This window comes from Tychonema sp. LEGE 07196 (assembly GCF_963890365.1).
Lineage (GTDB): Bacteria > Cyanobacteriota > Cyanobacteriia > Cyanobacteriales > Microcoleaceae > Microcoleus.
The window spans coordinates 171,847-229,517 of the sequence record NZ_CAWPRX010000168.1; the positions used below are offsets into that span (position 1 = coordinate 171,847).

Consider the following 57,671-nt stretch of genomic DNA (forward strand, 5'->3'; position numbering starts at 1 on the left):
GGCAGTCACCGGGAATACTATCGCCAGCGTTAAGCAACACAATGTCACCCGGAACCACCTCCTCATTGGGGATTTCTTGAGATTTACCATCCCGCAACACCGTGGCTTTTACTTGCACCAGTGCCAGTAATTTCTCAACAGCATCCGTAGCTCCCCTTTCTTGCCAAAATCCTAGTAAGCCGCTAATTAGGACGATCGCCAAAATGACGATCGCATCTGCCACATCTTTCAGAAAGATCGACAGCACAGCAGCAAAAATCAGAATCAAGATAATCGGACTCTTAAACTCGTTGAGCAACAGCGTCAGTGAGTTCGATTGCTGTTTCTGTTTCAGACTGTTCGCACCGTATTCGCTCAGGTGTTGTTGAGCATCCTGACTGCTTAAACCTGCCGCTGTAGACTTCACCTGAGTCAGCACGCGATCGGCAGGCAAGTTCCAAAACGTCGAAAGTTGTGAATTCATTGTTTTATAGCTCAATACGGTTCACTTAAGACTGTTCAGTCTGTAAAACCCGGTGAAAAATATATACTGCGATCGCTTTCCTACCCTTCGCGAACGCCTTCGGCGAACGGATCGCTTCGCTAACACGCGGACGTTCGCAATCACAAAAAAGCGTTAAGTCTTGTTTTATACCTAACTTTTAATTTCCTGTTCGATTTTCCAGTTTACCGCTAACTGACTTATCGGTTCCGAACTCAATGATTAGAATTGTAAATGTAATGTTGCAAAATCAAGATGAAGCTGCTAAGGTGTATAGCTGTGGGTACAAATGGGTCGGTGCCCGAGCGGTTAATGGGGGCGGACTGTAAATCCGCTGGCTACGCCTACGCTGGTTCAAATCCAGCCCGGCCCACCACAATTTACATAAAAGTTAAAAATTAAAAATGTTAAATTAAAATTTTTAATCTTTTATGCCCGTGTAACTCAGGGGTAGAGTACCTCCTTGGTAAGGAGGAAGTCGCGAGTTCAAATCTCGCCACGGGCTTATCTTTCCAATCATTATGGCTGCGTCCTTTAGCAGTCTCACTCAATCTTTGATTGACGGCGGGCGCTGATTTTCCACTGATCTCGTCTTTCAATAATATCAACAATATCGGGCATTTTATTTGACCTCATCGGGGACAAAAAGTTCTATGGAGCACCGTAAACTTATGCCGCCCACAATACTTGTCGCGCTTCGACTCAGTTCATGCTGAGTCAATTTGTGCTTAGTCTAAACTCCAAGAGGGATAGTGTGAGGGAATCCCCACAGCCGATCGCGCAAAAATCGAAGTAGAAACTTCTGGGTTATCTGTAGCGCGATCTGTGGAGTACGAACAACTTAATTTTCATGTTAATTCTGACGGCACCCTCGATAAATTGCCCTCTGGCGATCGGGCGATGCAACCAGCCGCCGAAACCAAAGCAGCATCTATTGCAACAGCAGATATTCCCAAACTGAACGAAATATAACTGCCAATTATCAGCGCTGAGGCACTGTATCCCAGGGAAAACATCAGAATCAATTCAATTTCCAGGGCCCCTGTTGTCCAAATATCTCAGTCAATTGTAGAAGTAACAGGTTTGCGAATCAATCAAACACCAAACGGTTTGGAAATCATTTTAGAAACCGGAGGGCAACAATTACAAACTACTACTAGAGTACAAGGCAATACGGCGATCGTTAACATTTTAAACAGCTTTTATGTGCTAGATGGATGGAAAATTTGCCCGCATTTGATGAGTCAAATAAACTAGATTTTTAGTAAAATTTATAGGACAATAGTTGAGGGTTGAAATACAATTCTGAGGAACGAAAATTTAAGAATTCAAACATCAACTACGTTTTTCTCTATCCAGCAGCAGGGAGGTAAACAGAGGCTCTTCCTCGCCTATCTGCATTACCAGGCTCTTCGTGGTAACGAGCGATTCCTGGCCCGGCGCGATCGTCCGGGACTGTGATTTTTGACTCGGTGGGGGTAAAAAATCACGATATTTTCAGGGGCGGGCCAGGCATTGGCGGCAAGATCGCCCCTGTTGGGCGATCGACCTTTAGGATCGCACAAATGACCAAAAATCAGCGTTTATAAAGTCAATATGCAGGGAAAAAAGTATTCATTTGGGAGAATTGACAATTTTTTCGCCTAGTGAAAGTGCGTATTTGAAAGCTCTAGTCGCACCCGATACCGCAAATCCCAGGCCGAGCCAAGTTACGATAAGAATTATTGGTTTTCTTGGCTGTTTGAAAATCAAGCAATTTTTGCTTGTTGGGCACATCAGCACTTGTCTGTTAACAGCTATGTTCTTGAGGAAGCGGTAAGCCCCGCCCCGCTTCCTTAACCTGCGGCCAAGACAAAAATGCTTGATGCCAAAGGTTTCTGCGGGGATGAGGTATTCAGCGGGAGTTGTTAAATATGAGTTTATCTTTTAAGCAAATGACCCTTTATGTGACTTTGCTGTCGATCGGCGGAGGCATGGGATGGTTGGGGAATCGCTACCTGCAAGCCCCAAATTATCTCGAAACTGGATCGGTTTTGCCCGTGGTGCGCCAGCAAATCCCGCCCTATGCTTCTCCTCCGGTTCCAGAAAATCGCGCAGTCGATCGCACTAATCCTAATTTTATTGCTGAAGCAGCAGAAAAAGTCGGGCCTGCAGTCGTGCGGATTGACGCATCCAGCAAGGTGACGAATCAAGTACCGGAAGCTTTCAAAAATCCTTTGTTTCGCCGGTTTTTTGGGGACAATTTGCCGCAGCCGGAAGAACGAATCAAACGCGGCACCGGTTCGGGGTTTATTCTGACTGCTGACGGCCGCATCGTGACTAATGCTCACGTTGTCTCCGGTACGGATACTGTTAAGGTGACGCTCAAAGACGGCCGCGAGTTTGAGGGTAAGGTGCAGGGTGTCGATCCGCTGACGGATGTGGCTGTGGTTAAGATTAATGCTAAGGAATTGCCGCAGGTTGTTTTGGGTCGATCGGACAATATTGTACCCGGACAGTGGGCGATCGCGATCGGCAATCCTTTAGGTCTCGACAATACCGTGACTGTGGGCATTATTAGCGCTACGGGTAGAACCAGTTCCCAAGTCGGCATCCCCGACAAACGAGTCCGATTCATCCAAACCGACGCAGCCATCAACCCCGGTAATTCAGGCGGCCCCCTGCTCAACGACCAAGGCGAAGTAATTGGCATCAATACCGCCATTCGCGCCGACGCTCAGGGCTTGGGATTTGCAATTCCGATCGAAACGGCCAAACGAGTTTCCGATCAGTTATTCGCCAAAGGAAAAGCCGAACATCCCTATCTCGGCATTCAAATGATCGGCTTGACTCCCGCCACCAAAGCAGAAGTCAACAAACAACTAGATAATAAAATCACCCTCGATCGAGGTGTAGCCGTAATGCGAGTGGTGGAAAATTCCCCCGCTCAAAAAGCCAACCTGCGCGCCGGAGATGTGATTCAAAAAATTGACGGAATTGCGGTCAACACTCCCGGAGACGTACAAGAACGGGTGGAAAACGCTGCTGTCGGCAAAGAACTCGAAGTGGAAATTAACCGTTTGGGTCAAGTTCAGAAAATTAAAGTACGTCCGGGTGCTTTTCCCGTATCCGCTAGCCCCGCCGGTGGATAATTTCAACAGTTGACAGGATGCAGCATACAGGTTGAGAGTTTACAGAAGGACGATCGATCGCGCGAGGAGATGGCGAGGGAGAATGAATCTGATGCTCGATCGTTCCCGACACAAAAACCGGGTTTTTTACTACAATCCTCCGTCTGTCGCGAGGTATATAGGATTAAAAACCCGGTTTCTTAATTCCCTGTCCGTCCAGGATTGTTTATTTTTGGAACAACATTCATCTTTATGGCTTCGGCAAACCGTTGATATGTTTACTTTTCTTTAGGAGAGTTTGGTTTAATCGAACTCGTGCTGGCTAAATTTTCTTCTAGGTGCATCCTCTGCTCCATTTGCCTGAGAAAATAGCCTGTCATCATCGCGGAAGCTAGCAAACCTGCTAAATTTTCGCGGTCAGTCGTAATTTGGACATTAAAATTGTCTGAAGGCAATACCCCGACAAGTCCTTGGACGTTATGAGAGATAATTTCTTTGATTTCAGGGCTGGCGGACTTGGCGATGCGGGCTAGAACCTCGGGAGATTGGTGTTGGAGGTACTTCAGAAGTGGGTTGACTGCGGTTTGTTGGGCATTGTCTGGGTCAAAGTCAGGGTGAAAAACCATTTGGCGATTCTTAATTTCTGGCTGGCTACATTCTACTTCAAACTACTCGTCATTGCTTCGGTGCAAATTTGCCTGAAAGTCAATTTGCAGTTGTTTGGGGAGTTGGTCTACTTGAAAGTACCTATGAAATTTCTCGGTAACTTGTAACCAATACGATCGCCCGTCGGTAGGCTTCCGCTTGCGAACAAAGCCCATTTCTACCAGTTCCTGCACTTGTTGGTAAGCTCCAGAACCCCGCAAATTAACTAAATCCGGCTGTGCGATGCCGCCTTTGAGGGCGATCGCCGCCAGCGTCCGCAAAGCTCCCACACCTAATTCTGGAGGTATCAAAGTTTGCATCAAACTGGCAAACTCGTCTCTCAGTTGCAGGCTGTATCCCGTGGGAGTTTCGACGACTTCTAGGGCGCTGTCGCGGCGGGAAGAGTCAGACATGAGTTCAATAATGGCATCTTCGGCGGCAGGTCGATCGCACTTAGCAATCTCGGCAATTTCTGCTATTGAGACCGGCTGACCTTTAAGGTAAAGTATGGCTTCTATTGTTGTGGCTAAGCGAGTCATTGGGAAATTGGTAATCGAAAATTGGGATGTTGAAGTTCAACTTTCGCAGGAGGAGTCCCGCACTCTAACTGTACTCCGTTGAGTCACGGGAGGAATGCGCGCGAGGCCTGACTGCCGAGCAAATCTTTGATTCCTGTTGCAATATTAGTTTTCACCAGATACGATAACACCAGAGTTTGTGAAAATAATGTCCCAAGTCATCACCGCCAAGCTAAAACTAAACCTGACTGCCGAGCAAAAAGCTTTGGTGACTCAGACTACTTTAGCCTACCGAGATGCTTTAAATTACACTTCACAAGTCGCTTTTGACGCAGGCAAAACCAGCAATGGTGCTAAGCTGCAAAAAGCCGTCTACAACGAATTGCGGGTGAGATTTGGGCTGGGAGCCCAAATGGCTTGCAACGTACCCAGACAAGTTTCTGGAACCTACAAAACTCTGTGGACTAAGGTAAAACAATCTAACGATGCTATCGCTCAAGGTTACACCAAGAGAAGGTATAAAGGGCTTGACAAAGCCCCTAAATACATCTCTCGAACTTGTACCCTAAATTATCAGCGCGACTACTCTTTTAAAACCGAAAAGCGAGTGAGTATTATTACTCTCCAGGGTCGAATAGTGGTTTTGTATGATGGTTACAATAAGCATTTAGATTTAATTACAAATGGCGCTCATATTGGAGCAGCTAAAATTGTCTATCAGCGTTCCTCCAAGATCTACTATCTGATGGTAAGCCTTGAAGTAGAAACGCCTAAAATTGACCCACTGAAAATAACTAGAGTCTCTGGTGTTGACGTGGGTATGCGCTACTTAGCCGTGGAAACAGACTTGCAAAATAAGTCTAAATTCTACTCAGGCAAGAATGCTAGACACAAAGCTAACCGCTACCATAAAGCACGGATGACTCTTCAGCGTAAAGACACTCGTTCAGCGAAGCGAAGACTAATCGCTCTGTCTGGGAGAGAGAGACGGTTTATCGCTGATGTAAACCACCAAATCAGTAAGGATATTGCCAAACCTAACAGCCTGATAGGACTAGAAAACTTGACCGGAATCCGAGCTCGAACTAAGTCTAAGTCTGGGAAGAAGGCTAGCAAAAAACAGCGCAGAGCTAATAGAAATAAAGCTAAATGGTCTTATGCCGAATTGCATGGGTATATTGACTACAAAGCCCATCTAAATGGTTCGTTGGCAACGAAAGTTCCGGCTCATTACACGTCGAAAAGTTGTCCTAAATGCGGGCACACTTCGGATGCTAATAGACCAAACAAAGGACTATTGTTTCGATGCGAATGTTGTAGTCATGAGTTACACGCTGATTTGATTGGTGCGCGAAATATTGCAATGAGAGCGTTGCTTGTCCGGCAAGACTGGACGAGTACGGGGAGTTTGTCAGCATCCCCTGATGTATCGAGCGGTGAAACCAAAGCTGAGATTCTCTCTAGATTCTCAGAATTGCGGTGGAGCTCAGATAAAAGCCCACACCATAGAGGTACTCCGCTTGGTGATGGGTAGTTGACCAATCATTAGTGTAATTGATTTAACGAAATTAACCGATATTTGTGACTTCTGTATCGTGCATCAAGGGAATTAGCAATCAACATTCTCCTGAGACTTCTCCAATACTTCTTGTTGTTCTGGCATTTTCTCTGCTGTTTACAGGCTTTTTAAGAAAAGTATTTTACAATAAGTCGGGACTGTTTTTAATCACCAACTGTATAATCATAGTTAGTTTATTTAAGATTTTGTATTTCAATACGGTTCACTTAAGATTGTCCGAAAATAGGAACGAAGCAAACAAGAATATTTATTGTTCATAATCTTTTACCGCCTGCATCGTCCTAAATAAACCGTATTGCTCTATAATCAACACTACTGCTGCGATCGTGATATCTACTAACTGTAGCACTCTTTTATGAAAGTGGTATAATAGTTTTGCGATCGCTAGCGCGTGCAGTATCAAATACCAAGTCCGATTTTTTTTTGAGGGCGTTGCTAAACTTGAATATGAATTCAGATTGTTCGCTAAGCTGTTGCTCATATAGATTGTGTATGGCGATTGAGGGTCCGATGGGGATCAGGGGAGAGGGGGAGAGAATTTGACGTTTTTTGGTTGTCATCAAAATATACAATGTTTATTTGCACAACAGCTTATCAACCGAAGAGGATTTGCCGGCTTCATAGTCATAAACCATAAACCTAGTTAAATCATAAATTTCTAGTTGAGAATAGTCAATATTTCACAATAACCCGGTTTCTTTATTGTGAGTAAATCCTGCCTAAGAAAGCCGATTTTACTCAGTTTGATTTGCCAGCAATTGGGATGTTAATTCCCGTCTTGCCTTCAGCCACCGTCTCCGTTTCCAATTCACCAAACCAGTGATTAATAAAAACACTGGGTACTAAGCCGATGAATACATAGAGACTGCGACTGTAAATTCCGCCAAAAATACCGAAATGAATAGTGCCGATCGCGATCGTAAACTTTAACATAGGTGGCGGTTCTACAACGCGATTGACTGTCAACACTTCCCCACTATATCGGTTCAGTTCTACATTACTCAGAGCAAATCGAATCGACTCGTGAGGAAGTTGCTTGCTAACTGTAATTTTTTCTGGTTCATGTTCGTCAAAAACTACATAAGTCGTTTTTCCATCCGGCATGGCTGCATCAGCTTTGCGTAACAGTTGACTTAAAGCTATGGGTTGTTTTGCAGGGGGCAAAACTTTGGCAAATTGCGGAGGTTGATTGAATGAAAATTGCAGAACTAAAAATGACAATATCGCACCTGTAACAGCCAGAATTAGTAAAAATGTACTTGATAAAATGCCTCCGACTTGATGGATATCGTATCTTAATAATGGTAGCGGTGCAGTCGTGCGAACTGTAAAGCCTGTTTTCAATAAATTTGAGTAACACCTCAAAAAAAGCTTTTGAAGAAACGATCGCAGTTACCGGCAGCGCGATCGTCGATTTCAAGATTTCAGGGTTGCAATGAGTGCAACAAGTAGAATGGCTCAAACTTTAAAGGATTTTTGAGAAATCTCGCGTAAAACAGTTCGACAGCTTTAGACTTCCTGCGCTACAGGTGCCCGTACCATCCTCATCAATTAGCTTTTACCTTTCTGCAAGACGGAGAAACAGAAAGCTATATTTTATTGAAAAAACACGGTTTCTAAGCACCACTGCGTCAATCCTACGATCTTTACTACATCTGCATCGGGAAATTGCAGTTTAAGGGTATGAGAAAATTCTCAAGTAGGAATTCTACTAACTTTCTACTTGATGGTAGCAATCCCTAACTTAGCTCCCTTAATTCGGCGCAATCGATCCATAACTTCCACAACATTTCCGTGATTGACACCTTTATCCGCGTTCAAAATAATTAAAGAAGTCTGATTAGAACCCATCACCTCGCGCACCGCACCCTCAATCTGGTCTAAGTTGACTGACTTTTTATCAACCATTAGTTTTCCCGATTCCTCAATAGTGATAGTAATTTTAGAAGGCGCTTCCTGAGCCTGAGAAGTTGATGCTTTCGGCAAATTTACTGGCAAACCCTCAGATTTGGATAAAGACAGAGAAGAAATGATTAAAAACGTCAATATAGCGAATACCACATCAATCATTGGCACGATATTGATCTGGGCAATATTATCAGGTTCATCGGGTAGACGCATAGTTAGATTCTCTCGGTAGTTTTTCGTAGCGGTGACGGTACAATAATTCTAGCTGCCCTCCAGCTTCCTGAATAAAAGCCATCTGCTGCAAGTAAAACCCGCGAAACATATTGGCAAATAAAAGCGTAAAAATTGCCACCACTAACCCCGTTGCCGTAGATACCAGAGCTTCGCTAATCCCACCGGTAACGCCTGCTGCATTGCTGCTGCTGGCTTCTCCCAGTTTGAGCGAGCCAAAAGTGGTAATTAATCCCAAAACAGTGCCGAGCAACCCAAATAGTGGGGAAAGGCTGATAATGGTATCAAATATTGTATTGAATCGCTTCAGGATCGGAATTTCTGCCTGAGCGCCACTTTCTAGGGCCAAACGAAATTCTTCGATGTTGGGCGAGTCTAATTCTAAAGCTTCTAAAAAAATCCGGGCCAAGGGCAAATCGGCGTTTACTTGTAATTTTTTGATGGCGGAATCGGGGTTTTCGCGGTAGAGATTTAGAACTTCCCGCACGACTCGCCGCTGCCGCCGATTTACCCGAAACCAAAAGGCAAGACGCTCTATAATCAACGCGACTGCTGCGATTGACGAGGCAAACAGGGGCCAAGCAACAATGCCTGCAGCGCGAAAAATGTAAATCAAAGTATCCATTAGAAAGTATCCATTAGTTTGTACTCTCGCGAGCTCCGTCGATCGCAGGCTGTCTAATGCTGCAACCCCTTGCAACAGAAAGCTGGTAGATGTTTCTGCGTCAAGTCGGCACAAGTGATTCAGACGGAGAATTGTTTCACTCCTTGGCGCGATCGCGATCGCACAAACGCACTACCTGTATCTGAGTATCTTTGCCTGTAGTCGAAATGCTCCTACTGTTATCCCTATCGATTTTTCTGTCAGTGCTTTGTTGCTAAAATTTGCATTAGGAGTTGACAATGGTATTCAATACTTAAAAAGATTCTCAACTAGAATTTCACGATTGTTCGGGAATGTCAAGCGATCGCACCTTACAAGTTATACAAATAAATTATAAAAAAAACAAATAATATAAATAAAAATTATTAATTAAAAGGCTTGAGAATACTGATTTTTTTTGGTAGAGTATCGCTTAGAGTATTGCAGTTAAGGAATTTGGGAATTTTATCAGTCCGAATTCGACCTCAGACAGCGCCCGCGCGAGTAACACAGGCAGCAAAACAGAATGCTAGGTGATAGGATAAACTCGCTATATAAAAAACAAATAAATGAGAATAATTATAATCAAACTAATGAAGGAGATTCATCAGGCATGAGTTTTTCAAACGTTTCGGCGACGCAAAGACAACAAGAAGAAGAGGCTCTCAAAAAAATTCTGGCGATCGGGCTGCTAGCCTCAACCATATTGCACGGTGTTGCACTGCCCTTGAGCCTCAAATTGGTCAAACCGGCTGAATTTCCAGACGATGCCATTGAAATTGTCATGCTGGATGAACCGAAAGTAGAGGAAATCAAGCCAGAGCCAGCTATTCCAGAAAAGGTATCTCCCCCGCCGGAGACATTCAAACCAGAACCGCCACCAGAGCCAACTCCCCCAGAAGAGCCACCCGTAGCAATAACGCCACCGCCGATTCCAGAAGAGCCACCCGTAGCAGTAACGCCACCGCCGATTCCAGAAGAGCCACCCGTAGCAGTAACGCCACCGCCGATTCCAGAAGAGCCACCCGTAGCAGTAACGCCACCGCCGATTCCAGAGACACCTTCTGCGATCGCACCTAAACAGGATTTGACTCCCCCAGAAACTCCTCCAAGCCCGATCGCCAACGAACCCAAAACCCCATCGCCCGATCCTCCCAAAAATGATAGCCCGATCGCCAGTGAGGAACCTCCTAAAAGCGAACCACCCGTTACCCAGTCTCGCCCCAAGAGCGCTGAGAGTTCCCCAGATTTTACTGCAGATGCTGGAAATCCCAAGTCATCGAATAGTCCTGAAAACAATAACTCGCCCTCGCCATCCTCAGAGGCATTAAATCCTGCTTCTGGCCCGATCGCCCGAGCTCCCGCAGCGGGCCCCCCTGTCACAGCTACTAGGCCAGGAAGCGGCAGCAATTCGGCAAGTGCGATCGCCGATGTCACAAACCCCTCCTCTGCCCCCGGAGGCGGAAACCCCCAGAGTGAAAGCGGAAGCTCTTCCTCAGAGCCATTTGCGGCCGGTTCTGGCCCGATCGCCCGAGCTCCCGCAGCCGGCCCGCCTGTCACAGCTACCAGGCCAGGAAGCGGCCGCAATTCGCCAAGTGCGATCGCCGATGCCACAAACCCAGGAGGAAGTCCCTCCAACTCAGCATCCGGTGGTAGTGGAACTGGTGGGGGAGGCTCTTCAGAGCCCTTTGGCAGCGGTTCGGGCTCAGTGCCAAAACCGAAAAACTCTGGCGGAGGGGGGAGTGCTTCCCCTGCTTCGGGCCCGCCTCCGGGCACTTGCATTAGCTGCGGTAAACCTGAATATCCGAGTGCCGCCAGAAAAGAAGGGCGGCAGGGTCAAGTGAAAGTCAAGTTTGATATTGACCCCAACGGTAAGGCATTCAACATCGCGATCGAGACTTCTAGCAAATACGACGACTTCGATCGCGCAGCGATTAAAACAGTAGAAAAATGGAAATTTGCCTCATCAGACAGCGGTATTCAAGGAAAAACAGCATCTATTACCTTCCGGCTCAATGAGTAGGTATTTTCTGGAAACCTAGCAATTTGGCTGGGAATTCAATAGCACCAAAAAAGCAACTGCAAATCTAAAAATTGAATTTTGTGTAAATTATGAATTTTGGAATGTCCCCAGCAACATTAAGTAAACTTCAGCGATTTGGATTCGCTCTATTACTTGGCTCCAACTTGGGAATGGCTGAGTTATTCGCAAACGCTCACAGCGCCATGGCAGGAGTGATTACTTTACCCGATGGCGGACGTTGTGAGGGAGAATTGAGCGAGGGAAAGCTCAGCGGGCCCGCTAGGTGCGAATATGCCAATGGCGATCGCTATGAAGGGCAATTTCTCAACGGCAAACCTCACGGTAAAGGTGTCTATTCTTTTAAAGCAGAAGGTCGATACCAAGGAGAATTTGCCGGCGGGCAATTCAACGGTCAAGGTGTCCGCGAATTTGCTAACGGCAACCGCTACGAAGGAACTTTTAAAGACGGTGAATTCGACGGTATCGGTATTTTTAGTTCCACTAACGGCCTTCGTTATGAAGGCTCTTTTACCAAGGGTTCTCCCAGCGGGCGGGGGGCTTTTACGTTCAGTGATGGCACTCGTTGCGAAGGAGATATTAAAGAAGGCAAAGTTAACGGTAAAGGAGTCTGTCAATATGCTAATAAAAACCGCTACGAAGGAGATTTACTAAATAACCTACCTCACGGACAGGGAACCTATACCTTTGCGGTCGGAGGTAGTTATCAGGGGCAGTTTAGTGAAGGGCAATTTGATGGCAAAGGGATTCGCGAATATCCGAACGGCAACCGCTATGAAGGAGAGTTTGTCAAGGGCAACGCTCAAGGTCAGGGGTTGTTAACTTTTAAAGAAGGGGGACGTTATCAAGGGCCGTTCGAGAATGGAGAATTTAATGGTGAGGGTGTCCGCGAATTTGCTAATGGCAATAGCTATAAAGGCATTTTTGTCAAGGGTAAGATGAGTGGGAAAGGAGTTTATATTTTTGCCAATGGCGATCGCTGCGAAGGCGAATTTCGCGAGGGTCAGTTTAACGGCAAAGGTATCTGTATTTACGCCAATGGCGATCGCTATCAAGGTGACTTTCTCAACGGGCAGAAACACGGTCAAGGTTCCTACATTTATGCAGATGGAACTAAGTTAGAAGGAAATTGGCAACAGGGGCAGCTTCAAAAATAACCTTAAAAAAGGGATTTAAATCCTTGATGTTTTGTGCGTGCAGCTTGTGAAAAATGCTGCTATGTTTCAGTTTAATCCTAGAAAATTAATTTCCAGTGTTTATACAACTAAAAAAAAAATACCGGCGGATTGTCTCCTTATTAATGAGTTTTGTTTTAGTTTTGCTCCTCAATAATGGGGTTCAATCCGCACCTGAAACCGGCACTCAAATTCTTTGGGATACCTATGGAATTCCACACATTTACGGAGAGAATACTAAAAGCCTTTTCTACGCTTTTGGGTGGGCGCAGATGCAAAGTCACGGTAATCTGATTTTGCGTCTTTACGGGCAAGCTCGCGGGCAAGCTGCCGAATTTTGGGGCGAAGATTATCTGGAATCCGATCGCTGGGTGCAAACTATGGGAATTCCCAATCGCGCAAATGCTTGGTATGAATCACAAAATCCCAGTTTCCGCAACTATCTCGATGCTTTTGTTGGCGGAATGAATGCCTATGCAAAAGAACACCCAGAGGCGCTCACCGAAGAATTAAAAATAGCATTGCCCCTCAAACCGGCAGATGTATTGGCACACGAGCAGCGTGTCATCAATTTTACTTTTGTAGTCGATCCAGAGCGCGTTGAAAATCTCACTGAAAATCACACTCCCAAAGGCTCTAATGGTTGGGCGATCGCTCCTTCCCATTCTCAAAGTGGCAATGCCATGCTATTGGCAAATCCTCACCTTCCTTGGTCGGATTTATATTTATGGTACGAAGCACAACTGATTGGCCCCGAAATTAACGCTTACGGAGCGACTCTCGTCGGATTTCCTGTATTAACGATCGCCTTTAATGACAACTTGGGATGGACTCATACTGTCAACACTCACGATGGCTGGGATGCCTATGAATTGTCCCTTGCTAACGATGGCTATCGCTTCGATGGCGAAGTCCGAAAATTTGACAGAGAAGAGAAGGTTTTAAAAGTCAAAGAAAAGAATGGGAATTTGCGATCGGAATCTCTAGTAGTGCGGCGTTCTGTTCACGGGCCGATTCTCACAGAAAAACAGGGCAAAGCGATCGCCCTGCGCGTTGTCGGACTCGAACAGTCCGGTGCTTTAGAGGAGTGGTGGGATATGGCGCGGGCCAGGAATTTCAATGAATTTGAGGCTGCTTTAAAGCGCTTAGAAATTCCCATGTTTACCGTCATATATGCCGACCGTGAGGGCCATATCATGCACTTGTTTAACGGTCAAGTCCCCATTCGCAAAAACGGAGATTTTAAATACTGGTCAGGCACGATCCCAGGCGATACGTCAGAGACTTTGTGGAGCAAAAATCATCCCTATGCGGATTTGCCCCGCGTTGTCGATCCGCCCAGCGGTTGGTTGCAAAATACCAACGATCCCCCTTGGACGACGACGTTTCCCAGGGCGATCTCACCCGATAATTATCCCCCCTACATGGCACCGCGCGGCCCGATGGATTTGCGATCGCAGCGATCGGCAAAAATGCTATTAGAAGATCAAAAAATCTCTTTCGATGAATTGATGCAATACAAACATTCCACTCAGGTAGAACTCGCCGATCGCCTCCTCGATGATTTAATTCCCGCCGCACGGCAAGGCAGTGAAAAAGCGCGCCGCGCTGCGGAAGTTCTCGCGAATTGGGATCGCAAAGTCGATGCTGACAGTCGCGGTGCGGTGCTGTTTGCCTTTTGGAAAAAAGCGATGAATGCTAATGAGTTATTCGCCAAACCTTGGAGCGAAGATGCGCCGCTAACTACGCCAGACGGGTTGGCAAATCCTGCGGAGGCGGTGCGAGTCTTGGAAGCTACAGCAACCAAAGTTGAGGCAACTTATGGCGCTTTAGATGTGGCATGGGGGGAAGTCTTCCGATTGCCTGGGGAGGCTAATTTGCCTGCAAATGGAGCTGACGGTGCTTTGGGTGTATTTCGCTCAGTATGGTTCGCTCCACGGAAAGACAATCGCTTTCAAGCGGTTGCGGGCGATTCTTTTGTCGCTGCGATTGAGTTCTCCAATCCGGTGAAAGCGATGGCGTTAAACAGTTACGGCAACGCCACTCAACCTGGTTCGCCCCATATCGGCGATCGGTGGCAGCTCTTTGCTCGCAAGGAATTGCGCCCTGTATGGCGATCGCGATCGGAAATTGAAGCTCACCTGAGTTCGCGCCAGAAACTATAGCAGAAGGAAGTTCGGCAACGGATTCGCTCCACGGATGTAACGGATGTAACGGATGTTCGGCAACGGATTTTGTAACGGATGTAACGGAGGTAACGGATGTTAGGAAGTTCGGCAACGGATTCGCAAGGACGGATGTAACGGATGTAACGGATGTCAGGAAAAAGTTAAAAGACCTCTTTCCGTTTCCCCTTTACCCATCGCGCAACAGGCGGCAAGCATAGCCACCGACTGCAACGAGCAATAAGCCCAGCGCGCAGATAGCGTATAACAAAGCCATGCCAGCACCGGGACCTGTCCCGATAATTGGGCCAAAAATAGCTGCTAAAAAACCGGACGGTTGCATGGCGGGTTCAAAGACGCGATCGGCAAGTGGCCCTGCGATCAATAAACCGATCGCTGAGACCAATTGCACGATGACTGCTCTGGTAGCAAAAACACGCCCCTGTACCTCTGGTGCAACTTCCGCCAGCCAAATCGCCTCGTTGGAACTGCCGAGGATGGGGAAATTGAAAGACGAACAAAATTGAGCGGGAATCCAGATAGAAAGCGCCTGACCCAAACCAAAGACTATTTTACTCAAGCCCGCGCCTGCCATGCCCAGCAGAAAGCCTCGGATTCGGCGTTTGGGGCCGCCCCAAATACTGACGAATAATGCTCCTAAAACGCCACCTGCGCCGGCGGCGGAAAGGATAGTACCGAGGATTCTCGTATTATTGCCGGTGCGTGCCAGAATCATCGGTGAGTAGAGGGCCGCGCCGATGTCGTGAGCGAACCAGAATAGCGAAACCAACACCAGCAAGGCAAGCAGGCTGGGACGCTGGACGATGTAGCGGAATCCGAAGCTGAGTTCTTGCCAAAATTGGTGGCGAGTCGGCTGGGGATTGGAGGCGATATTGCTCCGCAATGCTGGCGCGATCGCGGGCTGGGGTATTTTGACAGATACTAGCGTGGCGATCGCGATTGTAAAAGTTGCCAGGTCGATCGTAAAAATCCCGCCGGGCCCGATCGCAGAATAGAGAATCCCTGCCAACGTCGGAGCAATAATACTCGCGCCGTAAGTTGCCAAAAAACTTAAACTGCTAGCGCGGCTGTAATGCTTTTCTGGCATCATTGTGGCGATGGCTGCCGAGTAAGCTAACTGCTGAATTTGGTCAAAAATTCCGTTAATCGCACTCGCTACATATAAATGCCATAGTTGCAGGTTGTGGCTGATATAAAGTAATAGGATAGCGAGCGTTAACAAAGCTGAAACCGCATCGCCGATCGCCATCAAAAATTTTCGATTCCAGCGATCGACGAGAATGCCAGCAACCGGAGCAAGCAAGATGCGCGGCAATTGAGTAAAAAACATCAACAAAGCCAAAGCCGTCGCTTGATGGGTGGACTCCCAAATCCAAATAGTCAGCGCAAACCCGGACATAGCGCTGCCAATCATCGAAGCAGTTTGTCCGAGCCAAAGTAGAATAAATTTTTGCATTAAATAGGCAATTGATAGGATTTAAAATTCTGAGGATAGGGTTTTTTAGACAGGAGAATGATATCAAATCCTCTCTTCATCGGAATAGTAAATTCGAGTTCGCTGTTGACTGTTAACAGTGAACAGTCAACAGTCAACAGTCAACAGTCAACATCATTCCGGTGTTACCGGAAATGATATGATACCCGCATCAAACAGCACATCGCCCTCGTTAAAACCAAGGCCATTGTTGACTAAGTGGAGATAATTCTTCATATTGCTGCCTCGCCTCCTTGCGGTAAAATTTTGCCAAATGCCGCTGCCGCCACATCATTGCGCCCGTCACAAACAGTACGATGGGTGCTAATCCTGCGATCGCATTTACCAGCCGCAAGTAAATTCCGCCATAGCTGCCAATATGTAGCGGATAAAGCGAGTTGAGAATTCGATTGGCGACAGAAGCCGAATTTACACTGTCAGCCTGCAATATTTCGCCACTGTATTGGTCGATAGAAATCGTGCTAATTCCGTTTGGGTGCGGGTCATTAGGAAATTTTTTCCTGACTTTAAAAGTTGCTTCAGGTGTCAAAGGCAAAGAAATAAAAGTGGTTTTAGCTTCCGGCCAAACAATACTCACTTGCTGTAATATTTCATCAAGTTTTTGCCTAGAACTGCTAGATTTGGGATAAGAAGTCAATGCTGGCTGGGGCTTTTCATTGGTTAGCCAATACAGGGTAGATTCAACCGGCACGTAAAAAATTATCCCTGTCCCTGTAGCAGAAATGAGGATGAGAAAAGCAACCGATACAATCCCCGAAACGTTATGTAAATCAAAGACAGTCCGCTGCCAGTGAGTTTTCCAATTAATCGAAAATCCGCGACCCAAATTACGCCAACCAGTCCACAATGCCAAGCCAGTAAAAGTTATTCCTAGCATTACTAAGCCGCAAATACCCACAACGAAATGACCGAATTCTCCTCCGGCTAATTCCGCGTGTAACGTAAAAATAAAACCTGTAAAAGTTTCTTTTTCAAAGTGCGTACCCGTAATTTCTCCGCTGTAAGGATTGACATAAACGTTAACTACTTCCTCACTATTTGAAAGCATCGAAACTTGGCAAACTTCCTTAGCCGATCGCGGCAGCAAGATACTAAGAGCCTGATTTTGCGGATAAGCTTTTTCGACAATTTGCAGGACATTTTCCAGCGGTATCCGTTCGGCTTGAGGAATTACTTGCAGGAGTTGGGGATTGAATAACCGCTCGATTTCGGGACTGAAAACCAGCAAGCTACCCGTTAAAGCAATTACTGCTAAAAATATTCCTACCACCAACCCCAAATACAAGTGCAGTTTAAATGCGAGTTTGCGGAACTTCATCTCGAATTTTTCCTCGAAGCCGTTAACTGTTTTAATTAAGGTGAAACCGATAGTCAGACAGAGAATGAATTCCCTGTCTTGGGATATTGAATCTACCTCATAAACCTGCAATCTGCTGTAATTACCAGTTAAGGCGGTAATTAACACTGAGAGTTAAACCTCTGGCTGCATAATTAGAACTGTCCGAGCCAAATCCAGCGGAGTATTGCGACAGTACGGGAAAATATTGATTATTCAATAAATTCTCGACTTTGACTTGCAGTTGCCCCAATCCAATTTTCACCGAGCTGATGTAATCTAACGTGAGATAGCTGCTAATCGGGCCGCCATCCGAGCCGTCTTTGAATGCTAGATCGCGATTTCCAGAATATAATAACTGTAACCGATTGTTCCATCCCGGCAAAGTTTCGTTTTCGAGATAAGCTGTTAGCTTGAGCGGTGGAATTCGGCTGCTATCGAGGGCGAGAGAACGGCCATTGTCGTCCTCATATTCGCCTTGAATATAAGTAGCAGTCCCGCCGAGCGACCATGCTGGTGCAGGTTGCCAATCCACAGTTCCTTCTAAGCCGTAAATACGTTCTGGGGCGCGGATTAGTTCCAGGCGACCTGTGTTGCCAACTGGTTGAAAATTTACTCCTAGATCGGAGGTATTGTAAAAAGCGGCAAGCGACATTTGCACGGATTGCCACCCTCCTCGAATGCCAATTTCGTAGTTGTTGACTTTTTGCGGTTGAGTTACTTCTAACGAAGATTCAATTCCGACAAAATCGTCGGGGGGTTGGCGGAGGATGCGGCCGAAATCGGGAACTGAGAAACCTTGAGAAAAGTTGCCAAATACGCTGAAGTTGTTATTTAGTTTATAGACAGCTCCTGTATTAAATAGGGTGGCGTTAAATTTGCGATCGCCTCCTTGGATCTGGCGATCGTTAAAAGTCGTATAATCATTGACTTCTAACCCGATGCGTTCGTGACGTATCCCGCCACTTAGAATGACGATATCGTCAATATTCCATTCCACTTGACCGAAAAGGCCAAGGCTGTTGTAAGTGTAAGGAGGAACGAAAGGACGCTCGGAGATTTTCCGGTAAACCCGGCCGCCACTTGTGTCAAATCTCTCCGGGTCGTACAGGTCGAAACGCTGTCTGCTATCTTCAGTAACATAGTCAGAACCCCAAGTTAATCGCAGATTTTCGGCACGGGATAAAGGAGTGACGATCGCCAATCTACCTCCTATCTGTTCGTTCTCGCCTCGCGATCGAGTAACGCCGAGAAATGGCCCAAAGAAATCGGACGTGCGGAAATCAGAGGGAACACCTACATTGGAATTAGTTCGATAGTAGATTTGACTTTGAAGGCTGCTGCCAAAAAGGTTTTGGTTGGTGTAACTTAGGTTAAGCTGTGTACTTTTATTTCCCGGTGTTTCCCCGTCGATATCCAAATTTCCGGTGCGGATGGCGCGGGCTTTTTGCCGTCCTTCCCGATCGTCAACGCTAGAATCTTGGATTACATTGGGATCTTGGGTTTCCCGATAGTGATTGACAGTTAGTTGCAGCCGCTGTTGGGTGTCCAAATCTACCCCGACTTTGCCCATCACGTTGAAGAGGGTGCTGCTATCTCCGCCGAGTTCAAAAAAGGGAATACGATCGCCTTTGGCATCGTAAAAAGCTCCACTTCTGGCGAGTGAGACAGTGCCGGTGAAATCGAAATTGCCACTGCGGCCAGAAATCGTCTGCTGAGCGTTAAAGCTTAGAGCATCTTCTGTATTTGTTAAAGCGCTACCGACGCCAACTTCAGTAACAGCAGTTAGCCTTTCCTCAGTTGGCCGGCGAGTAATAATATTAATCACGCCACCCGTAGCCTGAGCACCGTAGATTGCGGTAGACCCCCGCACTACTTCAATGCGTTCGATCGCACTGGGATCGATGTTTCTAAATTCTCTACCAAAAGATTGAAGATTAGTTGTTTGCGGCACGCCGTCAATCAGAACGGAAACGTCGCGCCCCCGCAAAGTTTGTCCGTAAGTGCTAGTTTGTTGAGTCGGAGGCGCGAAACCGGGAACCTGATTTGCCAGAGCTTCCCCGATATTTCTCGATTGCCCTACCTGCTGCTGAAGTTCTTCTGAGTCTACCACTGTTATAGAGCGCGGCACGTTTGTCACTCTTTCTGCGGTTCGCGTTGCACTAACGACGATTTCAATCGAGTCTCTCCCCACCTGTGGCGTTATAGCGGGTGGCTGTGTTGGCGTTCCTGGTGGCTGCGCTGTCGGCGGTAAGGGTTCTGTGGGCGTTCCTAGTGGCTGCGCTGTCGGCGGTAAGGATTCTGTGGGCGTTCCTGGTGGCTGCGCTGTCGGCGGTAAGGGTTCTGTGGGCGTTCCTGGTGGCTGCGCTGTCGGCGGTAAGGGTTCTGTGGGCGTTCCTGGCGGCTGCGCTGTCGGCGGTAAAGGTTCTGCGGGTATCTCTACCGGCTGCCCTGTCGGTGGTAAGGGTGCTGCGGGTGTCCCCGGCCGCTGTGTTGTAGGAGCGGGTGCAGGCGGGCGAGCAGTCATCTCCGAGCTGGGTTTTAAGCCCAGAATCAGACCCGCAGTGTTAGGAATCACCCGTGCTACTGGTTGACCCCTCTCGCCAATCACTTTGATGCGGATGCTGTTGTTATCTAAAGGAGTAACGGTGACAGAAGCAATTCCCGCAGCCGGTTTGTCTTGACGAAACTCATTTCCCCCCGGTAGTCGCAGTTGAGCGGTGATGACATCAGCTTGTAAAGTTTTGCCAAAGCTGGTGCTGAAGACTTGCAGGGGTCTTCCATCTTCAGTGTCTAGGATGATTTCGATGCCTTCTGACGTGGGGTTGAGGCGAACTGCCGTTACCTGCGCGATGGTGGAAGCACACGCCGACTGAGCGATTAACGCTGGCACGACTCCTGCCAGCCCGAGGCTGCTTAATAATTTCTGCGATCTGTTCATTACTCTTGAATCAACAATTAAGGGAACTTCGGATATGTGGTTGGCGTTGCTTGCACAACCTGATTTGTGGCAGCGTGGCTGCTTTTCTCTGGCTATTGAAACTGACTTGCCGAAGATCCTGCCCAGTTGTCGGGCGCATTTCGAGCCGATTCTCCCGTCGCTACGGGATTTGTCTGGGAATGCAGGAGGTGCGTGAGGACAAAAGCCTCAGTCCGGTGGAGCCTTTGGGCGAGTTGCCACAGTGGGCGCGTTCCTCGGTTAAAGGCAGTAGTCGCTGGACAGTTAATGAGAAAGTGCCTTAATTAGATAACAGAGTCCTTGCATCTGTCAAGAGCTAGTTAATGCAAATTAATTGCATTTTAGATTGGTGTGCGACCCTTCTATCTAGTTGGGGACTACTTGCCTATTATGGTTAGCGGTAGGGTATTGACAAACGGCCGCCTAAAATGCTAGGGCAAGAGCTAGAAAAAATTCTCATATAGGAAATGACAGGAGTCAATAAAATACCTCCACTACTCTTGACAATAGATATCATCTAGTCTACTATCTTTAAAGTCGATAGTCGTAAAGTCCCTGAAGCTGATGTCGAAGCTGGCTCGGACTGAAAATTGCCCCAAAATCATTCGATTTGAGATTTTAGATTTGAGATGCTTTCGATTGACCCCACGAATCAATTCGGGGGCTTGAGGATTTGAGATTCCAGATGCTCCCGATTGATTCGGTGGATCGATCGCGTGGCGGGTACCACCTTTGAAATTCGCTTGTCCTTGCCGAACAGGGCGATCGACCACAAAACGTGAAAACAAGCGTTAATCACCCGAATTGAAGACTAAAACGCGCTGATGGGAGACTCGTAACGCCTGACAACTGTTCACAGAAAGTCTATGTGGCAAGAATTTGGCGGAACTGGTTGGCGTACTGCAAACAAGATTTATTAGGTGAAAAGAATCGATGAGTGACGCAAGCATTAAGGGAAACCAACTCACCGAAAGTTGTACCAATTTGGTGGAACTCCTACAAAACAGAGCGCTACACCAACCAGAGCAGAAATATACATTTCTGTTAGACGGAAAAACTGAAACCGCCAGTTTGACTTATCGACAGTTAGATGCGATCGCCCGATCGCACGCCGTGCGACTTCAGACATTGGGGCTGACTGGCGAACGAGCCTTACTGCTTTTCTCACCAGGATTGGACTATCTCGCCGCCTTTTTTGGATGTTTGTACGCCAAAGTGATCGCCGTTCCCCTTTATCCGCCGAAGCTGAAGCGGAATTTAGGGAAAATTAGTGCGATCGCCAAAGACGCAGGAGCAACAGTTGCGATCGCTCCCACACGACACCTGGAAAATTTAGAGCAACTGTGCGAGCAAGCCCCGGAACTAAAAGCGATGCACTGGCTGAGTGCAGAGGTGCTTTGCGGTGACGGCGAAAAATGGCAGCAGCCACCCATCCATCCCGACGAAGTGGCTTATCTTCAGTACACTTCCGGCTCAACCTCCACCCCCAAAGGTGTAATGGTGAGCCACGCCAACGTTTTGTATAACATCGAATACATTCACCGAGGTTTTGACCACGATGCCGAAAGCGTTGCGGTAACGTGGCTTCCCCCCTTTCACGACATGGGGTTAATTGACGGATTGCTCAAACCTTTGTATCTGGGAATTCCCTCTTACTTCATGCCGCCAGCCGCGTTTATTCAGAACCCGATGTGCTGGTTGGAAGCGATTTCACACTACAAAGCTACCCACAGCGGCGGGCCAAATTTTGCTTACGACTTGTGCGCTAGCAAAATCAGCAAAATCTTGGATCGCCAAAAAACGCTCGATTTGAGCAGTTGGCGCGTCGCCTATAACGGCGCAGAACCCATCCACAAAGAAACCCTAGAGCGATTTACCAAAGCTTTTGAACCCTGCGGTTTTCACGCCGATGCGTTTTGTCCTGCTTACGGAATGGCAGAAACCACGCTAAAAATTGCCACGGTTCGCAGCGGGACAACACCGACTTTCTTAGCTGTTGATGCTGGGGCGCTGGAAAATAATCACATTGTAGAAGCATCAACAGGCGAGGGGGGCGCGAGAACTTTAGTCGGCTGCGGTTTCCCTGAATTTGGCACTAAAGTTGCGATCGTCAATCCCGAATCTCTGACACAATGCCAGCCGCAGGAAGTCGGAGAAATTTGGGTAGCTGGCCTCACAGTTGCGCGAGGCTATTGGAATCGCCCAGAAGACACAGAAAAAACCTTTCAAGCATATCTTTCAGATACCCGCGAAGGGCCATTTTTGCGAACCGGAGATTTAGGCTTTTTGCGCGACGGAGAACTGTTTATTACAGGGCGACTCAAAGATTTGATTATCATCCGAGGTCGCAATCTTTATCCCCAAGATATAGAAAGAACAGCAGAACGGAGCCATCCCAGTTTGCGGCTAGGGGCGATCGCAGCATTTTCCGTAAAAATTGCCGGCATTGAACAACTCGTTATTGTCCAAGAAATAGAATCTCGCAAAACACCGACCAATAGCGAGGAAATTATCAGCGCCATCCGATCCCGCATTGCGATCGAATATGAAATACAAGCCTATGGAGTAGTGCTGATTAAGCCCGGAAGCATTCCCAAAACTACCAGCGGTAAAATTCAACGTCGCGCCGCCTGTGCAGACTTTCTAGCTGACAAATTGGAAGTTGTCGCCAGTAGCATTTTAGAGATATCTGATTTTGTTGAAATAGAGAATCGCCTGACGCGAGAAAATCTGCTGACAGCCGAGTTAGAAGAACGGCAGGCACAGTTAGAAACCTATTTGCGACAGCAGGTAGCGAGGGTGCTGAAAGTCAGCGTTTTCCAAATCCCATCGGCACAGGATTTTAGTAACTTGGGTTTCGATTCATTGGCGGTATTTGAATTAAAAAATCAGCTCGAAACGGATCTCAAAATTGCTTTATCAATAGAAGACTTATTCGAGAAATTAAGCCTTGCTCAACTAACAGCCAAAATTTTAGAAAAATTGGCAGAAGCGCCGACAATTGAGTCTATTCAGGCAGTTTCTCGCTCACACCATCTTCCCCTGTCTTTTGCCCAAGAGCGCTTGTGGTTCTTCGACCAATTGGAACCGGGAAACCCCTTCTATAACCTCTGCGGTGCAGTTCGGATTACAGGACAACTCAATGCAGAAACGCTCAGACAAAGTATTGAGAAAATTATCGAGCGACACGAGATTTTAAGGACTGCTTTTGCTGGTGGAGAAAAAGCACAAGTACAAGTACAAGTTATTTTTGATGCCAAAAGTTTCCCATTACCGCTGATAGATTTGAGCGATCGCTCCCCGGAGAAAGGCGAAATAGCAGCGCAAGAACTGTCGGCGCAAGAAGCACAATCGCCCTTTGATTTGACTCAGCCAAATCTGCTCCGCGCCAAGCTTCTGCGCCTATCTGAAATAGAACATACCCTGCTCTTGTCCGCCCACCATATCATTTTTGATGGGTGGTCTTTAGGCGTATTTTTACGGGAAATAGCTGCATTTTATGAAGGATTATCTAATAAGAATTTAGCCGCGATTCCACCGCTGCCAATTCAGTATGCAGACTTTGCAACTTGGCAGCGCCAACAAATGCAGGGAGAAATATTAGAAACTCAACTTACTTACTGGAAGCAGCAGTTAAGTGGCAGCACAGCAGTTCTAAATTTACCAACAGACTTTTCTCGTCCCGCTGTTCAAAGTTACAAGGGAGGTCGGCAATTATTTGAATTGCCAGAACACTTAACCGAGGCAATTAGGCAATTGAGTCGCCGCGAAAAAACTACTGTATTTATGACATTGCTGGCAGCATTCAAAACACTGCTTTACCGCTACACGGGGCAAGAAGATATCCTTGTTGGTTCACCAATTGCCAGCCGCAATAGCAGCGAAATCGAATCATTGATTGGATTTTTTGTCAATACTTTAGTCCTGCGGACTGACTTAAATGGAAATCCCACTTTTCGAGAGTTGCTGAGTCGAGTGCGAGAGGTTGCATTAGGCGCTTACGCGCATCAAGATGTACCGTTTGAGAAGTTGGTAGAAGAATTGCAGCCGAATCGAGATTTAAGTCACTCGCCTTTATTCCAGGTGATGTTTGCCTTTCAAAATGCCTCTGAATTCGCCTTAGAATTGCCGGGTTTAAGCCTGAACTGCCAACAGATTCACAGCGGCACAGCAAATTTCGATTTAACGCTGGAATTAGAAGCGACAGCAACAGGTATTAGAGGGTGGTTTGAATACAGCGTAGACTTATTTTCACCGACCACTATTGCGCGAATGGCAGGACACTTTCAGAACTTATTAGAAAGTATCGTTGCCAATTCTTCCGCACGACTGTCAGATTTGCCCATGCTTGCAGAAGCAGAACGCCTGCAACTTCTATTTGAGTGGAATAATACTGGGATAAATTACTCCCAAAATGGGTGCGTTCACCGTTTGTTTGAAGTGCAGGCTGCAAAAAACCCTGATGCTGTTGCGGTGCAATTTGAATGTCAAAGTTTCACATACAGAGAACTCAATAATCGCGCGAATCAACTTGCCCATTACTTGCTCTCTTTCGGCGTAAAACCAGATGCCATAGTCGGCGTTTATATTGAGCGATCGCTCGATGCGATTGTCGCAATTTTAGGCGTATTAAAAGCAGGTGGCGCTTATTTAGCTCTCGATCCGAATTATTCCAAAGAACGTCTTAATTTCATGTTAGAAGACGCTGGAGTTCAGGTACTGCTAACGCAAACACAATTAGCAGCAAACTTACCAGCGCAGAAGATTACTGTGATTTGCTTGGATGCAGAATGGGAGAAAATTTCTCCACAACATCAGTCAAATCCTGATAGCGCCGTTGGGCCAGAAAACCTCGCTTATATTATCTATACATCCGGGTCTACTGGCAAGCCAAAAGGGGTTATGGTGCAGCATCACTCTTTGGCGAATTATACGCAGGCTGCAAGTGTCGAATATGCCATTGAAGCGAACGATCGCATTCTTCAATTTGCTTCTCTCAGCTTCGATGTCAGTGCTGAAGAAATTTATCCCTGTTTAACGCGAGGCGCAACTCTGGTACTGCGCGAAAATTCCATGTCAGACAGTATTTCTTCCTTCCTACAAAAGTGCCGGGAGTGGGAAATCACTGTCCTGAATTTGCCGACAGCTTACTGGCACGAATTCACAGCCATGCTCAGTACCAAAACCCAAGAATTTCCCCCGTCAGTGCGCTTGACAATTATTGGTGGAGAAGCAGCGCTTCCAGCGTCGCTAGATCGGTGGCAAAAGTGCGTATCAGAAAAAGTGCGGCTTGTTAATGCTTATGGCCCCACAGAAACAACGATTTCCGCGACGTGGTGCCAGTTATCGGCAAATATTTCTACTGCAAAATCTCTGCCGATTGGCCGTCCAATTCCAAATGCCCGCACCTATGTACTCGATGCTAATTTGCAACCTGTTCCGATCGGAGTTCCCGGCGAACTTTATATCGGAGGTGCAGGGGTTGCGAGAGGATATATCAACCGTTCAGAGTTGAATCGAGAAAAATTTATTCCCGATCCTTTTAGCAAAGTGCAAGGCGTTCGCGAAGCGTGTGCGAAGCACTCTCGCCTTTACAAAACAGGCGATTTAGTCCGGTATCTCCCCGATGGGAATTTAGTATTTCTCGATCGCACCGATCGCCAAGTAAAAATTCGCGGTTTTCGCATAGAGTTGGGAGAAATTGAATCCACGCTCAGCCAACATCCAGACGTGCAAGAAGCCGTCATTTTGGCGCGTGACGAAGATTCAGCCGGAAAGCGCTTAATCGCCTACCTCGTTTTAAACTCAGCAGTCAGCATTGACAACTCTGCACGGATTAAAAATCTGCGCTCTTTTCTCCAGAAAAAACTGCCAGATTATATGGTTCCTGCCAGTTTCATGTTTTTAGAAGCGATGCCACTGACACCAAACGGTAAGGTAGATTTTAAGGCACTTCCCGCACCGGAAACGAACAGTTCAGATGCGGATTTTATCGCTCCTCAGACTTTAGAAGAACAAGTATTAGCGGAGATTTGGGCGGAGGTTCTGGGTTTAAAACAGGTGGGAATCAATGACAATTTCTTTGAGTTGGGAGGTCACTCTTTGCTAGCAACTCAACTAATTGCCAAGGTGCGCGATCGCTTTCAAGTCGAGCTATCGCTGCGCTGCTTGTTTCAATCCCCCACTGTCGCCAGTTTGGCAGTTGCGATCGCCCAAGCTAAGAGCCAGCAGTCGCCCGAACCCCTGATTTCACTGCCCGCGATCGCCCCCGATGCTCAAAATCGCTACCAACCCTTTCCGCTCAACGAAATGCAGCAGGCGTACTGGATCGGGAGAAATAGCTTCTTTGAAATGGGCAATGTTGCGATTCACGGTTATGTAGAAATTGAGAGCGACGAGTTAGATTTAGAGCGGTTTAGCCTCGCGTGGGAGCGAGTTGTAGAGCGTCACGATATGCTGCGGGCGATCGTCCTTCCGAATGGACAGCAGCAAATTCTGGAAAAGGTACCCGCTTATAAAATTGAGGTTTTGGATTTGCGATCGATCGATTCAAAAGTTGCCGGCGAACAACTCGAAGCAATCCGCGATCGGCTTTCCCACCAAGTGCTACCGCTCGATCGCTGGCCGCTGTTCGAGATTTGTGCTTCCAAAATTAATAAACGCCGCATCCGCCTCCACATCAGCATTGACGCCTTGTGCATAGACGGCTGGAGTTTTCAAATTTTGTTTGGCGATTTGGTCAAGTTTTACCGCAATCCCCACACTGCGATCGCGCCCTTGCAACTTTCTTTCCGCGACTGCGTGTTAACCGCGATCGCCTTAGAAAAATCCCCACTTTACCAGCAATCCTTAGATTACTGGCGAACTCGTCTCAAAACCCTGCCACCAGCGCCGGAATTGCCCCTCGCCAAACAGCCGAATTCCTTAACACAGCCGCGATTTAAACGCTGGAGCGATCGCTTAGATTTCTCAACTTGGCAGCGACTCAAAACGCGCATAGCTCGCGCCAGCCTCACTCCTACGGGTTTATTGCTCGCCGCCTATGCAGAGGTGCTTTCCCTGTGGAGCAAAACACCTCGGTTTACCCTCAACGTGCCGCGCTTTAATCGCCTTCCTCTGCATTCTCAAGTTGAGGAAATTATTGGAGAATTTGCCTCATTTACTCTGCTAGAAATAGATAACTCCAAGCAAGAAAGTTTTGAAGTACGAGCCAAGCGACTGCAAGAACAACTTTGGCAAGATTTAGAGCACCAATATGTCAGCGGTGTGCGCGTTTTGCGAGAACTCGCTCAAGCGCAAGGTACAACGGCAGCGTTGATGCCGGTCGTGTTTACGATCGATCCGCAAAACGCGCCAGGGGAAGATACTTCTATCTTTTCTCTCATTCAAGAATTGGGAGAACTGGTGCACATTATCGGTCAAACTCCGCAAGTTTGGATCGACGCGCAATTTACCGAAACTGCCCAGGGGCTGTCTTTTAGCTGGGATGCGGTGGAAGAACTCTTCCCGCCAGGACTGATCGATGAGATGTTTGATGCCTACTGTCGCCTATTGCAACGCCTCGCTAATGAAGAGGAAACTTGGCAGAAAACGGTGCAGTTTCAGCAAGCTTTTACTAACGGTATTGATGCACCCATTCCCGATGGATTGCTGCACGAATTGTTTGCTGAGAAAGTTGCGTCGCGATCGCACGAACCCGCTGTCATTACGCGCGATCGTACCCTCACTTACGAGGAACTCTATCGGCGATCGAATCAAGTCGCTCATCGCTTGCGAAATCTCGGAGTTCGCCCCAACCAATTGGTTGCCGTCGTCATGGAGAAAGGATGGGAGCAAGTCGTCGCTGTCTTGGGAATTCTAGCCTCTGGAGCTGCTTATTTACCCGTAGATGCGGCGCTGCCAAAAGAGCGGCTTTGGTATGTGCTGGACAATGGTGAAGTTGAGATTGTTTTGACACAATCTCAGTTAAATCAACGCTTGAAATGGCCGAAAAATGTGCGGCGAATTTGTCTCGATACTGAGGAATTAGCAACAGAAAGCGGCGAAGCTTTGGAATCAGTGCAGGAGGCGGAAGATTTAGCTTATGTGATTTATACTTCCGGCTCAACTGGCTTGCCGAAAGGCGTGGCGATCGCCCACCGAGGTGTAGTCAATGCGATCGCTCAAACGAACCAAGTATTTAATGTGGTCGAGTGCGATCGCGCGATCGCAGTCACCGCACTGCACCACGATATGTCGGTTTACGATATTTTCGGCATCCTAGCAGCCGGGGGTGCGATCGTCATTCCCGATGCCGCACAACGGCTAGACCCCGCTCACTGGGCGCAATTGATGGTAAAAGAGCGCGTCACCATTTGGAACTCGGTTCCCCCGATGATGGAAATGCTGCTCGATTACGCTGCAGGACGTTCTGAAGTGTTGCCGGAGTGTTTGCGCTGGGCGTTTCTCGGCGGAGATTGGATACCGATAACGCTCCCTGAGAGGTTAAGGGCGATCGTCCGTGAATGTCGCGTTGTCAGTGTTGGCGGCCCAACTGAAACCACTCTCTGGAACATCTGGTATCCGGTAGAAACTGTTGATTCTTCTTGGAAAAGCATTCCCTACGGATCGCCGATCGCGAACACCCGCTATTACATTTTGAATGAAAGGCTCGAAGACTGTCCCGTCTGGGTTGCCGGCGAGATGTGCTGTGCGGGAGTTGGACTGACAAAAGGATATTGGCGGAATGAAGAAAAAACTCGCGCCAGTTGCCTCACGCACCCCGTCACGGGCGATCGCTTGTACCGAACGGGAGATTTAGGGCGCTTCCTCCCTGACGGCAATATCGAATTTTTAGGACGAGAAGATTTCCGCCTGAAAATTCGAGGATTCCGCATCGAAGCCGGAGAAATTGAAGCTGCTTTGAACGAGCACCCAGCAGTCAAAACATCCATTGTCACCGCCTTCGGAGAAAATCACAGTCAAAAACGCTTAGTAGGGTATATTGTTCCCCAACAAAACGCTGCCCCGGCGGTTGAAGAATTGCGCCAATTTCTGAGTGAAAAACTGCCCGATTATATGGTGCCGTCTACATTGATAATTCTGGACGCGCTGCCACTTTCGGCGAACGGCAAAGTTAACCGTAAGGCTCTGCCCGAACCGGATGCTGCAATTCCAGAAGCCAAGAATTTTGTCGCGCCTCGCACTCCTATTGAGGAAATATTAGCGAGAATTTGCTGTGAGGTTCTCGGCATTGAGCAGTTAAGTATTACCGATAACTTTTTTGAACTAGGAGGAAATTCGCTGCTGGCAATTCAATTAGCAGCAAAAATTCGAGAATATTGTCAGATTGAATTGCCTTTGTGCGAAATTTTTGCAGGACGATCGCTCGCCGTACTTGCCGAAAATATTTCTGAAGCCAAAAACAAAAATGCGGCCGTTGAAGAACCCGCGATCGCGCCTGTTTCGCGATCGGCATACCGGAGGTCGCTATCCTCTTTGCAATAAGTGATGAGTCGCGGGCGATCGGCCGATCGCCCATAAGTAATCCCCAATTATCGGCTGCAATCCTCTATTCCCAATTGCCAATTCCCAATTATCAGTTACCAATCCCATGACCGAGAATTTCTTGATGGTACAAGCCCCCTGATTTATCCGTGGAATCAATCCAAAATCTCAAATCTAAAATCCTCAAGAAAGAGACTCGATCCGTGGGGTCAATCCAAAATCTAAAATCTAAAATCTAAAATCTAAAATCCCATGACGGTGCATTTTTCCGAAAAACCTCCAACAGATACTCGCGACTCTGCGAATACTTCCGAAGAAGAAGTATTTGCATTTCCCACCTCTTTTGCCCAGCAAAGACTGTGGTTTATCGATCAATTAGAACCGGGAAATCCTTTTTACAATCTTCCGGCGGCTGTCTTACTGAAAGGCAAGCTAAATGTAGTAGTGCTAGAACGAAGTTTCAAGGAAATTGTGTGCCGTCACGAAGCTTTGCGAACGACATTTGCCACTGTAGACGGTCAACCCGTGCAGGTGGTTGGTGAAAAGTTTAATTTCGGACTGCAACTTTTAGACTTGCAAAAATTGTCCGAAATTCAACGAGAAGCGGAAGTCAAAAAACTGGCAGCAGCAGAAGCTAGCAAACCTTTTGACCTCACCAAAGGGCCGCTGTTGCGAGCTAATTTGCTACAGTTAGATGCTGAGAAATATGTCTTGCTGCTGACGCTGCACCACATTATTTTTGATGGCTGGTCAATCGGAGTCTTTCTGCAAGAATTAGCAGCACTTTACGAAGCGTTTTCGATTGGCAAACCATCCCCACTTCCCGAACTTCCCATCCAGTACGCCGATTTTGCTATTTGGCAGCGGGAATGGCTGGCTGGCGATTCCGTGGGGGATAGCTTCGCTTCACGCTTGCAAACTCAACTTAACTACTGGAAAAAGCAGCTCAGTGGCGCTCCCCCCTTGCTGGAATTGCCAGCCGATCGCCCCCGTCCCCCCGTGCAAACCTATCGGGGCGCGAAAGAATCATTGCTCATCCCGAAAACGCTAACGGCAGCCCTCAAAAAGCTCAGCCGCCAGGAAAATGCCACCCTGTTTATGACCCTGCTAGCAGCCTTTAAAACGTTGCTCTATCGCTATACAGGACAGGCAGATATCCCCGTTGGTTCTCCCATCGCCAACCGCAACAGAGCGGAAATTCAAGGGCTAATCGGGTTTTTTGTCAATACTTTGGTATTGCGAACTGATTTGTCAGGTGCTCCCACTTTTCGGCAGTTGCTCGATCGCATTCGGGATGTGAGTTTGGAAGCTTACGCTCACCAGGATTTGCCGTTTGAGAAATTGGTTGAAGAGTTGCAACCAGAGCGCAATTTGAGCTACAATCCGCTGTTTCAAGTAGCTTTTGTTTTGCAAAGTGCGCCCGTTGCTGCTGAATCAATCGCCGGACTAAATCTTATTCTTTTAGATGTTGAGAATCAGACAGCAAAGGTTGATTTAACCCTGCATTTAGAAGAACAGCAGGAAGAAATTAGCGGTCAGTTTGAATACAGCACAGATTTATTTGATGCAGCCACAATCAATCGGATGGCGGGGCATTTTCTCACCTTGCTGGAGGGCATAGCTGCCAACCCCGATCGGCGGATTGAAGAGTTGCCGTTGCTGGGGGAAAAAGAGCGGCATCAGTTGTTGGTAGAGTGGAATGACACCCGCGCCGATTATTCGAGCGATCGCTGCATTCATCAATTATTTGCAGCGCAGGTCGATCGAACTCCCGATGCCATTGCAGTCGTATTTGAAGACCAAAAACTCACCTACCGCGAGCTGAATGAACGAGCCAACCAACTCGCGCATTACCTGCAAAAACTCGGCGTTAAACCAGAAGTTTTGGTGGGAATTTGCGTCGAGCGAGCGATCGATACAATCGTCGGTATTCTCGGTATTCTCAAAGCTGGGGGCGCTTACGTTCCGATCGATCCAGCCAACCCGCGCGATCGCCTTGCTTTTATACTCGAAGACGCACAGGTAAATGTGCTGCTGAGTGAGAAAAAGTTGTTGCCAAATCTGCCTAAATCCAGCGCCAAAATCGTTTTTCTCGATGCCGATCGAAGTGCTTTCTCCCAACACAGCAAAGAAAATCCCGCCAGCGCCACCACTGCCGAAAATCTCGCCTATATTATCTACACTTCTGGCTCAACTGGCATCCCCAAAGGCGTTTTAGTTTCTCACTCAAACGTCCTCCGCCTGTTTGCTGCTACCCAGTCGCAGTACAACTTCAACGAGCAAGATGTGTGGACGCTGTTTCACTCCTATGCCTTTGACTTCTCAGTCTGGGAAATTTGGGGCGCTTTGCTATACGGCGGGCGACTCGCGATCGTGCCTTATTCAGTCAGCCGATCGCCCCAAGAATTTTACAACTTGCTATGCAAAGAAAAGGTAACAGTTCTCAACCAAACTCCTTCTGCATTTTACCAGTTGATAAAAACAGAAGAATCTGTCGGAATTGGCCAAGATTTAAGCCTGCGCTTAGTGATTTTTGGCGGGGAAGCTTTAGACTTGCAAAGCTTAAAACCTTGGTTCGATCGGCACGGCGATCGGCACCCCCAACTTGTCAATATGTATGGCATTACAGAAACCACAGTCCACGTCACCTATCAGCCGCTGACTGTCGCTGATTTAAGTAAAAATGCCAGCCTTATTGGCCGTCCAATTCCTGACTTGCAAGTTTACCTGCTCGATCGCAACTGCCAACCCGTTCCGATCGGCATTCCTGGGGAAATTTACGTGGGTGGTGCTGGCGTCGCGCGGGGCTATCTCAATCAGCCAGAATTAACGGCCGATCGGTTTATTTCCAATCCCTTTAATGACAATTTGAAAGCGCGGTTGTACAAATCGGGAGACTTAGCTCGCTACCTACCGAATGGCGACATTCAATACTTGGGACGAATTGATCGCCAAGTAAAAGTGCGTGGTTTCCGCATCGAATTGGGAGAAATTGAAGCAGCCCTAGGACAGCATTCCGATGTGTCGCAGGCTGTAGTTATAGTGCGAGAAGATGTGCCAGGAGATAAGCGATTGATAGCTTATATAAGTGCTAATTCAGCAGCACAAAATAAGCATTCTATACTGATTCACGAACTACGCTGCTTTCTGAAAGGAAAATTGCCGGAATACATGATACCTGCTGCTTTTGTGACACTGGAGGCGCTGCCTTTAACAAACAACGGTAAAGTCGATCGCAAAGCCCTGCCTGCACCGGAGCGCGATCGCCCAGAACTCGAAGAGGCATTCGCCGCGCCCACCACGGCTATTGAGAAAATCCTGGCAGAAATTTGGGCGCAAGTATTGGGGTTAGAACAAGTGGGAATTGACGACAATTTCTTTGAATTGGGCGGCGATTCTATCCTCAGCATTCAAGTCATTTCTAAAGCCAATCAAGCTGGGTTGCGACTCACACCAAAAAAAATATTTCAATACCAAACTATTGCCCAATTAGCAGCCGTTGCCGATACAGCTCAGCCCCAACAATCGGAACAAGGATTAATCATTGGTGAAGTTCCGCTGACACCGATTCAGCAATGGTTTTTCGAGCAAAATCTCTCCGATCCGCACCACTGGAATCAGGCGGTGCTTTTAGAGTTGCAGCAACCTCTCGAACCTGCATTAATTGAGTCAGTTTTGCAGGAATTGCTGAAGCACCACGACGCGCTGCGCCTGCGTTTTGTGCCAGGAGAATCTGGCTGGCAGCAGGCGATCGCTCGCCCTGACGAGGTTGCTCCGTTTACCTGCATTGATTTGTCGTCGCTACCTCCAGAGGAGCGAGAAGCCGCTTTCCAAAATGCTGCCACTCAGTTGCAAATTAGTTTAAATTTGTCCGAGGGGCCATTACTTCGCGCTGCCCTATTTGACTTGGGTCAACATCAGCCAAATCGCTTGTTATTGGCCATTCATCACTTAGCGGTTGATGCTGTTTCTTGGCGAATTTTAATTGAGGATTTTCAGACAGCTTACGGGCAAATTAGTGGCGGCGAAACAGCCGCGCTACCGCCCAAAACAACCTCATTTAAGCAGTGGGCAGAACGCTTGCATGAGTGGGCGCGATCGCCCGAATTGCAGGGAGAGTTCGATTACTGGTTCGCCCTTTCTCATCAACCAACTTCTAGCTTGCCAATAGATTTCCCCACAGCAGCTAATTTAGTTGCATCTGAAAAAACAGTATCCGTTGCTTTGAGTGTTGAAGAAACAAAACTGCTCTTACAAGAAGTACCTGCCGTTTACCGCACGCAAATTAACGATGTATTGCTAACTGCTTTAGGTCAAGCATTTGCACGCTGGACTGGCAATAACTCACTTTTACTGGACTTAGAAGGTCACGGGCGCGAAGATATATTTGAGGGAGTAGATTTGTCGCGCACAATCGGCTGGTTTACAGCAGTTTTTCCTGTCCTGTTAAATTCAGAAAAACATTCCGATCTAGGCTCTGCCATCAAATCAGTGAAAGAGCAGTTACGCGCAGTACCAAATCGCGGTGTTGGCTTCGGTATCTTACGATATTTAAACCCAGAAACTGCTAAAAATTTGCACAAATTGCCGCAAGCTGAGGTAAGCTTTAACTATCTCGGACAGTTTGACCAAGTGCTGCCAAAAGCTTCTTTATTAATGCTGTCTTCCGAGCCGAGTGGCCCCCTTCGCAGCCCGCGCGGAAATCGGCGTTACCTACTGGAAATTAACGGGTTTATTGCCAGCAACAAGCTGCAATTAGATTGGACGTACAGCGAAAGTATTCACCGACGAGAAAGCATTGAAAATTTAGCAACGGGCTTTATAGAATCGCTGCGATCGCTAATTCAATACTGTCTGTCACCCGACGCTGGTGGCTGCACTTTTTCTGACTTTGCAGATTTTAAGTGGAGCCAGTGGAGTCAGGACGATTTAGATAACATTACCGCAATTTTGGGAGAGCTTTAATATGATCAAAGGCAATATCGAAGATTTTTATCCCCTCTCCCCAGCGCAGCAGGGCATTCTCTTTCATTCTCTTTACCAGCCAGAATCGGGCGTATATTTCGGGCAACTGCTATGCGTCTTGCGCGGCGATCTCAATGTTTCTGCGTTTAGAAATAGTTGGCAAAAAGTTGTAGAGCGGCATCCCATTTTGCGGACTTCTTTCCTGTGGGAAAATTTGAAAGAACCCGTGCAAGCGGTGCGTAAGCAGGCTGCATTATCTTGGCAGGAAATAAACTGGCGATCGCTCTCTGTGTCAGAACAACAACAGCAGTTAGAAACGTTCCTAAAAGCCGATCGAGAGCAGGGCTTTGACTTGAAATCAGCTCCCTTAATTCGCATTGCACTGGCGCAGTTAGAAGCAGATACTTTTCAGTTTATTTTGAGCCACCATCACTTAGTTTTAGATGGGTGGTCGCTGGCGATCGTGCTTGAGGAAGTTTTTGCATTTTATCAAGCCTTCTCCCAGGGCGAGGAATTGCACCTCAAACGCCCTCGCCCTTATCGGGATTACATCGCGTGGCTGCACCAGCAAGATTTATCTGCGGCTGAGTCATTTTGGCGGCAAACTCTCAAAGGTTTTGCAGCTCCAACTGCGATCGCCCGATGCAATATTGTCGCGGGAAACCATTTAGAAAGTAGTGGCGAACAGCAGGTGATATTTTCTGCAACAGCCACGGCCACACTGCAATCTGCCGCGCGGCAGCATCAGCTAACATTAAATACCCTCGTACAGGCAGCTTGGGCGCTACTTTTGAGCCGATACAGTGGCGAGGAAGATGTGGTTTTTGGTACGGTTGTCTCCGGGCGATCGCCAGATTTAATCGGTGCTGAATCGGTAGTGGGACTGTTCGTAAATCCTCTGCCAGTGCGCGTAAAAATCAACCCACAGGATGTTATTTTATCCTGGTTGAAAGAACTCCAAGCGCAACAAGTTGAGGCGCGGCAGTATGAGTACAGCCCCCTCGTTGAGGTGCAGGGGTGGAGCGAAGTTCCTCGGAGTTTACCTTTATTTGAGAGTTTCGTCGTTTTTGAGAATTATCCCTCGGATGCTTCTTTGCAAGAGAAGATTCACAACTTAAAAGTAGAGAATATTCGCTCCTTGGAAACAACGAATTATCCTCTAACGGTGATGGCGATGCCCGGTGCGGAATTGACGCTGAAAATTATTTTCGATCGTAGCTACTTTGAGGACAGTGCGATAGCGCGGATGCTCAAACACCTGCAAACTTTACTGGAAGGAATGGCTGCCAATCCTCACCAAAAACTATCCAATTTATCCTTATTGAGCGCCGCTGAACAACAACAATTACTTGTCCAGTGGAACGACACCCAAGCGGATTACCCCAAAAATTCCTCAATTCATGAATTATTTGCAGCACAAACAGAGCGAACCCCAGATGCAGTGGCTGCAATTTGCGAAAATGAACAATTGACTTACCGCGAATTGAATGCCAAAGCCAATCAAATCGCGCATTACCTGCAAACTCTCGGTGTAAAATCCGAAGTTTTGGTGGGAATTTGCTTAGAGCGATCGCTGGAAATGCTGGTGGCCATTTTGGGCATTTTAAAAGCCGGTGCCGCTTACGTTCCTCTCGATCCTGCTTATCCCCAAGAACGCCGATCCTTCATGCTAGCAGACGCAAAAGTTCCGGTGCTTTTGACTCAAAAAAACCTCCTAGAAACCCTCCCCGAACACAGCGCTAAAGTCGTCTGTATCGACGCAGAATGGCAGGAAATTTCCCGCGAGAGCGATCGCAACCCCGCTGTTAAAGTCGAAGCCGAAAACCTCGCTTACGTCCTCTACACTTCCGGCTCCACAGGCACTCCCAAAGGCGTACTCGGCACCCACCGAGGCACTGTCAATCGCTGTTTTTGGAACCCCTACCCTTTGATCGCAGAAGATATTTGCTGTCAAAAAACATCCTTAAATTTTGTCGATTCAATTTGGGAAATCTTTGCTCCTTTGCTGCATGGGTTGCCAACTGTGATTATTCCCGATCGAGCCGTCAAAGATATTAACCAATTCCTTCAAACCTTATCAAAGCAAAATGTAACGCGACTGGTTTTGGTTCCTTCTTTGTTGCGCGCTATCTTAGATTCCTTCCCTGATTTAGACAGGCGTTTGCCTCAATTAAAGTATTGGATTTGCAGCGGAGAAACTCTGCCGATGGAACTTTGCCAGCAATTTCGAGAGCAGATGCCCCAGCGGGTATTAATCAATCTTTATGGCTCTTCGGAAGTAGCTGCGGATGTGACGTGGTACGATGCAACTCACTGTGTCGAGAAAGTTCCAATTGGTCGCCCGATCGCCAACACGCAAATTTACCTGCTCGATCGCAATTTGCAACCCGTTCCCATAGGAATTCCCGGCGAGATTTACGTCGGTGGCGATGGATTGGCAAAGGGCTACTTAAACCGCCCCGAATTAACCTCGGAGAAATTCATTTCTAACCCGTTTGGGCCAGAAAAATTAGATTTTGTCGGTAACTCTCATCAAAAAGTTTTGTTCAAAACAGGCGATATCGGTTGTTACCTGCCGGATGGTAATATAGAATTTCTGGGCCGTAGTGATTGCCAAGTAAAAATTCGCGGTTTCCGCATCGAACTAGGAGAAATAGAAGCAGCGCTTTCTCAACATTCTTCTGTGTCCACCGCTGCTGTTTTGCTTCAGGAAAAAGTACCGGGCAGTCAACGCCTAGTCGCTTACCTAGTTGCTAACTCAGAGTTCAGAAATCAGCAGCCAGAACTTATTTCCGAACTGCGTTCATTCTTAAAGCACAAACTGCCCGATTACATGGTGCCTTCAGCTTTTGTGCTATTAGATGCGTTGCCACTAACGCCCAACGGAAAAATTGACCGCCTCGCCTTATCTCAAAAGTGCGATTACGTTTCTGATGAAACAGCCTTCACTGAGCCACAAACGCCCACAGAGAAAGAAATTGCTGAGATTTGGACTGCTCTTTTAGGGCTAGAAAAAGTAGGAACTAACCAAAGCTTTTTTGACCTCGGCGGTCACTCTCTGATGGCAACACGGTTAATATCGCGAGTGCGATCGTGCTTTGGGGTAGAGTTAGCGCTGTGCGATTTTTTTGCCGCTCCCACCATTCAGAATTTAGCTGAACTAATCGAGGAAGAAATTCTGGCAAATGCCGATTCTAACCAGATAGATAAATTGCTCGATATTTTAGAAAATATTGATGGAGAGGAAGCACAAACTGTGATGCTGACTGAGTAAATATCGGGTTAGTAAAAAAGCACAAACAGCTATTTTTTCCTTAAAAAGTCGGTGGAATAGGAGAGAAAAAACATTTAACAGGATTAATCGCAATGAGTAAACTAACAGTAAAAACCAAAAATCCTCAAGATATAATGCAGCCATTAACAGCCTCAAAAACCCCAATTGAAGAAAAGTTAATGGAGCTATTCAGTGCCTCAGAAAAGTCATTTTTGGCAGAGGAAGCAATGGAGGAGCGAATTTCTGCGATTGTTCAAGACTTTTTGTACGCAAAAACCGCGAGTACAGATATTGACTTAGAGTTAATTATTCAGGAGTTTAGGGAAAACAAAATTCCCGCCTTTCCTAAAGATGTTGGGAATTATATCGATGATTTTGCCAAAACCCTCGTTGCCCATTCCATTCACACATCTTCCCCCCGATATATCGGTCACATGACGAGCGCACTTCCCTATTTTGTGCGCCCGATCGCGAAGCTTTTAACCGCGATGAATCAAAATTTAGTCAAGATGGAAACTGCCAAAGTTTTAAGCCCCTGCGAGCGCCAGACTTTAGCAATGATGCACCGATTAATTTACAATTTTTCTGAGGATTTTTATAACCAGCACATTCAAAAAAGTGACAGCACGCTCGGTATCATGGTAACGGGCGGCACCCTAGCTAATATCACAGCCATGTGGTGCGCTCGCAACGCTTCTTTAGGGCCAAAAAATAACTTTAGTGGCATTGAAAAAGAAGGGTTGTACGCAGCTTTAGAGTTTTACGGCTACAAGGGAATGGTGATAATCGGCTCCAGTTTGATGCACTATTCTTTTGAAAAGGCTGCCGGTTTATTAGGCATTGGCGATCGCAATCTCCTAAAAATTCCCACCGATTCCAATCACCGCATGGATTTGGCAGCGCTGCGCCAAACTGTAGCCGAATGCCGCGATCGCAACCTGCACATTCTGGCAATTATCGGTATTGCAGGCAGCACGGATTCGGGAAGTATCGATCCGCTTCCAGAAATAGCGGCGATCGCGCAAGAAGCAAACGCTCACTTTCACGTCGATGCTGCTTGGGGCGGCCCCGTGCTTTTTTCCGAACGTCACCGACACAAATTCGCAGGTATTCAACTAGCAGATTCCGTCACCATAGATGGACACAAACAAATGTATTTGCCAATGGGAATCGGCCTGGTTTTATTCCGCAATCCCCAAACCGCCAAAGTTATTGAAAAACACGCGCCCTACACGGTGCGAAAAGAGTCCATCGATCTAGGCAAGCGATCTCTCGAAGGCTCTCGATCGGGTGCGAGTTTGTTCTTGCAAGCAGCGTTGAATATCATCGGCCATCAAGGCTATGAGTTTTTGATAGATGCAGGCATCCATAAAACCCAGCACTTCGCCAATTTAATTCGGGAAAATCCAGCATTTGAATTGCTGCTAGAACCAGAAATTAATATTCTTTTATACCGCTACATTCCAGAAACCTTCAGGGAAAAAGCAGCCAAAAAACAACTGGCAGAAGCAGACAACCACTTCATCAATCAATTTAACGAGCGCCTTCAGGAGGCCCAGCGGCGAGCCGGTCACACCTTCGTATCGCGAACAACCGTGCAAAACACCTGTTATGGCAAAACCGTTCCCATTGTTGCTTTTCGAGTCGTCCTTGCCAACCCCCTCACCACTGAAGCAGATATCAACTTTGTTTTAAACGACCAGCTCAAAATAGCAGCAAAGCTTTCCTTAACGATCGCAAACAGCGACAACTGCGAGAAGGTGAATTATGATGTCTACTAATCGTTCAGAACGACTAAAAAACCTCTCGCCCCAGCAGCGAGCGCTCCTCCTCAAAGCATTGGGCAAAGAGGCAGTACAGGCCGAGCAATCTAAGCGTATTCCCAGGCGATCGCAGCAAAATTCTGCTCCCCTTTCTTTTGCCCAGCAACGACTGTGGTTTCTCGATCGATTGTCTCCCGAAAACCCTGCCTACAACCTTCCTGCTGCTGTGCGTTTGCAAGGACAATTGAATTTGTCAGCACTGCAACAAACACTCAATGAAATTGTCCGGCGTCACGAAGTTTTACGGACTGCTTTTGCAGAAGTAGACGAGCAACCTGTCCAACTGATTTCTTCTTCCTTAAATTTCGCTTTGTCGGTGGTAAACTTGCAACATTTACCAGAAACTGAGCAGCAAGCTGAAATTGAGCAGCGTACTCTTGAAGAAGCCCAACGCCCCTTTGACTTAACGCGATCGCCCTTACTGCGAGGCACTCTCCTGCAACTTGGTTCGGCAGAATATGTGTTGCTGCTAACGATACACCACATTATTTCTGATGGTTGGTCTATGGGCGTATTGGTGCGAGAAGTGGCCGCACTTTATGAAGCTTTTTCCACTGACAAACCCTCTGAGTTGCCTGAACTTCCCGTACAGTATGCCGACTTCGCCAGTTGGCAGCGGCAGCATTTCCAGGGAGAGAAATTAGAAAAACAGCTCGCTTATTGGAAACAGCAATTGGGAGGCACTTTAGCTGTGCTGTCAACAGATAAGCAGCGCTCTCCCGTGCAAACTTTCCGAGGATCGCAGCAATCTTTTGTTATTTCTGCTCCTTTAACTGAAAGGCTGAAAACGCTCGCTCAGCAACAAGATGTCACCCTATTTATGACCTTATTGGCAGCATTTCAATCGTTGCTATACTGCCAAATCAAGCAGGACAACCTCGCTATTGGCTCTCCTATTGCCAACCGCAACCTCCTTGAATTAGAGGAAGTAATTGGATTTTTTGTCAATACTTTAGTGCTGCGAATTGACACCGCAGGTAATCCAACTTTCCGCGAACTACTCGGTCGAACACGCGAGGTAGCATTAGCAGCTTACGCTCACCCCGATGTCCCTTTTGAAAAGCTCGTCCTGGAATTGCAGCCGGAGCGAAATCTCAGCTATAACCCGCTATTTCAAGTGTGGTTTGTTCTCCAGAATGCACCCATACCCCCCCTGAAATTAGGCGATTTGACCTTGAGCATTCTGGAATTCGATGTCGGTATGTCGAGACACGACTTAAGCCTCACTCTCTGGGAGATTTCAGAAGGAATTCAAGGCTTATTTGAGTACAAAACAGACTTATTTGAAGCTACGACTATTGCCCGAATGGTGAGAGGTTTCCAAACCCTCCTCAACCAGGTAGTCATCCAGCCAGATATCAAGATGGACGACTTGGCTAAAATTATTGCCGAAGTCGAAAGGCAGCACCAAATCGAGCAGGAAAAACAAATTCATAGTTCGGGGATTAACAAATTAAAAATGGCTAAACGCAAAGTTATGAAAAGTTTAAACTGATGGCTCATATCAATTCCGGTTGCATTGGAATGATTAAACCGCAGAGTACGCAGAGAACGCAGAGGAAGAGAACAGAGAGATGAATAATTCCGATGAAGAGCGGATTTGATATCAATCTCTCAGGTTGTTTCGGGAAAAAGAGATAAATTTTTCACAAAACCAAAAACTATGACAAATACAGAAACAAAAAATCTCAATTCCCAAAAGTTAGGAGCAGTTAGGCGAAAAGCCGTCAGCCTGTCCTCAGAGGAATTAGTCAAAACCGCCTATCTCCAGCCCGAAAACTTTCTACCTCTAGTTGTTCAGCCAACAGTAGAAAAATTAAATCTCGCGGGTTGGGCACAGAACAATCGCTCATCAATTGAAACACAGTTATGGAAGCATGGAGGAATACTTTTCCGAGGCTTTGAAGTCGGCGATGTGAATGGTTTCGAGCAGTTTATTCAAACTCTTGCTGGCGACTTGTTGGAATATTCTTTTCGCTCAACTCCGCGTAGCTTGGTGAGCGGAAATATCTACACTTCCACCGAGTATCCTGCCGAGCAATTCATCCCACTGCACAATGAAATGGCTTATTCTCGAAATTGGCCACTTAAAATTGCTTTTTTCTGCGTTAAAAAAGCCGAACAAGGAGGAGAAACTCCGATCGCTAACAGCCGCAAAGTGTTTGAAAACCTGGATTCAAAAATTAGAGAAAAGTTTGCCCAGAACAAGGTTATGTATGTGCGAAATTACGGCGGTGGCGTAGATTTGTCCTGGCAAAATGTCTTCAATACTGATAGCAAGATTGAGGTAGAAGAGTATTGCCAACAAGCGGGAATTGAGTTAGAATGGAAAAGTGGCGATCGCTTGAGAACTCGGCAAATATGTCAAGCTATCGCTCAGCACCCAAAAACGCAGGAAATGGTGTGGTTTAATCAAGCTCACCTCTTCCACATTTCCAATCTAGAACCCGTCGTTCGCAAAGAGCTTTTAACTTCTTTCAAGCAGGAAGATTTACCCCGCAATGCTTATTACGGCGATGGCTCGCCCATTGAAGATTTTATATTAGACGAAATTCGTCGCTGCTATCAGCAAGAAACGATAGTTTTTCCTTGGGAAGAAGGAGATGTCTTGCTGCTAGATAATATGCTAGCCGCGCACGGACGCACCTCATTCTCTGGTTCGCGTCGAGTTGTTGTCGGGATGGCAGAACCGTTTAGCTGTCAAGATATTTAGACCCATGAAAGGAACAGTAGATATGCAAAATGAAACAATCGAAGGGTTTAGACTTTCTCCACAGCAACGACATTTGTGGGGGTTGCAGCAAAATAATTCTCAACAGATATATCGTGTTCGAGGTGCAATTTTAATTTCAGGAAACCTCGATCGAGAGATTCTGAAAAAGGCGCTGCAAAATGTCGTAAATCGGCACGAAATCCTGCGTACTAGCTTTCACTGCTTGCCAGGGATGACACTACCCCTGCAAGCGATCGCCCGCACTGGTGAAATTCCTATCTCAGAACACAATCTGAGCGGTTTGTCTCCCGAAGAACAAGAAGCTAAAATTGAAGCGCTTTTTCAGCAACTAAACCTGCTTGCTTTTGATTTTGAGCGCGGCCCACTTTGGCATCTCTCTTTAGTAACTTTGGGGGAAAACAAGCACCTATTGCTGGCGAACTTCTCTGCCTTAATTGCAGATAGTGTCACCCTGAAAAATTTTACCCGCGAACTCAGTCTTTCCTACTTAGCTTGTGGGCGCGGGGAAGAGTTCTCTGATGAGTCAATGCAATATGCCGATATTGCTGAGTGGCAAAATGAGTTACTCGAATCAGAAGAAACGGCAATCGGCAAAGAATACTGGCGCAAACAGAATCTTGAATCTTTGGATTGCTTAACGCTTCCTTGGGAAAAGCAGAATTCCGCTTCGGAATTTCCGCCGCTAGTAGAAAGGGTGGAAATTCGGGGTGATTTGTTGAACAGATTGGAAGCGATCGCGCAAAAACACCAAAGCGATATTTCTACATTCCTGCTGACTTGCTGGCAAATTCTCATTTGGCGGCTTACCAGACAGCCAAACCTGATAGTCGGCGTAACTGGAAACGGCAGGAAATATCAAGAATTAGAACACTCTCTGGGGCTGTTGAGTACCTATTTACCGCTACATTGCGACTTGCAAGACGAATTCAGTTTTGTAGAAGTTTGGCGACAAGTTGAGCTAAATCTCAAAGATATTCACACTTGGCAAGAATATTTCACCTGGGAAGAAACTCTAGAATCCGATAAAAGTAACGCTTTTTTGCCCATCTGCTTTGAGTGTGAAACAGAGCCAGAGAAATATGGCGAGTCTGGCGTTTCATTTTTGCTCGATCGGCAAGATGCCTGCCTAGAGCCATTCAAACTTAAACTTTCCTGTCTTTCACGAGGCAATTGCTTAATCACCGATTTTTGCTACGATCCGGCTTTATTTGAAGCTGAAGATATCAAACGCTTGTCAAAACACTTTCAGGCACTATTAGAAAGTGCAGTAAAAAGTCCACAAATTCCCATTAGTCAGTTAAATATACTGAGCGATCGCGATCGTCACCAACTTCTCATTGACTTTAACCAAACTCAAAAAGATTACCCAACAGACAAGTGCGTTCACCAGCTTTTTGAAGAACAAGCCCATCGCACGCCAGATAGCATTGCCGTTGTCTTTGAAAACCAAAAAATCACCTACCGAGAACTCAACGATCGCGCCAATCAACTGGCCCATCACCTGCAAAACTTGGGAGTTGAGCCAGAGGCAATTGTCGGAATTTGCGTCGATCGCTCTTTAGAAACAATCCTAGGAATGCTGGGCATTCTCAAAGCCGGTGGTGCCTATTTGCCGATCGATCCGGCAACCCCAGTAGATCGCAAAGCACTCATGCTAGAAGACGCTCAGGTGAAGGTTTTGCTGGCACAACAGCGGCTCATCGAAAGCTTGCCGAAAACTCAGGCAAATATTGTTTGCATCGATCGAGATATTCCGACTGTTTCTGCCTCTTACACGCCCCCTGTTTCTACAGACAATTTAGCTTACGTCATCTATACTTCCGGTTCCACTGGCATCCCCAAGGGAGTAGCGATCGAACACCGGCAACTGCTCAATTACCTGTACGCTATTCAGGAAAGATTAAACCTGCCATCTGGTGCCAGTTTCGCCACCGTTTCCACCTTCGCCGCCGACTTAGGAAACACAGCGATTTTCCCCGCCCTTTGTTTCGGCGGTTGCCTGCATATTATCTCCCAAGAACGCGCCACCGATCCAGAGGCACTGGGTGAATATTTTTCCCGCAATCCCATCGACTGCCTCAAAATAGTTCCCTCTCATCTAGCCGCCCTTTTAAATTCCTCCCAACCCAAGTCAATTTTGCCTGGTAAACGGCTTATTTTAGGTGGTGAAGCTGCCAACTGGAGCTTAGTTAAAACACTTCGCAATCTTGCTCCCAGTTGCTCAGTTTTCAATCACTACGGGCCAACAGAAACAACTGTAGGTGTGCTGACTTATCAAGTGGATTTTGATAAAACTGGGTGCGATTTTGAGACAGTTCCACTCGGTCTTCCGATTGCCAACACTCAGATTTATATCTTGGATTCTTACTTGCAGTCGGTGCCGATAGGCGTACCTGGTGAACTGTACGTCGGCGGTGATAATTTGGCACGCGGATATCTTAACCGCCCTGAATTAACCGCAGAAAAATTTATTCGCAATCCATTTGACACGCAAGCAAAAACACGACTGTACAAAACGGGTGATTTGGCTCGCTATTTGCCAGACGGAAACATCGAATTTATTGGGCGAATTGACAGTCAAGTAAAAATCCGGGGTTTCCGCATTGAATTGGGAGAAATTGAGGCGGTGCTGGGGCAGCATCCAGATATCGCGCAGGCTGTAGTTGTGGCGCGGGAAGACGAGATGGCACAAAAGCGCCTCGTGGCTTATTTGATTTCTGAGCAGAAACCAGCACCAAGCAGCAGCGAACTTCGCCGTTTTTTAGCGACAAAATTGCCTGATTACATGGTGCCTTGGGCTTTTGTAATGCTCAAAAGTTTGCCTTTAACTCCTAATGGAAAGATCGATCGGCGATCGCTCCCAGAACCTGACGAAATGCGGCCGGAGTTGACAGAAAACTTTGTTGCGCCTCGCACAAATATCGAGGAAGTTTTAGCCGCTATCTGGGCTGAAGTTCTCAAACTTGAAAAAGTCGGCATTTACGACAACTTTTTTGAATTAGGAGGGCATTCCCTATTAGCCACTCAAGTAATTTCCAGAGTGCGCCAAGCATTTCAGGTCGAGTTGCCTTTGCACCGTTTATTTGAGTCTGCGACTGTCGCCGATTTTGCTGTAGCGATCGCGCAAAAGCAAGTCGAACAAATAGACAGTGAAATGCTAGGGAGGGTGTTAGCAGACCTCGATCAACTTTCAGAAGCACAAATTCAGGAAATTCTCGCCCAGCAAGGAGTCAGCAAATGAGTGATTTAATTGAACGCATCGCGGGTCTTTCTCCCCAAAAGCGCGAGTTGCTGTTGCAGCGACTCAACCATAAAAAAGAAAGCGTTTCGCTAGCAAAAATTCTGCCTCAAAGTCGAGAGTCTAACACTTTTCCTCTGTCGTTTGCTCAACAGCGGTTGTGGTTTTTTGAGCAACTAAATGCAGGTAACTTTACCTATCATATCCTCGCCGGCGTGCGTTTGACGGGCACACTCGACGTCACAGCCCTCGATCGCAGTCTCAACGAACTTGTCAAGCGTCATGAAGTTTTGCGAACGGCTTTTAAGACAATAAATGGGCAACCCATTCAGGCGATCGCTTCCCATCTGGAATTGAAAATTTTAGAAATAGATTTGCGATCGCTTCCTGAAACTGAACAATCTCGCGAAGTTGAACGGTTAATCGCCGTAGAATCTCAGCAAGCTTTCGATTTGTCGCAAGCACCCTTATTGCGTGCCAAATTGCTGCACTTGAGCGATTCCAACTGGGTGCTGCTATTGAGTACGCACCACATCATTTTCGATGCCTGGTCAATGGGAATATTCATTCAGGAACTCGCCACGTTTTATCAAGCCTTTTGCACTGGCAAACCTTCTCCCCTTCCCGAACTGTCGGTACAGTACGCAGACTTTGCAAGTTGGCAGCGCCAGTGGTTGCAAGGAGAAGTTTTAGAGACGCAGCTTGCTTACTGGAAAAAACAGCTCGGAGGCAATCTTCCTGTACTAAATTTGCCAACAGATCGCCCCCGCTCGGCAGTACAAACCTTCCGAGGTGCGGTGCATAAATTCACTATTCCCAAGGCAATCGCAGAGGAAATCGTCCAATTGAGCCAGCGGGAAAAAGCTACTTTATTTATGACCCTATTGGCAGCGTTTAAAACATTACTTTATCGCTACACCGGGCAAGAAGATATTTTAGTCGGCTCCCCCATTGCTAACCGCAACAGACGCGAAATCGAGGAATTAATTGGCTTATTTGCTAACACTTTAGTTTTCCGAACCAATCTGTCGAGCAACCCAACTTTTAAAGAGTTACTGGCTAGAGTGCGAGAAGTAGCTATCGGCGCGTATAACCACCAGGATTTACCATTCGAGAAACTGGTAGAAATCCTACACCACGAACGAGATTTAAGTCATAATCCGCTATTTCAGGTGCTGTTCTCTCTGCGAAATGTTCGGACACCGCAGATAAAATTGCCAGGAGTGATGTTGAGCAATTTAGAAATAGAACGAAAAACGGCGAGATTTGATTTAGCGCTTGACCTGGAGGAAGGATTAGAGGGTATTAATGGAACGCTTGAGTATAGCCAAGATTTGTTTGACGCTAGCACTGCACGACGGATAGCCGGACATTTTATTACCTTACTAGAAAGTATAGCTACCAATCCCGAACAGCGCCTTTCAAATTTGCCAATCTTGACAAAACCTGAACAGCAGCAACTACTATTCGAGTGGAACAATACTCAATCGAATTTTCCGCAAGATAAGTGCATACATGAACTATTTGAAGCGCAGGCAGCACTGACACCAGATGCGATCGCTGTCGTTTTTGAAAATGAATGTCTGACTTACCGGGATCTGAACGAAAAAGCAAATAACCTCGCAAGTTACTTGCAAAAAATTGGTGTCAATCCAGAATTTTTGGTAGGAATTTATGTCGATCGCTCCCTAGACATGGTGGTAGGGCTTCTCGGCATCCTCAAAGCCGGTGGTGCTTACGTTCCCCTCGATCCAGCATATCCGCCAGAGCGCCTTGCATTCATGCTGGAAGACGCGCACATTTCAGTGTTACTCACTCAGCAAAAACTATTAGAAACCCTGCCAAAAAATAGCGCCTCTATCGTGTTTCTGGATGCAGATAGGGAAGGCATATCGAGCTGCGACGAGCCAGTCGTGGGTTTACAAAATTCCTCAAATTTAGCCTATGTCATCTATACTTCAGGCTCAACAGGTCAACCCAAAGGAGTGCAAATTTCCCACGCCTCTGCCGTTAACTTCTTGAGTTCTATGCGCCAACAACTCGCGATCGCAGACCGAGATGTTTGGCTAGCAGTAACATCCTTATCTTTTGACATTGCAGCGCTGGAACTGTTCCTGCCTATTACAACAGGTTCTCGCGTCGTTGTAGCCAGCCGAGAAGTGGCATCAAACGGGGAAAAGCTGTTAGAAACATTAACAAATTCTGGCGCGACAGTCATGCAAGCTACTCCAGCCAGTTGGAAAATGCTTTTAGCAGCAGGAGGGCCGGGAAACAATCAATTAAAAATACTGTGCGGGGGAGAAGCTTTACCCCGACAGCTCGCCAATCAGTTGCTTTTGTGCGGCGCTGCTGTGTGGAATTTATACGGTCCTACAGAAACCACTATCTGGTCTACTCTCTATCAGGTCGATCGCAAACATGAATCAGTTTCCATCGGTCGCCCGATTGCTAACACTCAAATTTTCATATTAGACCGCTATTTAATGCCGGTTCCCGTTGGCATATTTGGCGAACTGTACATCGGCGGTGCCGGCTTATCTAGAGGCTACCTAAACCGACCGGAACTGACCGCCGAGAAGTTTATTCCTAACCCCTTTGCAGAGGACGGAATTCATGCTTCATTCATCCTTCATCCTTCATCGTTTATTCTTTCAGAACGCCTCTATAAAACCGGGGACTTGGCTCGCTATCTCCCAGATGGAAACATTGAATTTATGGGGCGCAGCGACCACCAGGTGAAAGTTCGCGGATTTCGCATCGAATTAGGCGAAATTGAAGCGGTACTCAGCCAATACCCAGCCGTGCGAGAAGCGATCGCACTGGTTCGAGAGGATAATCCGGGCGACAAGCGTTTAGTAGCTTATATCGTTGTTAACTCAGAACTCCGGGGCGGACACGGGAACACTGCTCCTACGAATTCAGAATTTATTAATCACTTGCGCGTCTTTCTCAAACAAAAACTGCCGCAGTACATGATACCGTCAGCGTTTGTGCTGCTGGAAGCAATGCCTTTAACGCCTAATGGAAAAATCGATCGGCGATCGCTAAGAGCACCTGACACAAACACAGCGGAATTCGAGAGCAATTTTACCGAGCCTCGAACTCCCGACGAGCAATTAATAGCAGAAATTTGGGCGGAAGTTCTCGGTTTAGAGCGAATTGGCATTCACGATAACTTCTTTGAATTAGGAGGTCATTCATTGCTGGCTACTCAGGCGATCGCCCGCCTGCGAGAAGCGTTTCAAATTGAATTGCCCCTGCGCGTTTTATTTGAATCGCCAACAGTGACAAGTTTGAGCGATCGCATTTCCGAAATCTGTCGCACCGAGCAAACACTGAAAGCACCCCCCATCGAGCGCGTCTCGCGGGAGGGAGAATTGCCCCTTTCCTTTGCACAACAGCGGCTCTGGTTCGTCGATCAATTGCAACCGGGCGATCCAGCGTACAATATTCCCGCAGCCGTGCGCTTGAAAGGTGCGATCGACGTGACAGCATTACAGCGCAGTTTCCAAACAATTATCGCTCGCCACGAAGCCTTGCGGACAATTTTTAACACAGTGGAAGGGCGATCGATTCAAACGATTATTCCCTCTCCGACTTTCGCGCTTTCAGTCATAGACTTGCGGGAATTTCCTCACTCGCAGCGGGAAGCCGAAGCGGTGCGACTCGCTCTTGAAGAAGCGCGACAACCTTTTGACTTAGCAAAATGGCCATTAATGCGCGTCACTTTGCTACAGTTAAACGAGACAGAATCTATATTATTGCTAACCATTCATCACATCGTTGCAGATGGCTGGTCCCTAGGGGTACTCGTGCGGGAAATGGCTGCACTCTACGAAGCTTTTTGTGTTGGAAAACCTTCCCCACTTTCTGAGCTTCCCCTTCAATACGCCGATTATGCCGTGTGGCAGCGAAAGTGGCTTTCTGGGGAAGTTTTAGAAACAAAACTTGCCTATTGGAAGCAACACTTAGGCAATCCTTTGCCAGTGCTGCAACTGCCTACCAAACAACCGCGCTCTAATGTTTCTACCTATCGGGCTGCCCTTCAACCGTTCCAGCTTTCCCCAACCCTTTCGCAAGCCCTCAATAAGCTGAGTCGTCAAGAAAGTGCCACCCTATTTATGACGATGCTAGCCGCTTTAGAAACGCTGCTATATCGCTATACAAATCAGGATGACATCATTGTCGGCACAGACCTGGCAAATCGCACCCAAATTGAGACAGAAGGTTTAATAGGCTTCTTTGTCAATATCCTCGTTTTGCGGACTGATTTGAGTGGCAATCCCACTTTTTGCGAATTGCTCGCAAGAATGCGCGAAGTAACTTTAAAAGCCTACGCTCATCAAGATGTACCCTTCGACAAATTAGTGGAGGAATTGCGCCCCGATCGCACTCTAAATCAGCCACAAATTTTTCAAGTTTTATTCGTTATGCAAAATATGCCGATGCCTGCTTTAAAGCTGGGCAATTTAACTTTAACTCCGTTAGAAGTTGACAGCGAAATTGCGAAATTCGATTTAGTTCTCTTCGTGGGGGAAACGGAGCGGGGAATTGCCGGTAGTTGGAAATATAATGCAGGTCTTTTCGACTGCGCCACCATCGAGCAAATGTCAAATCGCTTTGAAACTCTCCTCAGCAGCATTGTAGCGCAGCCAGAAACTCGGTTAAACAACTTGGAAATTATCACGGAAGCTGAAAAACAAAAACAAACCATGCAAGAACTAAAGCGCGAAAAACTAAATTTTAGCAAGTTTAAGAGCATTAAACCGAAAGAGGTTGCTCTGCCTGAAGGCGAGTTGATAAAAACCGAGTTTCTTCAGCCTGGGGAACTATTCCCGTTAGTCATCAAACCCGCTATTAACAATGTCGATCTTGCAGACTGGGCAAAGAACAACCGCGAATTGATAGAAGCAAAATTGCTACAGCACGGAGCAATTCTGTTTCGAGGATTCATTGAGCCTGTGGTTTCTGCTTTCGAGCAGTTTGCTCACGCAATTTGTCCTGAATTATTTGGGGAGTACGGGGATTTGCCACGCGAAGGAGTTAGCGGAAAAGTTTACGGTTCAACTCCTTACCCAGCAGATCAAGCTATCTTATTTCACAGCGAGAGTTCGCACCTGCACCGCTGGCCGATGAAAATTTGGTTTTTCTGCGTTCAGCCAGCGCAACAAGGCGGAGAAACGCCGATTGTTGACTGCCGTAAAATTTACCAGTTGCTAGACCCGAAACTCAGAGAAAAATTTGCCCAAAAGCAAATTATGTACGTCCGTAACTACACAGACGGACTGGATGTAAGCTGGAAAGATTTTTTCAAAACCGAAGACAAATCGGTGGTTGAGGAATACTGCCGACAAGCTGGGATGAAATTTGAGTGGAAAGCAGGAAATAATTTGAGAACTCGCAAAATTCGCCCCGCAATTGCCAAGCACCAAAAAACTGGAGAGATGGTATTTTTTAACCAACTTCCCTTGCACCACATTTCCTGCTTAGATGCGGCAACCCGCGCTTCCTTGCTCTCTGTTTTTGGAGAAGAGAACCTCCCCCGCAATGTCTATTACGGTGACGGCACTCCTATTGAAGATTCGGTAATGGAAGAAATTCAGGCAGTGTACGCGCAAGCTGCTGTTAGTTTTCCCTGGCAAGCAGGAGACATCTTAATGCTAGATAATATGCTTGTCGCTCACAGTCGCAATCCATTTATCGGTTCGCGAAAAATTGTTGTAGCGATGGGCGAAATGATTCCTGAATTAGGAATTTAATTCCCTCTCATCTCTGCCACGCAGAACCTGGAAACGAGAATAAAGTAGTGCTTTGAGAAATAAAAACAATGCAAACAATTAATGGATTTCGGCTTTCACCCCAGCAAAAATATCTGTGGCTGTTGCAGCAAGACAGCCCGGCTTATCGCATTCAATCCGCTATTTCGATCGAGGGAAGTCTTCAAACTGACAACCTAAAGAAAGCTTTAGAAAAAGTGAGTAAGCGTCACGAAATTATCCGAACCAGTTTTCAGCGAAGGCCAGGGCTAAAAATTCCTATACAAGTTATTTCCGAACATAGCTTTGTTTCGTGGAACTGGGTTAACTTGAGTGAAGTGACTCCCCAGGAGCAACAAGCCAAACTTGAAGATATTTTTCAGCAAGAAAAGAACGCTTTATTCAACTTCGAGGGCAATCCTGTTTGGCGCTTGTCTTTAATTACACTTTCATCTGAGAGGCATATTTTGTTAGTCAGTTTACCAGCACTGTGCGCCGATAGTCGCACACTAAAAAATCTGGTTCGAGAACTCAGCCAGTGCTATGCTGCCTCCCTTCACGGCGAAGAACTTTCCGATGAAGTTGTACAATACGTTCAATTTTCCGAATGGCAAAATGAATTGCTCGAAGATGAGGAAGTGGCGGAGGGCAAAGAATACTGGACTAGACAAGATTTATCGGCGCTAGCGAGTTTAAGGTTGCCGTTTGAAAATAGATTAATCAACGCGCCATCTCAATTTACTCCCCAAGCTTTTGAGGTCAAATTAGAGTTAGCTTTGCTAAAAAAAGTGGAAGCGATCGCCCGCCAGTACAACACCTCACTTTCTACATTCTTGCTCGCTTGCTGGAAAATTTTGCTCTGGCGGCTGATTGGCCAATCAGAGCTCACTGTTGGCGTGGCATTCGACGGTCGAAAATACGAAGAACTAGAGCCAGCGCTTGGGCTGTTTGCCAAATTTTTACCGCTGTCGAGCCAACTAACAGAAAATTTTTCCTTCGCGGAAACCTGGCAGCAAATTCAGCAGGAAGAATGCGAGGCATACAAGTATCAAGAATATTTTTCCCACGAATATTTAGGCACCTCTTCCGGCTTTCCATTTGGTTTCGAGTTTGAGGAACAGCTCGAAAAGCATTCGGCTAGTGGCGTATTTTTTTCAATTGACAAGCAGTATGCGTGCGGCGATCGCTTCAAAGTTAAACTTTCTTGCCACCGCCAAAATGACTCGCTCGCCGCTGAGTTTCACTACGATCCTATCTTCCTTGCAGACAATAGTATCCGGTGCTTGGCAGAGCAATTTTACACCTTGGTGCAAAGTGCAGCCAGCAACCCACAAACCGCGATCGACCAACTCGAAATGCTGAGCGATCGCGCCCGACATCAATTATTAGTAGAATTAAACAGCACCAAAGCAGATTACCAACTCGATAAGTGCGTTCATCAGCTCTTTGAAGAACAAGCAGAGCGATCGCCGAACCGGATAGCTGCTGTTTGTGAAAATCAGCAAATTACCTACAGCGAACTCAACGCCCGCGCCAACCAAATCGCCCATTATTTGCAACAATTAGGGATAAAACCAGAGGTGATTGTCGGCATTTGCGTCGATCGCTCTTTAGAGGCGATCGCTGGAATTCTAGGCATCCTCAAAGCAGGTGGTGCCTACCTACCGATCGACCCAGCCATGCCCAAAGAGCGCCTAGCATTGATGTTGCAAAATGCTCGGACTCCAGTGCTGTTAACCCAACAGCATCTCCTCAAAAATTTGCCTGAAACTCAAGCACAGATCGTCTGCTTAGACGCAGAAATTCCCTCTGTCTCCCCCTCTCCCTCTCCCCCTCTCTCTCCTGAAAATTTAGCTTATGTCATTTACACTTCCGGTTCCACCGGCACACCCAAAGGAGTCGCCATTGAACACCGTCAACTGCTCAATTACCTGCACGGCATTCAGGAAAAATTAAACCTGCCATCAGGTGCAAATTATGCTACGGTTTCTACCTTCGCCGCCGACTTGGGAAACACGGTTATTTTTCCGGCTTTGTGTTCGGGTGGATGCCTCCACATCATCTCCCAAGAACGCGCAACAGATCCTCAAGCAATTGCGGCTTATTTTCAGCAACATTCTATCGACTGCCTTAAAATTGTTCCCTCTCACTTAAAAGCTTTGTTGAGCGATTCTAACGCCTCGCAAATCTTACCGAAAAAGCGATTAATTCTCGGCGGTGAGCCTTTGATGTGGAATTTAATTGAAACAATTCAGAAATACAATCCAGACTGCTCGATATTCAACCATTACGGGCCGACAGAAACAACTGTAGGCGTGCTGACTTATCAGGTAAAAATGCAAGGCGATCGCATTTCCGAGACAGTTCCTTTAGGTCGCCCGCTACCCAACACGCAGATTTATTTGCTCGATTCGCACTTGCAGCCGGTTCCTGTAGGGGTGGCCGGTGAATTATATATTGCTGGTGCGGGATTGGCTCGCGGCTATCTAAACCAACCAGAACTCACCGCAGAAAAATTTATTTGCAATTCATTGACTCAGGAACCGAAAACTCGACTTTACAAAACAGGCGACTTAGCTCGCTATTTGCCAGACGGAAATATAGAATTTATCGATCGCGTCGATCGCCAAGTAAAGCTGCGAGGTTTCCGCATTGAATTGGGGGAAATTGAGGCGGGGCTGTCTCATCATCCCTCTGTACGCGAAGCAGTCGTTTTACTTCAGGAAAATGAACCGGAAAATCAGCGTTTAGTCGCCTATATCGTTGCTCACTCAAAACTCAGCGTTCAGGACTCACAACTGATTGAAAGCCTGCGTTCATTTCTCAAAGAAAAGCTGCCCGAATACATGATACCTTCTGCTTTTGTGGTTCTGAAAGCGCTGCCACTGACTCCCAATGGCAAAATAGACCCTCAAGCGCTTCCTGCACCGTCCATAGCAGCCAATTTTACAGATACGTTTGTAGGCCCTCGCACTCCCGGTGAGGAGATTCTTGCCGGAATTTGGAGCCAGCTTCTCAACCTTAAAAAGGTAGGAATTCACGATAATTTCTTTGACTTGGGGGGACACTCATTACTGATTACTCAGTTGTTAGCCAAAGTGCGAGAATCTTTTCAGGTGGAATTTCCTTTGCGCGTTTTGTTTGAAGCTCCTACTGTAGCGGGTTTAGCTGAAAAAATTGAAATGCAACAAGGGGGCAACACAGCGGGCGATCGCCCCTCGAATTTCTATATTAATGCTGAAGCTATCCTAGACCCAGCCATCCGCCCTGAAACTGCAATTTTTGAGCCGACGGCTGAACCCACTCGTATCTTGTTAACGGGAGCAACAGGCTTTCTGGGAGCCTTTTTACTCCGCGAATTACTGCTACAAACTCAAGCAGAAATTTATTGCTTGGTACGCTCGGACAATGCTGAATCAGCCAAGAAGCGTATTCAAAGTAGCCTCGAATATTATTCGATTTGGGACGAGCATCTTCACTACCGAATTATCCCGATTGCAGGAGATTTAGCTCGGCCACTTTTGGGGCTTTCAGAGGAGCAGTTTGGAGAATTGGCAAGCCAAATTGATGTTATTTATCACAATGGTGCGTTTGTCAAGTTCACTTATCCCTATTCTGTTCTCAAGCTTTCTAATGTTTTGGGAACTCAAGAAATTCTGCGACTAGCGAGTCAAATTAAGCTCAAACCCGTGCATTTTGTTTCTACTATATCTGTTTTCTCCTCAGCGGGGAAATCTGGGGTGAAGGCTGTGGGAGAGCAAGACGAACTAACGCTGGGAGAAGTTCTCAAAGGCGCTTACCCGCAGAGTAAATGGGTAGCAGAAAAGTTAGTTGAAATCGCGCGTGATCGCGGAATTCCTGTTAGCATTTACCGACCAGGACGCATTTCAGGACACAGCCAAACGGGTGCTTGCAATTCCAGCGATTCACTGTACCGATTGCTTGCCGGTTGCGTGCAATTAGGATGCGTACCCGACGGAAACTGGATGATGAATGTAGCGCCAGTGGACTATGTGAGCCGAGCGATCGTTCACTTGTCGAGGCAAAAAGAATCGATCGGGAAAAATTTTCACTTAGTCAACCCTCATTCTTTCTACCTAAGTGAATTGGTGGGCTGGATTCGCTCAAGCGGTTATCCAATCGAGCGGGTTTGTTATGAGACTTGGCAAGCAGAAATTGTGAATCGCGCTGGAAATTCTCCCGATCATGCTTTGTACCCGCTTGTCGGTCTTTTTTCAGAAAAAGTTTCTGAAGCGGAAATGTCACAATCAGGAACGCTGCAGTTCGATTGCAAAAATACACTAGATGGACTTGCTACCACTGACATCACCTGTCCGCAAGCGGATGCGAATCTGTTTCGCACTTACCTTTCCTATCTCGCCGATTGTGGCTTGATAGGTAGCCACAATTAAAACCTATAAGGGCGCAAAGCATTGCGTCCCTACCTAGCTCAATCTCTGGAGACTTCAAAATGAATGAATTGCAGCAAAGACACATGAAAGCGCTCATAGAGCGCTACACCGATCGCACAAAGACATCTAAGAATTTCGCGCAAAAATACCGTCCGGTTCTCGCTGACAATCGGGCTTCTGATGGGTTTCGCCTTCCCGTCAAGGAGATGTTTTATCCTATTGTCGCCGATCGCTCGCTTGGCTCTAAAATATGGGATGTTGATGGCAACGAATACATCGATATCACGATGGGATTTGGCATCAATCTTTTCGGTCATAATCCGACCTTTATTAAAGAAGCCTTATTAGAGCAACTCGATCGCGGCGTACAAATTGGTCTTCAAGCAGAACTTGCCGGAGAAGTTGCGGAATTAATCTGCGAATTAACGGGAATGGAGCGCGTCGCTTTTTCTAATACGGGCACGGAAGCGGTGATGGCAGCTTTACGATTAGCTAGAGCGGCAACTAAACGCAATAAAATTGCTTTGTTTTCTGGTTCTTATCACGGTCATTTTGACGGAACTCTCGCAGTTCTAAAAAAGATTAATGGCGATTTATGCACCATTCCAAAAGCGCCAGGAATTCTCGCTAATTTTATTGAAGATGTTTTAGTTTTGGATTACGGAAGCCCTCACGCCCTGGAAATAATCAAAGCTCACCAGCATGAATTAGCGGCGGTTCTCGTCGAGCCGGTGCAAAGCCGCCGTCTCGATTTACAACCCAAAGAATTTCTCCACCAACTCAGACAATTAACAAAAGAATCAGAAATTGCGCTGATTTTTGATGAAATGGTTACTGGTTTCCGAATTCATCAAGGCGGGGCGCAGGGGTGGTTTGGCATTGAGGCAGATATTGCAACTTACGGTAAAATTGTCGGGGGCGGTATGCCCATTGGAATTATCGCTGGAAAAGCTGCTTATATGGATAAAATTGACGGCGGTTTGTGGAACTACGGCGATGATTCCTCCCCCCAGGTAAAAACAACAATTTTTGCCGGTACTTTTTGCAAGCACCCACTTGCTCTGGCTGCTGCGCGTTCCGTGCTGCGCTATCTTAAAAGTCAAGGCCCAGCCCTTCAGCAGCAGTTGAATCAGCGCACTTCACACCTAGTTGAAACCCTGAATGCTTATTTCAAAGAAAATGAAGTCTCTGTCTGGCTTGTAAATTTCGGATCGCAATTTCGCCCTGCTGCCTCGGTTGAGATAGATCCGCTACTTTTTCACTTACTTGAAAAGCGTATTTTCATATGCGAAGGTCGTAGCTGCTTTCTCTCCACCGCTCACACTAATGAAGACATCGAACGCATCATTCAGGCAGTTAAAGAGAGTATTCAAGAAATGCGCGAAGGAGGCTTTTTCCCGGTTTCTTCTCATCCCCAAGCAGAAATTGTTTCAATCGCCAGCAAGTAAAACCCGCTAGTAAATTATTAAAGAGTTACAAAGCACATGGTCGCACCCACTACTTATACCCAGGGCTATTTCATTCTTATCGAAAGACTGATATGATATTGGATTGATTCTCACCCGAAAGGCCTGTCTACGATGTCTCAACTTGCCATTGTCGAAGCTTTTACAGCCCTGCCTGATACACGGCGTACCGCAGGACAACGCCATACGCAAGCTCTATGTTTAGCTTTG

At 46.9% G+C, this 57,671-nt stretch carries 30 protein-coding genes and 2 tRNA genes (1 of these 32 running past the window's edge); 20 read left to right on the forward strand and 12 right to left on the reverse strand.

The annotated features are described in order from the left end of the window. Positions 1-463, reverse strand: partial view of a magnesium-translocating P-type ATPase gene (mgtA, locus tag AACV78_RS20160; protein ID WP_194010052.1) — the beginning only. It extends 2,057 nt beyond the left edge of the window; 463 of the gene's 2,520 nt are visible here — the first part of the coding sequence; its start codon is at positions 461-463; its stop codon lies beyond the left edge, outside the window. 309 nt (positions 464-772) lie between these two features. On the opposite strand from mgtA, the gene AACV78_RS20165 reads away from it, so the two are divergent. The 5 genes from AACV78_RS20165 to AACV78_RS20185 all read left to right on the forward strand — a co-directional run bounded on the left by AACV78_RS20165 (position 773) and on the right by AACV78_RS20185 (position 3,612). Next, positions 773-857 (forward strand) — tRNA-Tyr (locus tag AACV78_RS20165). A gap of 57 nt (positions 858-914) precedes the next feature. Continuing rightward, a tRNA-Thr gene (locus tag AACV78_RS20170) sits at positions 915-986 on the forward strand. A 320-nt stretch (positions 987-1,306) separates the two neighbouring features. After that, on the forward strand, positions 1,307-1,453 hold the full coding sequence (locus tag AACV78_RS20175; RefSeq protein WP_194010053.1) for a hypothetical protein: 147 nt from the start codon (positions 1,307-1,309) through the stop codon (positions 1,451-1,453). Between the two features lie 111 nt (positions 1,454-1,564). After that, positions 1,565-1,738, forward strand: a complete 174-nt coding sequence (locus AACV78_RS20180; RefSeq protein WP_194010054.1) for a hypothetical protein — start codon at positions 1,565-1,567, stop codon at positions 1,736-1,738. Between the two features lie 656 nt (positions 1,739-2,394). After that, positions 2,395-3,612, forward strand: a complete 1,218-nt coding sequence (locus tag AACV78_RS20185; protein ID WP_194010055.1) for an HhoA/HhoB/HtrA family serine endopeptidase — start codon at positions 2,395-2,397, stop codon at positions 3,610-3,612. Between the two features lie 257 nt (positions 3,613-3,869). On the opposite strand, the gene AACV78_RS20190 is transcribed toward AACV78_RS20185, so the two are convergent. Next, positions 3,870-4,217 (reverse strand): DUF760 domain-containing protein, encoded by a 348-nt coding sequence (locus tag AACV78_RS20190; protein ID WP_194010056.1) that lies wholly within the window; start codon positions 4,215-4,217, stop codon positions 3,870-3,872. Positions 4,218-4,259: 42 nt separating this feature from the next. Next, a complete protein-coding gene (gene scpB, locus AACV78_RS20195) occupies positions 4,260-4,775 on the reverse strand; it encodes an SMC-Scp complex subunit ScpB (RefSeq protein ID WP_194010057.1) in 516 nt (171 codons plus the stop codon). A 187-nt stretch (positions 4,776-4,962) separates the two neighbouring features. Between scpB and AACV78_RS20200 the strand changes: the two genes are divergently transcribed. Further along, a complete protein-coding gene (locus AACV78_RS20200) occupies positions 4,963-6,288 on the forward strand; it encodes an RNA-guided endonuclease InsQ/TnpB family protein (protein WP_194074265.1) in 1,326 nt (441 codons plus the stop codon). 292 nt (positions 6,289-6,580) lie between these two features. On the opposite strand, the gene AACV78_RS20205 is transcribed toward AACV78_RS20200, so the two are convergent. From AACV78_RS20205 to AACV78_RS20220, 4 genes are all read right to left on the reverse strand, one after another. Next, positions 6,581-6,814, reverse strand: coding sequence for a hypothetical protein (locus tag AACV78_RS20205; RefSeq protein WP_194009145.1), 234 nt, complete (start codon positions 6,812-6,814; stop codon positions 6,581-6,583). 257 nt (positions 6,815-7,071) lie between these two features. Beyond that, positions 7,072-7,677, reverse strand: coding sequence for a PepSY-associated TM helix domain-containing protein (locus AACV78_RS20210; protein WP_228041979.1), 606 nt, complete (start codon positions 7,675-7,677; stop codon positions 7,072-7,074). A 375-nt stretch (positions 7,678-8,052) separates the two neighbouring features. Then, complete coding sequence (locus AACV78_RS20215) at positions 8,053-8,454, reverse strand: ExbD/TolR family protein (protein ID WP_194009144.1); 402 nt, start codon at positions 8,452-8,454, stop codon at positions 8,053-8,055. Further along, positions 8,438-9,097, reverse strand: coding sequence for a MotA/TolQ/ExbB proton channel family protein (locus AACV78_RS20220; protein WP_194009143.1), 660 nt, complete (start codon positions 9,095-9,097; stop codon positions 8,438-8,440). Before AACV78_RS20220 ends, AACV78_RS20215 begins: the two co-directional genes overlap by 17 nt. Before the next feature lie 631 nt (positions 9,098-9,728). Between AACV78_RS20220 and AACV78_RS20225 the strand changes: the two genes are divergently transcribed. The 3 genes from AACV78_RS20225 (at position 9,729) to AACV78_RS20235 (ending at position 14,496) form a co-directional block, all read left to right on the forward strand. Next, positions 9,729-11,138 carry an energy transducer TonB gene (locus AACV78_RS20225; protein WP_194009142.1) on the forward strand — a complete coding sequence of 470 codons (1,410 nt, stop codon included), beginning with the start codon at positions 9,729-9,731 and terminating at the stop codon, positions 11,136-11,138. Between the two features lie 170 nt (positions 11,139-11,308). Continuing rightward, complete coding sequence (locus AACV78_RS20230) at positions 11,309-12,313, forward strand: MORN repeat-containing protein (RefSeq protein ID WP_228041980.1); 1,005 nt, start codon at positions 11,309-11,311, stop codon at positions 12,311-12,313. A gap of 143 nt (positions 12,314-12,456) precedes the next feature. Continuing rightward, the gene (locus AACV78_RS20235; protein WP_194009140.1) at positions 12,457-14,496 is read left to right on the forward strand and encodes an acylase; all 2,040 of its coding nucleotides are present in this window, start codon (positions 12,457-12,459) and stop codon (positions 14,494-14,496) included. 190 nt (positions 14,497-14,686) lie between these two features. On the opposite strand, the gene AACV78_RS20240 is transcribed toward AACV78_RS20235, so the two are convergent. The 3 genes from AACV78_RS20240 to AACV78_RS20250 form a co-directional block, all read right to left on the reverse strand. Continuing rightward, positions 14,687-15,973, reverse strand: a complete 1,287-nt coding sequence (locus AACV78_RS20240; RefSeq protein WP_194009139.1) for an MFS transporter — start codon at positions 15,971-15,973, stop codon at positions 14,687-14,689. Between the two features lie 211 nt (positions 15,974-16,184). Beyond that, positions 16,185-17,477: a PepSY-associated TM helix domain-containing protein gene (locus AACV78_RS20245; RefSeq protein WP_339383736.1), complete on the reverse strand. Its 1,293-nt coding sequence runs from the start codon at positions 17,475-17,477 to the stop codon at positions 16,185-16,187. Continuing rightward, positions 17,452-20,289, reverse strand: a complete 2,838-nt coding sequence (locus AACV78_RS20250) for a TonB-dependent receptor domain-containing protein (RefSeq protein WP_194009138.1) — start codon at positions 20,287-20,289, stop codon at positions 17,452-17,454. Before AACV78_RS20250 ends, AACV78_RS20245 begins: the two co-directional genes overlap by 26 nt. 179 nt (positions 20,290-20,468) lie before the next feature. Between AACV78_RS20250 and AACV78_RS20255 the strand changes: the two genes are divergently transcribed. Further along, complete coding sequence (locus AACV78_RS20255; protein ID WP_255512933.1) at positions 20,469-20,591, forward strand: hypothetical protein; 123 nt, start codon at positions 20,469-20,471, stop codon at positions 20,589-20,591. Between the two features lie 368 nt (positions 20,592-20,959). Here the strand turns inward: AACV78_RS20255 and AACV78_RS20260 are convergent, their stop codons facing one another. Beyond that, a complete protein-coding gene (locus AACV78_RS20260) occupies positions 20,960-21,106 on the reverse strand; it encodes a hypothetical protein (RefSeq protein WP_228041981.1) in 147 nt (48 codons plus the stop codon). 134 nt (positions 21,107-21,240) lie between these two features. Between AACV78_RS20260 and AACV78_RS20265 the strand changes: the two genes are divergently transcribed. Next, entirely contained in the window at positions 21,241-29,793 is an 8,553-nt protein-coding gene (locus tag AACV78_RS20265) for a non-ribosomal peptide synthetase (RefSeq protein ID WP_194009137.1), read from the forward strand. Here the strand turns inward: AACV78_RS20265 and AACV78_RS20270 are convergent. Then, positions 29,776-29,901: a hypothetical protein gene (locus AACV78_RS20270; RefSeq protein ID WP_255512932.1), complete on the reverse strand. Its 126-nt coding sequence runs from the start codon at positions 29,899-29,901 to the stop codon at positions 29,776-29,778. The genes AACV78_RS20265 and AACV78_RS20270 overlap by 18 nt on opposite strands. Positions 29,902-30,045: 144 nt before the next feature. Here AACV78_RS20270 and AACV78_RS20275 point away from each other — a divergent pair, with 144 nt between their 5' ends. From AACV78_RS20275 to AACV78_RS20315, 9 genes are all read left to right on the forward strand, one after another. Further along, positions 30,046-34,758, forward strand: coding sequence for a non-ribosomal peptide synthetase (locus AACV78_RS20275; RefSeq protein WP_194009136.1), 4,713 nt, complete (start codon positions 30,046-30,048; stop codon positions 34,756-34,758). Position 34,759: 1 nt separating this feature from the next. Further along, positions 34,760-38,032, forward strand: coding sequence for a non-ribosomal peptide synthetase (locus tag AACV78_RS20280; protein ID WP_194009135.1), 3,273 nt, complete (start codon positions 34,760-34,762; stop codon positions 38,030-38,032). Positions 38,033-38,124: 92 nt separating this feature from the next. Beyond that, the gene (gene panP / locus AACV78_RS20285; RefSeq protein WP_194009134.1) at positions 38,125-39,813 is read left to right on the forward strand and encodes a pyridoxal-dependent aspartate 1-decarboxylase PanP; all 1,689 of its coding nucleotides are present in this window, start codon (positions 38,125-38,127) and stop codon (positions 39,811-39,813) included. Beyond that, positions 39,800-41,350 carry a condensation domain-containing protein gene (locus tag AACV78_RS20290; RefSeq protein ID WP_194009133.1) on the forward strand — a complete coding sequence of 517 codons (1,551 nt, stop codon included), beginning with the start codon at positions 39,800-39,802 and terminating at the stop codon, positions 41,348-41,350. Before panP ends, AACV78_RS20290 begins: the two co-directional genes overlap by 14 nt. 168 nt (positions 41,351-41,518) lie before the next feature. Continuing rightward, positions 41,519-42,568, forward strand: coding sequence for a TauD/TfdA family dioxygenase (locus tag AACV78_RS20295; protein WP_194009132.1), 1,050 nt, complete (start codon positions 41,519-41,521; stop codon positions 42,566-42,568). A 22-nt stretch (positions 42,569-42,590) separates the two neighbouring features. Then, positions 42,591-45,830: a non-ribosomal peptide synthetase gene (locus AACV78_RS20300; protein WP_194009131.1), complete on the forward strand. Its 3,240-nt coding sequence runs from the start codon at positions 42,591-42,593 to the stop codon at positions 45,828-45,830. Beyond that, positions 45,827-51,586, forward strand: a complete 5,760-nt coding sequence (locus tag AACV78_RS20305) for a non-ribosomal peptide synthetase (protein WP_194009130.1) — start codon at positions 45,827-45,829, stop codon at positions 51,584-51,586. The genes AACV78_RS20300 and AACV78_RS20305 overlap by 4 nt, the downstream gene beginning before the upstream one ends. 68 nt (positions 51,587-51,654) lie before the next feature. Next, entirely contained in the window at positions 51,655-55,995 is a 4,341-nt protein-coding gene (locus tag AACV78_RS20310; RefSeq protein ID WP_194009129.1) for a non-ribosomal peptide synthetase family protein, read from the forward strand. Positions 55,996-56,054: 59 nt separating this feature from the next. Beyond that, positions 56,055-57,443, forward strand: coding sequence for an aspartate aminotransferase family protein (locus AACV78_RS20315; RefSeq protein ID WP_194009128.1), 1,389 nt, complete (start codon positions 56,055-56,057; stop codon positions 57,441-57,443). Positions 57,444-57,671: the final 228 nt, after the last annotated feature.

Excerpts from the sequence above, each read along its gene's own strand:
- AACV78_RS20315 (WP_194009128.1), top strand. The coding sequence starts at position 56,055 with ATGAATGAATTGCAGCAAAGACACATGAAAGCGCTCATAGAGCGCTAC.
- AACV78_RS20300 (WP_194009131.1), top strand. The coding sequence starts at position 42,591 with ATGCAAAATGAAACAATCGAAGGGTTTAGACTTTCTCCACAGCAACGA.
- AACV78_RS20225 (WP_194009142.1), top strand. The coding sequence starts at position 9,729 with ATGAGTTTTTCAAACGTTTCGGCGACGCAAAGACAACAAGAAGAAGAG.
- AACV78_RS20250 (WP_194009138.1), bottom strand. The coding sequence starts at position 20,289 with ATGAACAGATCGCAGAAATTATTAAGCAGCCTCGGGCTGGCAGGAGTC.
- AACV78_RS20270 (WP_255512932.1), bottom strand. The coding sequence starts at position 29,901 with ATGGGATTGGTAACTGATAATTGGGAATTGGCAATTGGGAATAGAGGA.
- AACV78_RS20230 (WP_228041980.1), top strand. The coding sequence starts at position 11,309 with ATGGCTGAGTTATTCGCAAACGCTCACAGCGCCATGGCAGGAGTGATT.
- AACV78_RS20200 (WP_194074265.1), top strand. The coding sequence starts at position 4,963 with ATGTCCCAAGTCATCACCGCCAAGCTAAAACTAAACCTGACTGCCGAG.
- AACV78_RS20290 (WP_194009133.1), top strand. The coding sequence starts at position 39,800 with ATGATGTCTACTAATCGTTCAGAACGACTAAAAAACCTCTCGCCCCAG.
- AACV78_RS20240 (WP_194009139.1), bottom strand. The coding sequence starts at position 15,973 with ATGCAAAAATTTATTCTACTTTGGCTCGGACAAACTGCTTCGATGATT.
- AACV78_RS20235 (WP_194009140.1), top strand. The coding sequence starts at position 12,457 with ATGAGTTTTGTTTTAGTTTTGCTCCTCAATAATGGGGTTCAATCCGCA.
- scpB (WP_194010057.1), bottom strand. The coding sequence starts at position 4,775 with ATGACTCGCTTAGCCACAACAATAGAAGCCATACTTTACCTTAAAGGT.
- AACV78_RS20295 (WP_194009132.1), top strand. The coding sequence starts at position 41,519 with ATGACAAATACAGAAACAAAAAATCTCAATTCCCAAAAGTTAGGAGCA.
- AACV78_RS20190 (WP_194010056.1), bottom strand. The coding sequence starts at position 4,217 with ATGGTTTTTCACCCTGACTTTGACCCAGACAATGCCCAACAAACCGCA.
- AACV78_RS20305 (WP_194009130.1), top strand. The coding sequence starts at position 45,827 with ATGAGTGATTTAATTGAACGCATCGCGGGTCTTTCTCCCCAAAAGCGC.
- AACV78_RS20185 (WP_194010055.1), top strand. The coding sequence starts at position 2,395 with ATGAGTTTATCTTTTAAGCAAATGACCCTTTATGTGACTTTGCTGTCG.
- AACV78_RS20220 (WP_194009143.1), bottom strand. The coding sequence starts at position 9,097 with ATGGATACTTTGATTTACATTTTTCGCGCTGCAGGCATTGTTGCTTGG.
- AACV78_RS20205 (WP_194009145.1), bottom strand. The coding sequence starts at position 6,814 with ATGAGCAACAGCTTAGCGAACAATCTGAATTCATATTCAAGTTTAGCA.
- AACV78_RS20275 (WP_194009136.1), top strand. The coding sequence starts at position 30,046 with ATGACGGTGCATTTTTCCGAAAAACCTCCAACAGATACTCGCGACTCT.
- AACV78_RS20310 (WP_194009129.1), top strand. The coding sequence starts at position 51,655 with ATGCAAACAATTAATGGATTTCGGCTTTCACCCCAGCAAAAATATCTG.
- panP (WP_194009134.1), top strand. The coding sequence starts at position 38,125 with ATGAGTAAACTAACAGTAAAAACCAAAAATCCTCAAGATATAATGCAG.
- AACV78_RS20265 (WP_194009137.1), top strand. The coding sequence starts at position 21,241 with ATGAGTGACGCAAGCATTAAGGGAAACCAACTCACCGAAAGTTGTACC.
- AACV78_RS20280 (WP_194009135.1), top strand. The coding sequence starts at position 34,760 with ATGATCAAAGGCAATATCGAAGATTTTTATCCCCTCTCCCCAGCGCAG.
- AACV78_RS20215 (WP_194009144.1), bottom strand. The coding sequence starts at position 8,454 with ATGCGTCTACCCGATGAACCTGATAATATTGCCCAGATCAATATCGTG.
- AACV78_RS20255 (WP_255512933.1), top strand. The coding sequence starts at position 20,469 with ATGCAGGAGGTGCGTGAGGACAAAAGCCTCAGTCCGGTGGAGCCTTTG.